The organism is Bradyrhizobium sp. 956_D2_N1_4 (assembly GCF_052076025.1).
In the GTDB taxonomy this organism is placed as follows: domain Bacteria; phylum Pseudomonadota; class Alphaproteobacteria; order Rhizobiales; family Xanthobacteraceae; genus Bradyrhizobium; species Bradyrhizobium barranii.
Genome location: NZ_CP197237.1, coordinates 3,082,339 through 3,138,855, shown reverse-complemented (window position 1 = coordinate 3,138,855; position 56,517 = coordinate 3,082,339). Strand labels below are relative to the sequence as shown.

The 56,517-nt window shown below is 61.5% G+C and carries 56 protein-coding genes, 2 tRNA genes and 3 pseudogenes (1 of these 61 only partly in view); 18 read left to right on the top strand and 43 right to left on the bottom strand.

Annotated elements, in window-relative coordinates:
• Positions 1–313: 313 nt before the first annotated feature.
• The 7 genes and pseudogenes from AB7535_RS14540 (at position 314) to AB7535_RS14510 (ending at position 5,716) form a co-directional block, all read left to right on the top strand.
• The gene (locus AB7535_RS14540; protein ID WP_439036552.1) at positions 314–1,927 is read left to right on the top strand and encodes an MFS transporter; all 1,614 of its coding nucleotides are present in this window, start codon (positions 314–316) and stop codon (positions 1,925–1,927) included.
• Between the two features lie 590 nt (positions 1,928–2,517).
• Complete coding sequence (locus tag AB7535_RS14535) at positions 2,518–2,823, top strand: hypothetical protein (protein ID WP_439036551.1); 306 nt, start codon at positions 2,518–2,520, stop codon at positions 2,821–2,823.
• Between the two features lie 103 nt (positions 2,824–2,926).
• Positions 2,927–3,205: a hypothetical protein gene (locus AB7535_RS14530; protein WP_063982707.1), complete on the top strand. Its 279-nt coding sequence runs from the start codon at positions 2,927–2,929 to the stop codon at positions 3,203–3,205.
• Positions 3,206–3,322: 117 nt separating this feature from the next.
• Positions 3,323–4,356: pseudogene (locus AB7535_RS14525) on the top strand (IS110 family transposase).
• Between the two features lie 407 nt (positions 4,357–4,763).
• Positions 4,764–5,024 carry a hypothetical protein gene (locus tag AB7535_RS14520; protein ID WP_162479105.1) on the top strand — a complete coding sequence of 87 codons (261 nt, stop codon included), beginning with the start codon at positions 4,764–4,766 and terminating at the stop codon, positions 5,022–5,024.
• Between the two features lie 309 nt (positions 5,025–5,333).
• Positions 5,334–5,528 carry a hypothetical protein gene (locus AB7535_RS14515; RefSeq protein ID WP_085398240.1) on the top strand — a complete coding sequence of 65 codons (195 nt, stop codon included), beginning with the start codon at positions 5,334–5,336 and terminating at the stop codon, positions 5,526–5,528.
• Positions 5,529–5,593: 65 nt separating this feature from the next.
• Complete coding sequence (locus tag AB7535_RS14510; protein WP_256375130.1) at positions 5,594–5,716, top strand: hypothetical protein; 123 nt, start codon at positions 5,594–5,596, stop codon at positions 5,714–5,716.
• A 705-nt stretch (positions 5,717–6,421) separates the two neighbouring features.
• Here the strand turns inward: AB7535_RS14510 and AB7535_RS14505 are convergent.
• The gene (locus AB7535_RS14505) at positions 6,422–6,580 is read right to left on the bottom strand and encodes a hypothetical protein (RefSeq protein WP_439036550.1); all 159 of its coding nucleotides are present in this window, start codon (positions 6,578–6,580) and stop codon (positions 6,422–6,424) included.
• Between the two features lie 149 nt (positions 6,581–6,729).
• On the opposite strand from AB7535_RS14505, the gene AB7535_RS14500 reads away from it, so the two are divergent.
• Complete coding sequence (locus AB7535_RS14500; protein ID WP_439036549.1) at positions 6,730–6,996, top strand: hypothetical protein; 267 nt, start codon at positions 6,730–6,732, stop codon at positions 6,994–6,996.
• Between the two features lie 147 nt (positions 6,997–7,143).
• Here the strand turns inward: AB7535_RS14500 and AB7535_RS14495 are convergent, their stop codons facing one another.
• Positions 7,144–7,365 (bottom strand): hypothetical protein, encoded by a 222-nt coding sequence (locus tag AB7535_RS14495; protein ID WP_439036548.1) that lies wholly within the window; start codon positions 7,363–7,365, stop codon positions 7,144–7,146.
• A 465-nt stretch (positions 7,366–7,830) separates the two neighbouring features.
• Positions 7,831–8,055, bottom strand: coding sequence for a hypothetical protein (locus AB7535_RS14490; RefSeq protein ID WP_014494414.1), 225 nt, complete (start codon positions 8,053–8,055; stop codon positions 7,831–7,833).
• Between the two features lie 103 nt (positions 8,056–8,158).
• Here AB7535_RS14490 and AB7535_RS14485 point away from each other — a divergent pair, with 103 nt between their 5' ends.
• The 3 genes from AB7535_RS14485 to AB7535_RS14475 all read left to right on the top strand — a co-directional run bounded on the left by AB7535_RS14485 (position 8,159) and on the right by AB7535_RS14475 (position 10,630).
• Positions 8,159–8,428 carry a hypothetical protein gene (locus AB7535_RS14485; protein WP_439036547.1) on the top strand — a complete coding sequence of 90 codons (270 nt, stop codon included), beginning with the start codon at positions 8,159–8,161 and terminating at the stop codon, positions 8,426–8,428.
• An 82-nt stretch (positions 8,429–8,510) separates the two neighbouring features.
• Positions 8,511–9,482: a non-homologous end-joining DNA ligase gene (gene ligD / locus AB7535_RS14480; RefSeq protein ID WP_162479100.1), complete on the top strand. Its 972-nt coding sequence runs from the start codon at positions 8,511–8,513 to the stop codon at positions 9,480–9,482.
• Between the two features lie 44 nt (positions 9,483–9,526).
• The gene (locus tag AB7535_RS14475; protein ID WP_162479168.1) at positions 9,527–10,630 is read left to right on the top strand and encodes a DNA topoisomerase IB; all 1,104 of its coding nucleotides are present in this window, start codon (positions 9,527–9,529) and stop codon (positions 10,628–10,630) included.
• On the opposite strand, the pseudogene AB7535_RS14470 reads toward AB7535_RS14475, so the two are convergent.
• From AB7535_RS14470 to AB7535_RS14455, 4 genes and pseudogenes are all read right to left on the bottom strand, one after another.
• A pseudogene (locus AB7535_RS14470) lies at positions 10,575–10,940 on the bottom strand (hypothetical protein). The gene AB7535_RS14475 and the pseudogene AB7535_RS14470 sit on opposite strands and share 56 nt — an antisense overlap.
• Positions 10,940–11,797 carry a glucose 1-dehydrogenase gene (locus tag AB7535_RS14465; protein WP_162479099.1) on the bottom strand — a complete coding sequence of 286 codons (858 nt, stop codon included), beginning with the start codon at positions 11,795–11,797 and terminating at the stop codon, positions 10,940–10,942. Before AB7535_RS14465 ends, AB7535_RS14470 begins: the two are co-directional and overlap by 1 nt.
• Before the next feature lie 57 nt (positions 11,798–11,854).
• Complete coding sequence (locus tag AB7535_RS14460; RefSeq protein WP_439036546.1) at positions 11,855–12,088, bottom strand: hypothetical protein; 234 nt, start codon at positions 12,086–12,088, stop codon at positions 11,855–11,857.
• On the bottom strand, positions 12,085–12,264 hold the full coding sequence (locus AB7535_RS14455) for a hypothetical protein (RefSeq protein WP_162479098.1): 180 nt from the start codon (positions 12,262–12,264) through the stop codon (positions 12,085–12,087). Before AB7535_RS14455 ends, AB7535_RS14460 begins: the two co-directional genes overlap by 4 nt.
• 550 nt (positions 12,265–12,814) lie before the next feature.
• Between AB7535_RS14455 and AB7535_RS14450 the strand changes: the two genes are divergently transcribed.
• From AB7535_RS14450 to AB7535_RS14440, 3 genes are all read left to right on the top strand, one after another.
• Entirely contained in the window at positions 12,815–13,276 is a 462-nt protein-coding gene (locus AB7535_RS14450; RefSeq protein WP_038959803.1) for an Hsp20 family protein, read from the top strand.
• A gap of 77 nt (positions 13,277–13,353) precedes the next feature.
• Positions 13,354–13,704: a hypothetical protein gene (locus AB7535_RS14445; RefSeq protein WP_439036545.1), complete on the top strand. Its 351-nt coding sequence runs from the start codon at positions 13,354–13,356 to the stop codon at positions 13,702–13,704.
• Between the two features lie 141 nt (positions 13,705–13,845).
• Positions 13,846–13,971 carry a hypothetical protein gene (locus AB7535_RS14440; RefSeq protein WP_439036544.1) on the top strand — a complete coding sequence of 42 codons (126 nt, stop codon included), beginning with the start codon at positions 13,846–13,848 and terminating at the stop codon, positions 13,969–13,971.
• 435 nt (positions 13,972–14,406) lie between these two features.
• Here AB7535_RS14440 and AB7535_RS14435 read toward each other — a convergent pair whose 3' ends face one another.
• The 10 genes from AB7535_RS14435 to AB7535_RS14390 form a co-directional block, all read right to left on the bottom strand.
• Positions 14,407–15,447 (bottom strand): adenylate/guanylate cyclase domain-containing protein, encoded by a 1,041-nt coding sequence (locus AB7535_RS14435; protein WP_162479094.1) that lies wholly within the window; start codon positions 15,445–15,447, stop codon positions 14,407–14,409.
• Between the two features lie 200 nt (positions 15,448–15,647).
• Entirely contained in the window at positions 15,648–15,851 is a 204-nt protein-coding gene (locus AB7535_RS14430) for a DUF1656 domain-containing protein (RefSeq protein WP_162479093.1), read from the bottom strand.
• A 9-nt stretch (positions 15,852–15,860) separates the two neighbouring features.
• Positions 15,861–16,808 (bottom strand): efflux RND transporter periplasmic adaptor subunit, encoded by a 948-nt coding sequence (locus tag AB7535_RS14425; protein ID WP_162479092.1) that lies wholly within the window; start codon positions 16,806–16,808, stop codon positions 15,861–15,863.
• A complete protein-coding gene (locus AB7535_RS14420; RefSeq protein ID WP_439036543.1) occupies positions 16,793–18,760 on the bottom strand; it encodes an FUSC family protein in 1,968 nt (655 codons plus the stop codon). Before AB7535_RS14420 ends, AB7535_RS14425 begins: the two co-directional genes overlap by 16 nt.
• A 167-nt stretch (positions 18,761–18,927) precedes the next feature.
• Positions 18,928–19,908 carry a cytochrome d ubiquinol oxidase subunit II gene (gene cydB / locus AB7535_RS14415; RefSeq protein ID WP_439037344.1) on the bottom strand — a complete coding sequence of 327 codons (981 nt, stop codon included), beginning with the start codon at positions 19,906–19,908 and terminating at the stop codon, positions 18,928–18,930.
• Positions 19,905–21,311 carry a cytochrome ubiquinol oxidase subunit I gene (locus tag AB7535_RS14410; protein WP_439036542.1) on the bottom strand — a complete coding sequence of 469 codons (1,407 nt, stop codon included), beginning with the start codon at positions 21,309–21,311 and terminating at the stop codon, positions 19,905–19,907. The genes cydB and AB7535_RS14410 overlap by 4 nt, the downstream gene beginning before the upstream one ends.
• A gap of 26 nt (positions 21,312–21,337) precedes the next feature.
• Positions 21,338–23,059 carry a ubiquinone-dependent pyruvate dehydrogenase gene (gene poxB, locus AB7535_RS14405; RefSeq protein ID WP_439036541.1) on the bottom strand — a complete coding sequence of 574 codons (1,722 nt, stop codon included), beginning with the start codon at positions 23,057–23,059 and terminating at the stop codon, positions 21,338–21,340.
• Between the two features lie 80 nt (positions 23,060–23,139).
• Entirely contained in the window at positions 23,140–23,763 is a 624-nt protein-coding gene (locus AB7535_RS14400; protein WP_439036540.1) for a LutC/YkgG family protein, read from the bottom strand.
• On the bottom strand, positions 23,760–25,280 hold the full coding sequence (locus AB7535_RS14395) for a lactate utilization protein B (RefSeq protein ID WP_439036539.1): 1,521 nt from the start codon (positions 25,278–25,280) through the stop codon (positions 23,760–23,762). Before AB7535_RS14395 ends, AB7535_RS14400 begins: the two co-directional genes overlap by 4 nt.
• Positions 25,281–25,309: 29 nt before the next feature.
• Positions 25,310–26,050, bottom strand: coding sequence for a (Fe-S)-binding protein (locus AB7535_RS14390; RefSeq protein WP_354133048.1), 741 nt, complete (start codon positions 26,048–26,050; stop codon positions 25,310–25,312).
• Between the two features lie 635 nt (positions 26,051–26,685).
• On the opposite strand from AB7535_RS14390, the gene AB7535_RS14385 reads away from it, so the two are divergent.
• The 3 genes and pseudogenes from AB7535_RS14385 to AB7535_RS14375 all read left to right on the top strand — a co-directional run.
• Positions 26,686–27,588, top strand: coding sequence for a helix-turn-helix domain-containing protein (locus tag AB7535_RS14385; protein ID WP_439036538.1), 903 nt, complete (start codon positions 26,686–26,688; stop codon positions 27,586–27,588).
• A gap of 261 nt (positions 27,589–27,849) precedes the next feature.
• Positions 27,850–28,014, top strand: coding sequence for a LysR substrate-binding domain-containing protein (locus tag AB7535_RS14380; RefSeq protein ID WP_439037343.1), 165 nt, complete (start codon positions 27,850–27,852; stop codon positions 28,012–28,014).
• A pseudogene (locus AB7535_RS14375) lies at positions 27,980–28,261 on the top strand (LysR substrate-binding domain-containing protein); the annotation flags it as partial. The gene AB7535_RS14380 and the pseudogene AB7535_RS14375, both read left to right, overlap by 35 nt.
• Before the next feature lie 15 nt (positions 28,262–28,276).
• Here the strand turns inward: AB7535_RS14375 and AB7535_RS14370 are convergent.
• The 19 genes from AB7535_RS14370 to AB7535_RS14280 form a co-directional block, all read right to left on the bottom strand.
• Positions 28,277–28,510: a hypothetical protein gene (locus tag AB7535_RS14370; RefSeq protein WP_439036537.1), complete on the bottom strand. Its 234-nt coding sequence runs from the start codon at positions 28,508–28,510 to the stop codon at positions 28,277–28,279.
• Between the two features lie 55 nt (positions 28,511–28,565).
• Positions 28,566–28,847 (bottom strand): hypothetical protein, encoded by a 282-nt coding sequence (locus AB7535_RS14365; protein WP_439036536.1) that lies wholly within the window; start codon positions 28,845–28,847, stop codon positions 28,566–28,568.
• Between the two features lie 65 nt (positions 28,848–28,912).
• On the bottom strand, positions 28,913–30,964 hold the full coding sequence (locus tag AB7535_RS14360) for a phage tail tape measure protein (protein WP_439036535.1): 2,052 nt from the start codon (positions 30,962–30,964) through the stop codon (positions 28,913–28,915).
• A 998-nt stretch (positions 30,965–31,962) separates the two neighbouring features.
• Positions 31,963–32,160: a hypothetical protein gene (locus AB7535_RS14355; protein WP_439036534.1), complete on the bottom strand. Its 198-nt coding sequence runs from the start codon at positions 32,158–32,160 to the stop codon at positions 31,963–31,965.
• Positions 32,161–33,111: 951 nt separating this feature from the next.
• Complete coding sequence (locus AB7535_RS14350) at positions 33,112–33,273, bottom strand: hypothetical protein (protein WP_161495836.1); 162 nt, start codon at positions 33,271–33,273, stop codon at positions 33,112–33,114.
• A gap of 246 nt (positions 33,274–33,519) precedes the next feature.
• Complete coding sequence (locus AB7535_RS14345; protein ID WP_063983398.1) at positions 33,520–35,808, bottom strand: bifunctional DNA primase/polymerase; 2,289 nt, start codon at positions 35,806–35,808, stop codon at positions 33,520–33,522.
• A complete protein-coding gene (locus AB7535_RS14340; RefSeq protein WP_144030746.1) occupies positions 35,789–36,049 on the bottom strand; it encodes a hypothetical protein in 261 nt (86 codons plus the stop codon). Before AB7535_RS14340 ends, AB7535_RS14345 begins: the two co-directional genes overlap by 20 nt.
• Positions 36,050–36,115: 66 nt before the next feature.
• Complete coding sequence (locus tag AB7535_RS14335; RefSeq protein WP_245328436.1) at positions 36,116–36,328, bottom strand: helix-turn-helix transcriptional regulator; 213 nt, start codon at positions 36,326–36,328, stop codon at positions 36,116–36,118.
• A 382-nt stretch (positions 36,329–36,710) separates the two neighbouring features.
• Positions 36,711–36,785, bottom strand: a tRNA-Asn gene (locus AB7535_RS14330).
• Between the two features lie 132 nt (positions 36,786–36,917).
• Positions 36,918–37,286, bottom strand: a complete 369-nt coding sequence (locus AB7535_RS14325; RefSeq protein WP_354175623.1) for a hypothetical protein — start codon at positions 37,284–37,286, stop codon at positions 36,918–36,920.
• A 210-nt stretch (positions 37,287–37,496) separates the two neighbouring features.
• Positions 37,497–39,191: a flotillin family protein gene (locus AB7535_RS14320; RefSeq protein WP_439036533.1), complete on the bottom strand. Its 1,695-nt coding sequence runs from the start codon at positions 39,189–39,191 to the stop codon at positions 37,497–37,499.
• Positions 39,192–39,214: 23 nt separating this feature from the next.
• Entirely contained in the window at positions 39,215–39,874 is a 660-nt protein-coding gene (locus AB7535_RS14315) for an OB-fold-containig protein (RefSeq protein WP_166096525.1), read from the bottom strand.
• A 10-nt stretch (positions 39,875–39,884) separates the two neighbouring features.
• On the bottom strand, positions 39,885–41,048 hold the full coding sequence (locus AB7535_RS14310) for a PspA/IM30 family protein (protein ID WP_439036532.1): 1,164 nt from the start codon (positions 41,046–41,048) through the stop codon (positions 39,885–39,887).
• 386 nt (positions 41,049–41,434) lie between these two features.
• Positions 41,435–41,818: a RidA family protein gene (locus tag AB7535_RS14305; RefSeq protein ID WP_439036531.1), complete on the bottom strand. Its 384-nt coding sequence runs from the start codon at positions 41,816–41,818 to the stop codon at positions 41,435–41,437.
• Positions 41,819–41,832: 14 nt separating this feature from the next.
• On the bottom strand, positions 41,833–44,163 hold the full coding sequence (locus tag AB7535_RS14300; protein ID WP_439036530.1) for an acetamidase/formamidase family protein: 2,331 nt from the start codon (positions 44,161–44,163) through the stop codon (positions 41,833–41,835).
• Positions 44,164–44,297: 134 nt separating this feature from the next.
• The gene (locus AB7535_RS14295) at positions 44,298–45,539 is read right to left on the bottom strand and encodes an acetamidase/formamidase family protein (protein WP_439036529.1); all 1,242 of its coding nucleotides are present in this window, start codon (positions 45,537–45,539) and stop codon (positions 44,298–44,300) included.
• A gap of 43 nt (positions 45,540–45,582) precedes the next feature.
• Positions 45,583–47,205 carry an amino acid ABC transporter permease/ATP-binding protein gene (locus tag AB7535_RS14290; protein WP_439036528.1) on the bottom strand — a complete coding sequence of 541 codons (1,623 nt, stop codon included), beginning with the start codon at positions 47,203–47,205 and terminating at the stop codon, positions 45,583–45,585.
• Entirely contained in the window at positions 47,205–48,122 is a 918-nt protein-coding gene (locus AB7535_RS14285; RefSeq protein WP_247310391.1) for an ABC transporter substrate-binding protein, read from the bottom strand. The genes AB7535_RS14290 and AB7535_RS14285 overlap by 1 nt, the downstream gene beginning before the upstream one ends.
• 440 nt (positions 48,123–48,562) lie before the next feature.
• Positions 48,563–48,826, bottom strand: coding sequence for a hypothetical protein (locus AB7535_RS14280; RefSeq protein WP_063983409.1), 264 nt, complete (start codon positions 48,824–48,826; stop codon positions 48,563–48,565).
• 262 nt (positions 48,827–49,088) lie between these two features.
• On the opposite strand from AB7535_RS14280, the gene AB7535_RS14275 reads away from it, so the two are divergent.
• The gene (locus AB7535_RS14275) at positions 49,089–49,283 is read left to right on the top strand and encodes a hypothetical protein (RefSeq protein WP_439036527.1); all 195 of its coding nucleotides are present in this window, start codon (positions 49,089–49,091) and stop codon (positions 49,281–49,283) included.
• 81 nt (positions 49,284–49,364) lie between these two features.
• On the opposite strand, the gene AB7535_RS14270 is transcribed toward AB7535_RS14275, so the two are convergent.
• The 7 genes from AB7535_RS14270 to AB7535_RS14240 all read right to left on the bottom strand — a co-directional run.
• Positions 49,365–49,511, bottom strand: a complete 147-nt coding sequence (locus AB7535_RS14270) for a hypothetical protein (RefSeq protein ID WP_008132040.1) — start codon at positions 49,509–49,511, stop codon at positions 49,365–49,367.
• Positions 49,512–49,701: 190 nt separating this feature from the next.
• Positions 49,702–49,775, bottom strand: a tRNA-Cys gene (locus AB7535_RS14265).
• A 56-nt stretch (positions 49,776–49,831) separates the two neighbouring features.
• A complete protein-coding gene (locus AB7535_RS14260) occupies positions 49,832–50,593 on the bottom strand; it encodes an ABC transporter ATP-binding protein (RefSeq protein WP_439036526.1) in 762 nt (253 codons plus the stop codon).
• A 7-nt stretch (positions 50,594–50,600) separates the two neighbouring features.
• Positions 50,601–51,317: an ABC transporter permease gene (locus tag AB7535_RS14255; protein ID WP_439036525.1), complete on the bottom strand. Its 717-nt coding sequence runs from the start codon at positions 51,315–51,317 to the stop codon at positions 50,601–50,603.
• A gap of 198 nt (positions 51,318–51,515) precedes the next feature.
• On the bottom strand, positions 51,516–52,250 hold the full coding sequence (locus tag AB7535_RS14250) for a tRNA-uridine aminocarboxypropyltransferase (RefSeq protein WP_439036524.1): 735 nt from the start codon (positions 52,248–52,250) through the stop codon (positions 51,516–51,518).
• A gap of 510 nt (positions 52,251–52,760) precedes the next feature.
• Complete coding sequence (locus AB7535_RS14245; protein ID WP_439036523.1) at positions 52,761–53,561, bottom strand: class I SAM-dependent methyltransferase; 801 nt, start codon at positions 53,559–53,561, stop codon at positions 52,761–52,763.
• Positions 53,562–53,797: 236 nt separating this feature from the next.
• Positions 53,798–56,517 carry the 3' portion of an efflux RND transporter permease subunit gene (locus AB7535_RS14240; RefSeq protein ID WP_354265826.1) on the bottom strand. Its footprint extends 385 nt past the window's final position, so only the last 2,720 of its 3,105 coding nucleotides appear in the window; the start codon falls outside the window, past its right edge — the gene reads right to left on this strand; the stop codon is at positions 53,798–53,800.

Sequence of the window (56,517 nt, the reverse complement as noted above, 5' to 3'; positions counted from 1 at the left end):
TAGTCCTGCCTCTCAGCAATGCGCGAGAGGAGCGCATGATGTTGGAGAGCCGACGAGCGCCGAGCGAAATCGAGGCGACCGGTCATTGATCGGCCGCGCTACCGGGCCTACACCACGGTGGTGCCTTTCGTCGGGTGTCAACGTCGGTATGAACGTCCGCCGATACATGTCGGAACTGGTCAAATGAAGTAGCATCCGAACTTGGATAGGCTCCGCCACCGAGAGCCGACGTGCCCACGGCTTTAGCCGTTGTTCAGCTCAGGGCTAAAAAGGCGACATTTGAGAGTTGAACTGAGCGAATTGGTTGTGAGACATGGCGGCAACGACCAATAGGTTGCCGATGGTGTACGCCAAGTGCACTCTGGCCGGCGATAACCTCCATCTAGAGCGTCCGATGGTTGGATTCATACGAGCGCCCTGCGAAGCCGGTGTTATCAAGGCGACACCGGCCTTTGATGCAGCCTTGTCACAGAGACGCAAGTGGCTAACGCTGATCGCCACGATAGTCGGATCTAGCATGGCGTTGCTCGACGGCTCAGTAGTGAACATCGCGTTACCGGCAATCCAGCAGGCGCTGCATGCGGATGCGACCGCGACGCAGTGGATCGTCAACGCCTACCTGCTGTTGCTTGGCGCGTTCGTGCTTATCGGTGGCTCGGCGGCAGATCTTTATGGCCGACGTCGGGTTTTTGTCCTGGGCGTTGCGGTATTCATCGTCGCCTCGATCGCATGCGGGCTCTCACCGAACAATGTGGTGCTTGTCGTCAGCCGCGCGGTTCAAGGTTTGGGGGCCGCAATGCTAGTGCCGGCCAGTTTGGCGATGTTAGGGGCAACCTTCGGCGAACAAGAACGAAGTCAGGCAATCGGGATATGGGCGGGCGCAGCAGCATTGATGATGGCAGCGGGTCCGTTGTTGGGCGGTTGGCTGGTCGATCAGGTATCCTGGCGGGCGATCTTCCTCCTCAATGTCCCGCTCGCCGTTGCCGCAGCTGGGCTCGCGCTTCTTTTCGGCTGCGAAAGCAAAGATCCCCGGGCGAACCAGCTCGACTGGAGCGGTGCCGCCTCTGTGGCGATTGGCCTTGCTGCGATTACATGGGGTTTGAGCGCCATTCCAGCGGCGGGATTCCAGGACAAAACAGTGCTGGCCGCCCTAGGAGTAGGAAGCGCTTTCCTAACATCGTTCATCGTAATCGAAGCTCATCTCCATAAGCAGGCGATGATGCCGTTGTCGCTCTATCGATCACGCAATTTTGCAGCAACGAATGCATTGACGCTGTTGCTCTACTTCGCGCTCGGAGGCGCGCTCTATTATCTGCCGTTCGGTTTGATCCGCCTCGGTAGCTACTCCGCGACACAAGCCGGCGCGGCGTTGCTGCCTTCTGCCCTGATAATGGGGTTCGGGTCATTGTTCGCTGGAACGATTGCTGACCGTTTGGGAGCGCGCCTACTGCTCACTGTTGGGCCTATCGCTGCGTCCTGCGGGTTGGCGATGCTCGCGTTTATCGATCTCAGACAATCTTACTGGGTTGGCGTTTTTCCGTCGATGCTCTTGCTCGGCGCGGGGATGGCAATCACGGTTCCGCCGCTGACGTCAACCGTGATGGGCGCCGCCGGTAAATCCCACGCCGGCATTGCGTCGGGCGTTAACAACGCGGTCGCTCGAGTAGCTGGGTTACTTGCGGTTGCCGCGCTCGGGGCGGTGTTCTCTGATGCTTTTTCGCATCATCTTACCGGGACGACGCCTGCGCAGGCGATCGAAGCGTTAAACTTCGTGATGTCTGGGCGGCGCGGCGCTAACGCGGAGGCGATTGCCGCATTCGAGCGCGCGCTACATGCGATAATGCTGGTGCCAGCGAGTTGTGCCGCACTGGCCGGTCTCGCTGGCTGGATCTGGATCGAGCCGGACAGCATACGTGCAAGCAACTAAGATGATGTTGGCGACCAGCTATCTGCCTTATACAACTTGGTGCAGGATCGTTCCACTGCACTAGCTAGTTAGAGAAGTTCTCGGGTCAAAATGTGAAGAACTCAAGGTGCGCAAATCTAGTTCGCTATATCCCCTTAAACGAACCATTGACCAAGCATGCGGGCACTTGCTGGGGCAGACAGCCGAGATCACAAGCAAGTTATTCGAGCACCTCGTCGGCGCGCGCGATCAATTTTTCCGGCAATTCAGAGCTCATCGATTTTCCCGTCCTCAAGTGAAAGACCATTCCCGAGCATCCAATGGTTGGATTCACACGGCCGCCCCGCGACGCGGCAGTCGTCCAGGCGACAACCTGCTTTGACGAAGCTTTGTCGTAAGCAAGTGGCTGCCGCTGGCGGCAACCATAGTCGGGGTGCGCATGGCGTGCCTCGACAGCTCGCGATGAGTTTGATGTTAGATGAAGCTTCCTGCCCTTTCAGACAAGTAGTGAATGTTTGCGCGCGAAAGAAGCGTGACGACCGTGGTTTCCAACCGTAGTTTTCGTCGGCGCGCACAAAACATGAACCATTGTAATAAGGTTCGGGGGAGCGGTGATCTACTTCACCGACGTCCGCATCGGGACCATCGGCGCGCGCGCCGGCGTGCCTATGCACGCCGATCAATGGGGTTGGTCGATCGGCCTCTATCCTGGCACGGAGCCAGGCACATGGCGGAGTGGCATAGCCTCCACCTTTGAAGCGGCGCGCGAGGCCTTCGATACCGCGTGGACCGAGCTGCTGCCAGCCATCCCCGACAACGCCTTCGCCGAATGGCGCCACGATCGCGACTGGCGTGCCGAGATGAAGGCCAAGCGGGCGCGGGCGAGAAGCTCGACAGCGAGATCTGGAGCACGCTGATGCGCTGCGTCTGCGGCACCAATTTCGACAGCTGGAAGCCGGCGGAGAGCTACCCGCACCGCGCACACATCACCGCCGCACAGGCGGCCAATGGGACACGCCGATGAAGCACACCGCAGAACGACCCTATGCAGACCCCGAGGCGGCCGCGCGCAAACTCCTCGAGCTCGCAGCGAACGTCGAGGCTGTTCAGGACGGTCGCATCTACATCGAGCGGATCAACTCGCCGTTCCTTTACACGCTAAAAGCCAGTGGCTCGGAGTTTGGGGCCGGCATCAAGTATTCAGTTGAATGCGGCTGGCTCGGGCTGCACGAAAGCGGGACCTACGTGAAGCTAATGCCGCCCGGTGAAGATCTGCTGACTGGCAAATTGCACATCTAGATGCCGTAATGGGCCCTGCTCCGTGCAAGGGGGCATGATGGTGGCTGTCCCCCGATAGATGATGAAACGGGGTCACGACTTGAGTCGGCCCCAAGCATCTGGAGACGGAGGACAGCCGTGGAGAATTATGCCGGAATTGACGTGTCGTTGGAACTGTCGAGCGTATGCGTTGTGGATTCCCAGGGTAAGATCCTGAAGAAGGCGAAGGTCGCAAGCGAACCCGACGCCTTAGTCGAATTTTTCGAGACGCTTGGCTTTGCAGTGAATCGGATCGGGCTGGAGGCTGGGCCACTGTCGCAATGGCTGCATGCGGGGCTGCAAAGAGCAGGATTCGAGACGGTTCTGCTGGAAACACGGCATGTGAAGGCAGCATTGTCGGCGATGACAGTGAAGACGGATCGCAAGGATGCACGCGGAATTGCCCAGTTGATCCAGATGGGATGGTTCCGCGCGGTGCACGCAAAGTCGATAGGGGCTCAAGAGATCCGAGCGCTGCTGGTTGCGCGCAAACAGCTTCTTGGGCGACTTATCGATGTGGAGTTAAGTATCCGCGGGATTTTGCGTGGCTTTGGGCTGAAGGTTGGCCCGGTGACGCGGAAGAATTTCGAAGCGCGATCCGAGAGTTGGTTGCGGGTCAGGCGACATTGGAACGCATTGCCATAGCGATGCTTTCGGCACGATCGGCCTTGAAGGCAGAGTACGGAAGGCTACACAAAGCTGTGCTGGCAACGGTGCGTGACGATGCGGTCTGTCGCCGGCTAATGACAGTGCCAGGTGTTGGTCCCCTAGTGGCGATTACCTACAAATCGGCGATTGATGATCCTCATCGCATTGTAAACTCGAAGGCGGCAGGCGCGCTGTTCGGGCTCACGCCAAAGAAATACCAATCGGGAGAAAAGGACGTCACGGGCGGGATCACGCTGGCCGGCGACGAGATAGTGCGTACGGTGTTGTATGAGGCCGCCAACGTTCTGCTATCGCGCATCACGCGATTCTCAAAACTTAAGCGCTGGGGGATGGACGTCGCCAAGCGGCGAGGCTCGAAGCGCGCAAAAGTCGCCTTGGCACGCAAGCTCGCAGTGATCCTGCATCGAATCTGGGTCGACGGCACAACTTACCGATGGACCGACGCGGCCCCGATCGCAGCATAGAACACGAGGAGAAGAGTTGGAATGCAACCGGGCTGAACTGAGCCTGGTGCCCGAAGTCCCGTCGCCGGGACGGTGGATCCGGTGAAGCCGTTACACGCCCAGTGGCCGTCTTCTGACGGACCACGCGTATCTAGATAGGCTCACCGCTCCCTCTGACAGCATGATGTGGCGGCCAGGCGTTGACCACGGACAGAAGCATGAGCTCGGCGGCGTGACATTCACTCGGGAGGCTTGACATCATCGGGCCCATTACAGAAGGGCGTGCACTTATAAAAGGCGGCGGGCCTGGTCTGGCTGGGCTGGACCGGCCCGCAGCTGAAGCGGCACTTGCTCACGTCCCTCCGCTAACCTAGTGACGATATGACTCATGCCCGCTAGACTCGCCTTTTAATGGACTGGAGGGCGCTATGAGAATTGTCGGCTGGTTGTTGTTGGCGGTCGTGACATCATCGGCTCACGCCGATGAGGCGACGAAGTTCAATGGCTTCCACATCAATATGACGAGGCAAGAACTTCTTGCATCGAAGCCGGCAAAGTACGTGGTGAACGGCAAAAACCCCGAATTTATTCTGTTTCGCGACCCCGAAATCCCGAACTTTATGTCCAATGAAGGCAAGGGCTGCGCCGCGTTCGACATGGAAGGCGACAAGATCGTAAGATGGCACTGAGGAGATGTTTTTTCGGCGCAGAAGACGTGCCACCGGAGCAGTTCGCAAAATCTGTGATGAGGGCCTACGGCATAAACGCTTCTTGCAAGATGCGACTCATGCCGGACAGGTCGGTCGAGCCATATTGTTCTGGGACCACGGACAAAGGCGAAGTTGTTGAAATCAACTCCGCTGAGATATCAGTTGAGCGGATGCGCCAGAAGCCAAGGTTCAATTGATGGCGCCGGGCGAAGGGATTGAACCTTCGACACGCGGATTTCTACACTGCGCCGTGGTAAGATGGCCTCGGCTTTACCGAGGGGCATCCCAATGAGCGACAGCGCTACCGCTTCCGAATTGGCCAGGCTGATGAAGGTGACCGAGGCGATCGTCGCCGAGCTGGAGCGCCAGCGCGTGGCCGACGCCGTTGCCGATCTGGGGTTCGACCCGATGGAGATGGCCAGGGCCGTGATCCGCGCAGCGGACGGCGACGTGGTCCCCTTCCCTGGTCCACGCGGCCATTGATGAGTACTTCCGATTAGCGCGTAGCGCTCGCCGACCATGCTCGGAACGGGACCGCGGCGCGGGCATTGGCCCAGATCGATGACAGGAAGTGGATCGCCATCATGGTCTCGTCGATGCTGCTGCTGATCGGCATCGCCGCCGTGCTCGTGCAGCGGCCGGAGCTGGTCCGCGCGGTGATGACTCGGTAGCGCGAAGCGCTCGCTACCCACGGCGGCCGGCGGCGCGGGGTAGGACTCTCTCTAGGGCGAAGCCCTGAAAGGATCCCCGCACCATGAACGACCGCCCGATCGCGAACGTTTGCGGATGACCGCAAAGCAATTCCCGCCCAAAGTGGGCACGGGCAACTGACGACGAGGAAGGCCGCCAACGAAGGCGGCCTCTTGCTGGTGGTCGGCCTCAAATCACTTGGTGTGGCCTTACTTGGTATAACCCTGGCTCGTACACCACCACATGGCGTCAGCCCCGCTCGAGCCATGCTCGATGACGTATTTTCGGCACGCTGGCTATCTCTCCCGAATTCAGGAATAGCGAACGCTATCCCTGGTAGTATGATAGCACACTTTCGACTGCGCTAGGACACCCTAGTTCCGAAACAATTCCCGAACCGAGCTGCCGGCGGACGCTAAGCCTTTGGATTAAGCGAAGCGCGAAATATTGTTAGTACACGCTTCGCTTAGAACGAATGCCGGACAAAGCCGACCGATGTCGCCGAATGTCGGGCAAAATTACCGAACTAATTTCCGAACTGATTTCGCACAGCGAAACGCCGCTAGCGCTGGCATTCCAGCGGCGGAGCGCCGTGAAGAGTCCGGGAAGATCTGCTGACTAGCAAATAGGAAGACACTGGGCTGCGAGATTGGCCGCCAACTGCGGCCTTACTCCGCGCGACAGGCTCAGCAGCCGCGCGTCAGAGCCTCTGCGGCCATCGCCCGATTCAGCCACTCGTCGGCAAACAAGAGCCATTGAGCTTTAGACGACAAGACGTCAGTCTTGTCTGCCTGTTCGAGGCACTCCACATACTCACGACGAAACTTCGCTGCATCTTCGAACATGACACCCAGCCGAATAAAAGCGGCCTATTCAGATCTCAATGCTAGCGAGAGCAGGCTTAAAGGCCAGTCGAAAATCAAAGTCCTGCCGCGACAATTTTACTTAGGCCACTGAGATAATTAACAGGCAGGACCGGCCAAAGGGACGCCCGATGAAGCATGCCGCAGAACGACCCTATGCGGAGCCGGAGGCGGCCGCGCGCAAGCTCGTCGAGCTTGCAGCCAATATCGAGGCCGCGCACGACGGCCGCATCTACATCGAGCGGATCAACGCGCCGTTCATGGTGAATCTGAAGGGCAGCGGCAGCGAGTTCGGCGCCGGGCTGAAATACGCGATCGGGCAAGGCTGGTTCTCGAAGCACGAAAGCGGCACGTATGTGAAGCTGCTCAGGCCTGGAGAGAATCTTCTCGCTCGATAGGGAGCCGCCACCAATGCGGTGCTGCGCCGAAGCGGCGGCCCGCCTGACCACTTCGTCGGGCGGATGGCTTGAGTATGCGGTGACTGAAGGCTTGGCCTGTCCGGAGCGCCCCAGCATCATCATGCCCCTCGGCCAACTTTGATTCTTTCAAGTCATGTGCAGGCGCAGCCTGCTGCCTGTTTTACGATTGAGGGCGGGCGGAGCGTCGCCCTTGTTCAGGTTCTCGGCCACAACCTCTGCCGTTGAATGAGAGAGTCCAGTTAAAGGCGTCCCGTCCGGCGTGACTGCAGGCTGATCTATTGAAGTGTCCAGCACTGTGAATCGGCCGTTCTTGGGATGCTCGTACCGAACGACAAAGCGGTCTGCCATGAGAATCGCCCTTCCCTTCATGGTTGTAAACATACATGGGCGAAGGTCGATGACTAACGGGCGGCGGCACCACCGAGGCGGCCTTGCATCATCTTTCGGCGCAACTTCTGATGATTTCGCGGAAGTACTCCTAAATATCCAGAGCGCCTCGTCCCAAGCGCGACGGCTTGGCGTTCGGCAAACGGGCGGTGGCCTAAATCGAAACTAAACGGCTGTTCCGGCATACTTAAAGAAAGGTGATGGAATTGGTGCCGTGCAGTCCAAGAACGAACGCGTTGAGCTGGAAAATGCGGATACTCCGCTATCGGCAAATAGCCAGACGTTTTGCGCATGACCCACAGACCTATGACCGTATCCAGACGCTCGTTCGGGAACTGGAAGACAAGCTCCGCGAAATCGACGAGTAGGCCGCGTCAGTCGGCGGCCTCGGTGTCCATCAGACGATCAAACCTCGGCCACCGACGTCTAGCGCCCCCGCTTGGCGGATTTCTTGGCTCTCTCGACCCGCACGCCTTTGAATTTCTTGGCAGCTTTCTTCGCCTTTTTCGGTTTCTTCACGGCCATGAACTCGCCGGACGTTCTGTCGCGCTTTGTATATCCGGTAGCTCCGCCAATTGTCGTTTTGGTCTGCGAGCGTTTCTTCACCGCACCTTTGCGAGCGTTGTCGCCGGTGGGCTTGTTGACCGCCATTTCGTCCTCCCGATATTGCTTTGCCTCTCTGGCGCCCTGTTCACAGTTTCTGGAACGAATCGGGCACGGTCAAATTGAATCCCGGTTCTTTGTGGAGTTGCGTATGCGTCAGTCCCGGTGGACCCCGTCCATTATTCCGGCCGATGAGCCGACCGTTTATCTGGTTGCGGACGATTTTGGCCGCGCCGGCAGCGCTTGGCGCGAGACGGACATGGAAGCGGCCGACCTGGAGACGGTCATTCAAGACCTGATGGCGGGCCAGTACAAACGACCTATCAAGGTGGTCGCCTTCAACACGTCGGAGCGCTGGTCCGAAGATGTGTCAGAGGATGTCGCACGCGAAATTCAACATCGCTTTGTAACCTCCAACTGAACGACGTCCCCTCGCATCTTCAGGAGTTCGTCGATCGCTACGCGCCTCAAGATGCGCAGTTCAGCCTGCGCCTCGTGTAACCATGGCCTTCCAGCGGAAAAAGCCGGAAGCGCTCGGCGTCAAGGCGCCCCTGCCCGGCTTCGTCGTGCCGGCTCTCGCCTCCGCGACCGACCGCGTGCCATCCGGCGAGCGATGGATTCACGAAATCAAGTTCGACGGCTACCGCGTGCAAGTCCACCTCGCCAACGAAGCCGTCAAGGTCTTCACACGGCGCGGCCACGACTGGACCAAGCGTTTCAAGAAGGTTTCCGATGACGCCTGGCACGTCAAGGCGAGCTCGGCCATCATCGACGGAGAGATTGTCGTACCTGCCACCGACGGCACGACGGACTTCTCGGTCTTGCAGAATGAGCTCAAAGGCAAGTCAACGAAGATCGTTCTGGTCGCTTTCGACTTGCTCTACCTCAACGGCAGGTACATTCGGAAGGTACCGTTGTTTCAGCGCAAAGCCGAACTGAAGAAGATCATTGCCGGCACCGACGTCCAGTTCAGCGAAAGTTTCGAGATCGACGGGAACGAGATGTTTGCCCATGCCTGCAAGGTCGGGCTCGAAGGCGTCGTCTCCAAGGTGCGCGACAGCGTCTACCCGGTCGGCCGCACCAATAATTGGGTCAAGAAAACCTGCGCCCAGCGCGAGACACTCACCATCGCCGGCTTCGCCCTCGACGACGGCAAATGGGACGGCATATATCTTGCTCGGCGAAAGGGTTCTGACTTGGTTTACGCTGGCAAGGTCGACCATGGCTTCGACAAGACGTCGGCGGCCGAGCTGCGGCGGCGCCTCGAGCCGCTGGTCCGGAAGACACAGCCCTACGCGAAGCGGATAGCGCACAAAGGCATCTGGGTCGAACCGAAGCTGCTGGCCGAGATCGAGTACCGCGCCAAGTCCGCCCAGGGAAAGGTGCGGCATCCGTTCTACAAAGGGCTGCGCGAGGATCTCTGTAGCCTGGCCCGACCTTCGAACGGAACGAACAGGCGCCTTCGGTCCTTATGAGGAAGCGGAGCCTCGATCCCTGGGTGCTTCCGATGGACAGGCCAATGCTCCGACAGACCGTCAACGAAGAACAAGTTCTGGACCGCACCGCCGAGGTGGCGGCCAGCATCGCGGAAGAAGGCCTCCGGTACGTCAGCGGCTCCTCGCCCGGCTACACGCGCAAGCGGACCGGGACCACCTTCAGCTACTACGACAAGGACGGCAAGCGCATCACCGACGCCGCCGTCATTCGGCGTATCAAGTCCATCGGCATCCCACCGGCCTACGAGTCCGTCTGGATTTGCCCCTCGGCCAACGGCCACATCCAAGCGACCGGGCTCGATGCCCGCGGCCGAAAGCAATACCGCTATCACGCGAAATGGCGAGAGCTTCGCGACCAGGACAAATATGAGCATGTGATCCGGTTCGCGGCTGCGCTGCCCGCGTTGCGAGCGCGGGTCGCTGCCGACATGAAGCGGGACGGGCTGCCCCGTGAGAAGGTGCTGGCGACGATCGTCAGTCTTCTTGAGAAGACGCTGATCCGGGTCGGCAATGCCGAGTATGCCGAGAAGAACAACTCCTTCGGGCTTACGACCATGCGCCGCAAGCACGTCGCGGTCGGCCGCGGCGTCCTTCGGTTCGCCTTCACGGGCAAGTCGGGCAAGCAGTGGAAGCTCCGCGTTGAAGACAAGCGGATCGCCTCAATCGTGAAACACTGCGCGGAGATCCCGGGACACGAGCTCTTCAAGTACCTCGACGACGACGGAGAGCCTCGCAGCGTGGATTCCGGCGACGTCAACGCTTACATCAAAGACGTCACGGGCGAGGACTTCAGCGCCAAGGATTTCCGGACCTGGGCGGGGACCGTGCTTGCGGCATTGGCGCTGACCGAGTTCAAGAAGTACGACAGCCAGGCCGAGGCAAAGCGCAACGTCGTCGCCGCGATCGAGAGCGTCTCGAAGCAACTCGGCAACACGCCGGCCATCTGCCGCAAGTGCTACGTGCATCCAGAGGTGCTGAATGCCTACATGTCCGGTGATCTGGTGAAGATGATCGAAGCTAAGATCGCGCAGAAGTTCAAGCGCCAGTACGCCAGGCTGACCTCCGACGAGATCACGGTGCTGGCATTTCTTCGCAACCGTCTCGATTCCCTGAAGGCCGCAGCCTGAGCCCCGCGTACCAGCCGGCATAGGGCGTGTTCTTGACCGCGTGTCGGTTGAAGTCGGGCGCGCCGTCCTTCCACCACACCGGTCCCCGCTCTCCGAGCCGGCGCTTCGCTTCGTCGACGAAGCGATGGGCGACGGTCTCTGCGTTAGTTCTCTAGTCGCCCTGGCCGCCTTCACGGCTCGCCGCGCATCCATCAGCTGCCCGCCGCTCCTTGTCTTGGACAGCAAGGTCGGGATCGCTCATCCGCCAGAGTCTACCGCGAACGACGAAATAGCGCCCATCAGGTGTGACTGGATGCTGCAGGCCCGGCATCAGATGAAGGGCTTCCCTCCGGTCACCGCGACCGTGGTGCCGGAGGTGTAGCTCGATAGCGGATCGGCCAGCATCACGTACGCCGTCGCCAGCTCGGCCGGCTGCCCGGCGCGCTTCATCGGCACCTGCTTGCCGAAATTCTTCACGGTATCCTCGGGCATGGTCGACGGGATCAGCGGCGTCCAGATCGGCCCGGGCGCCACCGCGTTCACACGGATGCCCTTCTCCGCCAGCATCTGGGCCAACCCGCCTGTGAAGTTCTGGATAGCTCCCTTGGTTGTCGCATAGGCCAGGAGCGTGGGGTTCGGCATGTCCGAGTTCACGGAAGCCGTATTGATGATCGCGCCACCCGGCCCCATGTGCGGCACGGCCGCCTTCGCGAGGAAGAACATGGCGTGGATGTTCACATCGAACGTCATTCGCCATTCCTCGTCGCTGATGTCGCCAAGATCCTTGAAGGTCGCCTGATGCGCGGCATTGTTGACGAGGATGTCGACGCCGCCGAGATCCCGGACCGCCCGATCGACGACCTTCCTGCAATGGTCCGCAGACCTCAGATCGCCTTCGACTAGAACGGCCTTGCGTCCCTCCGCCTGGACGAGGGCCGCAACTTCCTTGGCGTCGTCGTGCTCATCGAGATAGGCGATCAGAATATCTGCGCCCTCGCGGGCGAAGGCGATAGCGACCGCCCTTCCTATTCCGCTGTCGCCACCGGTGATGATGGCCCGCTTGCCGTTCAGGCGGCCCGCCCCCTTGTAGCTGGTCTCTCCGTGATCGGGGCGCGGGTCCATTCGCGCGGTCGACCCGGGCATCGGCTGCTTCTGACTGGGGTAAGGCGGCTTCGGATAGTCGGGCATCGGATTCGATCTCCGCGGGTCGAGAGCGCGACAACCGCCTGACGACAACCAAGGTTCCTAGCCCGTTGCCCGCCACTCTCCTCCGGACGCCGCCCGCGACGCGCTTGCGCAAAGTAGGAGAAAGAGAGCGCGCTCAGCCTTGTACCTAGCGCCCGCGCGACTGCACTCCGAGCCGGACATGACGACTTCGCCCGCGGCGGTGCAGACGGCCCATTTCCAGCGGCCCCGTCCCCGCTGCTTCAGCACGACGTCGTAGCCGGCAAAACGGTCCTCGTCGGTTTCGAACTTCATGCCGCGAACCGCTCCGGAAATCCGTCGCGTAGCTGATCTAGAAGCCGTTGTTCGCGCTCGATCCGGCTGCAGTAGAGTTCGCGCTCCCTTTCGGTCTTCGCGCTGGCAAGGAGCAGGCGGTAGTTGGCGATGACTTTCTCGCTGCCGCGGAACGGCAGATCTGTGACGGCGATCACGATACGCCCCCGCGGTCGCCGGCGACGATTGTGGGGGTAACGTGAGTGCCATGGGGAAGGTCTTGGAGGTCAATACCTCCAGCGCCGAGCTCTCCTCGGAGAGGCGCCGTTCGATGAACTGGCGTTCGAGGTCCGAGAGACGGGTCTTCAGCAGGCTGCGATAGCGGTGGATGTTGTTGCGGTGCGCACGGATACGGACAAAATCTTCATCGAGCATCGTCGCCACTCCTGACGGTCTTCTTGTCCTTTTCAGCTGCGAGTAACGGGAAAACGAACTCCCCTCGCAAAAATATTCGGCACGAAACCGCTGTCAAGATGGCAGTGGTGCAGCGTGCGAATTCTTGTGCCACCGGGTTAACCAAATCACGTTGGCCCGAAAACATTTCCGACGGTCCTCTTGAAACCTCTTGTCGTTTTTCTAATTCATTTTTCGCCGCGAGAGCGGTGTGCCGGACGCCAGGTTGGGCCCGGCGCTGGCGCGGGCCGGCAGGTCCTCGGACCGCCGTCTTGCATCCCTTCGTAACCATCTTGCTCCTAGGAGGACTTGGATATGAGGACGACCTTCGACTTCGCGCCCCTGTGGCGCTCCACCATCGGCTTCGACCACCTGGCTGGCCTGGTCGATAGCGCGCTTCGTCAGGCGAGCGACGACAACTATCCGCCCTACAACATCGAGCGCTCCGGCGAAGACCACTACCGGATTACGCTCGCCGTCGCGGGCTTCGGCGCCGACGATATCAGCGTAACGGCCGAGCAGAACGCGCTCACCATCGAGGGCCGGAAGCCGGAGAAGCCGGCGAGCGAATATCTCTTCCAAGGGATCGCCGCGCGCCCCTTCCGCCGCGTCTTCAACCTCGCCGACTACGTCCAGGTGAAGGAGGCCGCGTTCCGCGACGGCCTCCTGATCATCGATCTCGTCCGCGAGGTCCCGGAAGCCATGAAACCCCGCCGGATCCAGATCGCGGGCGCGACGGCTTCCTCGCCCCAGATCGAGCAGAAAAAGGCCGCCTGACGGCCATGCGGGCGGTGGTTGGTCCGCCGCCCGCATTCAAACCTTCCCTAGAAAGGAGCGTAAAAGGGAGACGACCAATGACCAACGCCAACACGAATTCCTGTACTCACCACCCTCTATTCCATCCGGCCGCGCACTACGCGTCTCCGGACGACGTCCTGAACGACCAGGAGCGGACCGCTCCCGAGAAGCGGGTCGTCCTGTCGTCGTGGGCCTCCGACATGTTCGCAGTCGAATCCTCGCCGACCTTGCGCGAGATTCCCGGCATGGGCCGCCCGGTTCGGCTCGCGGAAATCCTTGCGGCACTGCGCAAATTGGACGGCTACGACGACGACCCGCCCCGCGGCGGCGGGGTGCCGATGCGGTTGCGGCGGCCTTGGGCCGCCGCGGTTGCCTTCGGAAGGCGATGCTCACGCCAGCCGTCCTGACGACGGTGTTGCTCGGCAACGTTGCATTCTGCCTCCGAGATCTTTCGGCGGCTCATCGAAACGGTCGACGGCGTTGGAGCCGAACTCCTGGAGACCTACGCCGAGCATTGGGAAAGCGAAGCGGACAGGCGCGCGTACCGGATGCTGCTGGAATCCATCGGCTCCGGCTTCGCTCCCGGGTCGGCGACGGATTTTCTCGTGCGCTTCATCGCGGAGCGCACGGGAGGCTTCGAAGCGAACGACCGGCGCGGCGACCGCCCCTCCTAGGCCGACACTTCCGCATGCCGTACCAAGGCATTGGAACAAGTGGACAAGCCCCAATCGTCTCCACCACTGGCATCCCCACCACCTGCTTCGTTCCAAAGCAGGCAACAGTCCAACCTACGGGGGATCAATTTTGGACGCCGATCCCCGGCTTCGGGAGCAATTAAAGGGCCGATTGACAGGCGAGCCGCCATTGCTTGCGATAAACGCGCGGAGCACGCTCAGCGAACGCAGCGAGCAGCGCGGATTCGTCAACCTCGTTCGTGAGACGTTCGGCATGTGGTAAATCGGCGGCGTTGACACCGTACATGACGACAGCGTCCAATTCCCTCCTTTCGCGCTGTGCAAGGTAGCACGGCCGGCTCCTCCGAAGCGTCTGGCGACATGATCAAGCGGCATGTCGAGGTCGCTCGCCGGATCGGTAGCCTCGTCGCCTGGTCAAATATCTCGGGGTTCAGCCGTCGCCGGAGGTTTTGACTCTCCTTTCACACTAAAGAGACGGATCGGCTCTCTGCAACCCCGCAGGACGTGGAAGCCTTCGTCAATAAACACTTTCGCGAGGTTTAAACTACCTTCCGCTGCTAGTGCCTCCACGAACTCACCTGTAACCAGCACCGGAGCATCGAGAATTCGGCAATAAGCTTCAACGCGGCTCGCGATATTCACGGTGTCCCCGACCAAGGTCAGTTCGAGCCGCTTCTCGCTTCCGACATCTCCTTGCACGACCTCGCCGTAATGAATGCCGACGGCAATGCGGACGGCATCCTCCTTGCAGCGGATGCGCCGCTGATTCCGGCATTCGATCGCGTTCACGATTTTCAGAGCACACAGAGCCGCATTCGTGGCATCTCGCCGGCTCGTCAGGGGCGGACCAAAAAATGCCATCACCCCGTCACCCAAATATTTGTCGACCGACCCGTCATTGGAGAAAACCGCCTCGCTCAGGAGCTGAAGCAGATCGCGCAGCATGCCGATGACGAGATCCGGCGGCTTTCCCGACGAATACGCGGTAAAGCCTATCATGTCGGCAAATAAGACGGCCGCAGACTGACGGCGTGCGAAGGAGAACGGCGTATGAATGTCGACAAGCTGGTCGATAATCTTCGGCGAGAAGAAGCGAGCGAGGTTGGCCCGCTCCCGCTCCACTTCCTTGACGCGCAGATTTGCTGAGACGTTCCGAAGCACCAGGATGGTGGCAATCAGGATAGAAACCAGACTCACCACAAACCGCAACGGCGCGGCTCCATCCTCCTCAAGTCCGTGCATGAGCAGATAGCTGAGGACCGTAAGAAGCGTGCAGGTCACGCCCGCGATCACGATGGCACGGCGATGAAGGTCATGAGCGGCAATCAAGACAACGATCACGTAGAGCGATGCCACCGCGAAGTGGAGTGATGTCAGCGTGTCAATGAGAAAAATTCCGATCGCGAGCGCCGCCGCCACGGGATAAGATCGGAGGCAGGCAAGATAGCGCAGCATCGTATCGTTACTCTTCTCGCCGGAACGGATGCAGGCCGAGTTACTATCGTAATTTCCAGGCTACGCTCTCGCCCGAACCGATCTTGATCATTCGTGATCCATTTTGTTCCAGACTGCGGTCTTGCTCCGACTCCTCAAACCGTTACGCCCGCGCTCGACCCTAAGATTGAGGCCATTTCAGACACCTTTTTGACAAACGCTCAGATCCCAAATGCGATAAGAGACCCAAGGATGCAGACGTAGAGAGCCGCCTCCGCGAGTGGGGGATTCGCAAACATCGACCTCAATCCGATGCGACCAACAACAAATCGAACCGCGACCATGATCACAAACGCAAGAAACAGATATCGCACGAAGGGAGCCACCAGGATGCCTCCCAAATCAATATCCCTTGGGGCGCCCATCGGACCTCTCTAAAGCAGGTTTCCCAACCGATCGAGGAGGCCACGGTCACGCCCGGCCACCGGCATTCTCGTTCCTCCGACAACCGAGACACTGCAGGTCATTCCTGCCACGAGCGACACCTCCAGAGGGACTTGTTCGATCTTGATACGCACCGGAATTCGTTGCGCAAGCCGAACCCAGGTGAAGATCGGGTCGACATTTGGAAGACCTTGCGTGCTGCTTGCGGCGTTGGCAGCACTGATGCCGCCCGTGATGCTCTCGATCCTTCCGTTGAGCGGAGTCTGGAAACCCAGCAGCGTGGCCTCCACCGGATCGCCGACATGGATCCCGGTGAGTTTGGTCTCCTCAAAATAGGCGTCGATCCAATAGGAGTGCTCGTCGATAACCGACAGATTGGAGGTACCGGTCTGGGCAAAGTCTCCCACGCGCATCAGAAGGTTCGTGACGTAGCCGTCAACGGGAGACCGCACCTCGGTTCGTTGAAGATTGATCTCAGCCTGCGCGAGCCCGGCCTTGGCACTGGCAAGCGCGGCCTCCGCCATCTTCGCGGTCCCGTCGAACTGCTGTTTCTCCTCAATCGAGGTGGACAGCGTCGAAAGAGCCTCACGCCGGGCGTTCTGCGCCTCCTTGACCGCGAGGTCGGCCTCCCGGGTCAGGATCGTTGCCTTTGCATTGGCCAGCGCCACTTCAAAATCGAACTTTTCGATAACGTAGAGCACATCTCCCTTGTGAACGTGCGCGTTGTCGTGTGTTCGTATCTCGACAATCTGCCCAGACACCTGCGGCGCCACGTTTGCGACCTGCACGCGGACCATGCCGTCGCGCGTCCAGGGAGACGTCACATAGATCTGCCAACCGCGGCGCGCGGCGACAAGCGCTGCCACGACGAGCACACCGGTAGCGAGGAAACGGAGCAACTTGAGCACAGGCCGCCTTCTCTTTAGTGCAACGACCATCGAACATCTCCTTTCCTGACCGAGCCATGGTCGCAGAAGTGACGGATCCTTCGCTTCTCGTGCTGAAGCACCAGGCCTGCCGACCAAAGATCTGTCGCCGCAGCCAAGAGCGCTCCGCGTTCACCGGCTTGACCAACTTCCATTCGCTGGAGGATTGATCTGGCGCCGGCGCACAGTCGTCGGCCGTTCCCGGACCCAATAGCCCGCTGCAATTGGTCAATCCTTGAATGGATGGCTGGGCCGTCCGAACTCTGCTCCAAATGAAAACGAGCCGACGCTGCAGCAAGCGACAGGTCGTGAATCGAAAGCAGGCCCTTGAGTACTTCGCGACGTGGCCGCCCTGTGCCGGCAACCGACGTGACGTAGTCCGCGATCTGGGAAGCAAAATCAAACTTGAGCGCTGGCAGGCTGTATTCAGCACCGGCAGCGGCTGCCGCCAGGGTTTTCTGCGTCGCCCTGACGGCAGCATGTTGCTTGTCGAGCGTCGATACCGGCCACATCAGGCGGGAGGCCAGAAACACGACCCCCAGTGCGAAAGCTACGAACATGCATTCGGAATAGAAGGTGAGCGGATTGTAGACCTGAGGATTGGAGGGCGCCAGCAGGACCAGGAAAATGTTGTTCGTGATCAGGCCTAAGCCGGCGATCGCAGGACGGACGCTGAGCAAGCAGCCAAAAATCAAGACGGGCGCGATTGCAACAGCAAGTCGCACAAAATCCTGCGCCTCCGTCAGAACGTAGAAGCGCACAATTCCGGCGCTCACCGAGGCGAGCACGAAGCTTACCATGGCTGCTACCGCAAATTTTGAAGGGTTAGGCATCGTAGCGCTAAGCGCGCATAGGATCGTTGTGATCGACAGAGCACTAACAGAGGCCGGCCATCCGGCAAGCACGAGGAATGTCGTTCCCGCGAGTAGCGCAATCCCGATGCGCGTTGCGTTCCCTAAAGCAACGGAAAATTCCCCGCGACGCGGCAGACGCACGTCACGCGCCGGCTCCAGCCCCTCGCGCAAGGATGACAGTCCGTCGTCGAGCAAACTGTTCGATACTACGAAACGGATCGCCTGTTGAATCTGCCAGACCGCTCCTGCAACGATATCCGGGCGTGACAACTCGATTTCATCTAGCCTTGTCAGAGCGGCAAGTGTCTCGGAGTGATTGCCGTCAAGAGCGATTAGGCATTGGTTCTTAACGGTGACGGCCAAATGATCGTCGTGGCCAGGCAAGCTCAACAGCCGAACTTGTTGGACGATCTCGACGAGCGCGAGCATGGCACTCCTTGCGCCCGCAGCCCGATAGCGCCCATCCGCCATATCGTGAGCCACGATGTCGACCTGATCTCTCAACCCTGCGATCTTGGCGAGGAGTTCTCCCGCTTCTTCGGGCTTCTCCGCGTTCCCACTCAACATATCGCGCGCGTAGCTTCGAACCTCGCACCAGATATCCTTGATCTGGCGATCCAGTCCGCGCCACACGGGCGGTGATCCGAAAACATCATTGATCAGTGCCACGCACAGGATTCCGATCGTAATCGCTGCTACTCGATCAGTCATCGTCGTGAACACATTCTGTGGCGTATCGATATTGACCAAAGCAATGATTGCTACGGTGTAGCCAGACAATACGGCGGCGTAGGCCTGATAGCCGCGGAGGTAACTTGCGACGAAGACACAAAGGCATATCCAGCAAACAAAAGCGCCGAGCATTGCGATCCGCTCACCGGCGAAGAGACCGGAGATCACGACTGACACGGTGGCGCCTATGAGTGTCGCTGCGATCCTGTTAGCCGCCTTCGCAAGCGCCGCGCCGCGGGTCGGCAGCGCCAGAATTGCGACCGTAACGGCCGCCGACGATGCCCCTCCAATCTGCATCCAGAACGCCATGTAGAGCGCGACTACCGCCGCCAGCCATATTCTGAAGGCATGGGCCCATATGTGAACAGGTATTACCATGCGCGAACGTCACGCGCCCTGAAGGGGGCGCCCTGCTCCTCTGCAATGATGTATGCCTCGAGAAGGAACCACACCGAACCAAGCAGATGCTCGATCCTCACCATGTCGTTGCCCCTGCCGTCATTTTGCGGTCTTCTGCTCGCTTAGCGTAGCAACCCGAGGCCGTTCTATTCATAGCCAACGTCCGCAACTTTTCCTCGAAACAGCCTGTAGACCACCAACGTGTAGATGAGCGTGAGCGGCATGACGAAAAGGCCGGCCCCCCAGAAGATGAAGTTCAAGCTGGCCGGAGGTGACGCTGCTTGCTCTACCGTGAGCGCGAACGGAATCATGAATGGCCAAAACGAGCAGGCCAAGGTGCCGAAGGCTGCGAGGAAAATCAGCGACGAGAATCTGAACGGCGCCATGTCATTCCGCCACTGCGTGCTCTTTAGCAGGCAAATCGAAGAAATCGCTCCGATCAGTGGGAAGATCAGGAGATACGGACGCTCAAACCAGCGGCTCATCAAATTAAGATGCATGGTGACCGCCAGCACAAAGGCCGTGGCAAGAAAGGCAAGGACGGCAACGGTCAACACAGGCAACAACTGGTAGGCGCGCTCCCTTATTGTCCCCTCGCACTTCCCGACGAGCCAACTGGCGCCGAGGAGGCTGTAGCCGAGCACCAGCCCGAATCCACAAAGCACGGCGAAAGGGCTGAACCAGCCAAATGTCCCGCCGATATAGTGACCATCCTTCATCGGCAGGCCCTCGACCAAAGCGCCTACCGTCATGCCCTGGATGAATGTCGCGACGAACGATCCGCCGGCGAAACCCAGATCCCAGAACCACCTAAATCCGAGCGACTTGTATCGAAACTCGAACGCCACGCCGCGCAATATCAATGCACACAACATCAACACAAGCGGAAGATAGAACGCCGACAGGAGCGCGGCATAGGCCGCCGGAAAGGCGCCGAACAGCACCGTGCCGGTGACGACCAGCCAGGTCTCGTTGCCGTCCCAGACTGGCGAGATCGCGCCGAGCATCTTGCGTCGATTTGGTTCGTCAGCAAATGCAAACAGAATGCCGACACCAAGATCAAAGCCGTCCAGCAACACATAGAGCAATGTGGTCGCGGCGAGCAGGCCTGCCCAAAACAGAATCACGCCCAATTCCCTCCTTGTGTGGTCTCTGGGATCCGGGCGCTGCCGGCAACGGCGAGCGGACGCTTGGAATTTTCGCTACGGACGTGTTCGGATTCGACAGGCCCGGCTCTCAAGAGGCGATAGACATAGAGTGTTCCGAAGCTGAAGATGACAAGGTAAACGGTGATGAATATAGTCAAGGAAATCATTACGGCTGGGACCGTCAGGGTCGGCGTGACGGCGTCGGCCGTGCGAAGCGCGCCGTACACGCTCCAGGGCTGACGGCCCACTTCTGCGGTGAACCATCCCGTTAGGGTCGCGATGAACGGAAGCGGAAAGCTCAGGAAGGTCGCCCACAGCAGCAACCGCTCTCCCTTCTTGCGATCGACCACGAGCTGGAAGGAACCCAGCCAGGCCACTGCCATCATCAAGAGGCCACTACCGACCATCACCCGAAAGGCAAAGAACGGAATCCCGACAGGCGGCCGATCTTCCTTTGAAAAGCTGGTCAGCCCGACCTCTTTGGAGTCGAACCGCATCGAGGCGATGAGGCTGCCGAGAAAAGGAATCTTCAGCTCGAATTGATTTTCTTCCTTCGCTTCATCCGGAATGGCGATGAGGACCTCGCCGGCAGGCTGTTCGTCATGCCAACGGCCTTCGATGGCCGCAAATTTTGCCGGTTGTTTCTCGTGAACGTAATCCCCGTTCAGGTGCCCCAGAAACAGTTGCACCGGAAGGAGAACCGTCGCCAGGAACAGACCCATTCGCAGCATTAGCCTGCCTTCCACCGCGTAGGTGCCGCGCAAGTGATACCATGAGCCGGTCGCGGCGACACAGAACGCGCCGGTCAGATAGGCCGCGACCAGCATGTGAGGAAAGCGGACCCATACGACCGGACTGAAGATGATCCCCTTCCAATCGGTCGGGACGAAGATGCCGTTCTCGATCGCGTAACCTACCGGAGCCTGCATCCAGCTGTTGTTCACCATGATCCAGAAGGCGCTGAAGGTCGTGCCAAGCGCCACCATCATGGTCGAGAACAGGTTGGCCAGCGGCGGCACCCGGCTTCGCCCGAAGATCAGCACACCAAAAAACGAAGCCTCCAGCGCAAATGCCGTGAAGCTCTCGTACACCAGCAACGGTCCCTGAATGGGGCCTGTCACCTCCGATAGCCGGCTCCAGTTCATCCCGAATTCGAACGCGAGCACGATCCCGGAGACGACACCGAGCCCAAACGTCACGCCGAATATCCTGAGCCAGAATTCGAAGAGACGACGATACACTGGCTTCCCGGTGAACAGGTGGAACGCCTCAAGCACAACCAGCCACGCGGCAAGCCCGATCGTGAATGACGGAAAAATGATGTGAAGCGACACCGTGAAGGCAAACTGCACGCGAGACAGCAGAAGCGCGGTCCACATCATGTTGTCGCTCCCGTTCCTGCCGAAGCTCAGCGAGTTAGATTGACCTTTGCAAGATCGATGAGTTGGGCCGCGCGGCCGTCAAGAACCGCCTTCATCGTGAACATCCCGAAGTGGTAGGCTTCATCGACGGTCGTCTTGGGCGGCATGGCGAGCTCCTGCCGGGCACTCACCACGTCCAGCAAGACCGGGCCCTTGTGCGCGAGCGCGGCTTCGATGGCCCGCTTCAACTCCTGCGGCTTCTCGACCCGGATGCCGCGGACGCCCATGGCCTCTGCCATCAGCGCAAAATCCGGATTCTTGAGGTCACAGCCCGTGTCGAGGAATCCGTTGGCCTTCATCTCCATTTCGACAAAGCCGAGCGTGCCGTTGTTGAGGACGATCACCTTTACCGGCAGCCCCATCTGGGTCAGGGTGAGAAAATCTCCCATCATCATGCTGAAGCCGCCGTCGCCTGACATCGAGATAACCTGGCGATCCGGATAGGTCGCTTGCGCGCCGATTGCCTGCAGCATGGCATTCGCCATCGATCCGTGATTGAACGAACCTATGATGCGCCGCCTGCCGTTGACTTTCAGATAGCGCGCCGTCCAAATGATCGGAGTTCCGACATCGCAGGTGAATACGGCATCGTCAGCGGCGAGTTCGCTCACTAGGCGGGTCACGTATTGCGGATGGATGATATTGCTGTTCGGACCGCTCTCCGTCAGCGAGTCGAGAGCTTTCCTGGCCTTCTTGTAATCGATCAAAGCATCGTTGAGATGGCTGGCGTCCGTCTTCTCCTTGACCACCGGTAAGACGGCACCCAGCGTATCCTTGACAGTCCCGAGCAGGCCGAGGTGAAGCGAGCAGCGATTGCCGAGCGCTTCCGGCCGCACATCCACCTGCGCGATTTTTGCCTGTTCCGGATAGAACGCGCGGTATGGAAAATCTGTCCCGAGCATCAGGAGAGCGTCGCAATTCTTCATCGCCGCGTAGCCTGATGCGAAGCCGACAAGACCGGTCATCCCGACATCGTAGGGATTGTCGTATTCGATGAATTCCTTGCCGCGAAAGGCGTGCACAATCGGCGCCTTCTGTTTGCGGGCTAGTTCGAGGATTTCTGCGTGGGCACCTGCGCAACCCGCGCCACAGAACAACGTCACCCGTGATGCTTCGTTGAGAAAGTCTGCCAATTGCTCGATCTCGGTGTCGCCTGGGCGGAGCACCGGCGCAGCCGGCACCATCCATTCCGGGACATCGGCGTCGATCTTCGTCAGCGCGACGTCACCCGGCAACACAATGACCGCAACACCTCTTTTCGCGATCGCGACCCTGATGGCCCGTTTGAGGATCTGCGGAAGCTGATTGGCGCTCGACACGAGTTCGACGTAGTGACTGCACTCCTTGAAAAGACTCTCGGGATGGGTCGCCTGAAAATAGTCGATCCCGATCTCGCTGCTCGGAATATGGGAGGCGATCGCCAGCACGGGGACGCCGCTACGCTGGCAATCGAATAGACCATTGATCAGATGCAGATTGCCGGGACCGCAGCTGCCGGCACACACGGCAAGGTTTCCGGTGAGATGAGCTTCGGCTCCCGCCGCGAAAGCGGCAGCCTCCTCGTGGCGCATGTGGATCCAATCGATCGATTTTCTTCGCCGAAGCGCGTCAGAAACACCGTTGAGGGAGTCGCCAACCACACCGTAGACGCGCTTCACGCCCGCCTTCTCAAGGGCTTCGACCAAATATTCGGATGCAGTTTTGCTCATTCTTCTTTCCTATCCCGCGGTTCCAATGTTGGACTCGGACCGTCTCTCTCTTCTCCGGCGGTGAACTGTCTGCGATGATCTCACTTCCGTTTCATCGGAACGAGTTTGCTCTCGGCTCTCGCAACCGGCAGGACGGAAAGCGAGCGCACGCCCTGCGCGCCGTGGATGAGCACGCCTTCGATATCCGCCGTCGCGGACGGGCCGGTGTGGAAGCTGGCATAGTGCCGGTCGCGGAATTCGGGCCGGCGATAGGCGTGGTGCAGGTTGACGACGATGTCGGCGGGATCTACGAGCACGATCAGGTGCTGCGCGAGGTAGGCGATCCCGTTGACGTGAAGATCGGCATCGCTCAGCAGGACGGAGCCGGTCTCCGCGACGGCGAATGATGCTCGGACGATGGCAAAATCGATATCCGCGAGATCCCGCGACGCACCGACGTCAGCAATATCCCGGTTGCCCACAATCTCCGGCACGGTAGAGCATACGACTTTTGCATCCGCGATCTTCGTCCGGACCGGCGCCAGGATATCGCCGGAGGACGGCGGATCGAGGAATACGCCGCCCATGCGGTGCAGATTGTCCTTGAAAGCAGACAGAAGCGAAGCCGGCGGGTCGCTGTCGAAGAGGGGGACGTGAGGCAGCGGCCGGTCCAGGCGTGGCAGATTGGCTTGGATCGAAGCCAGGATGTCGTCGCGGCTGCTCATGGCTTCGCTCCTCGATTCGCGTGATACCAGCTATGGAACGTTTGCTTGGTCGGGTGCGGCACTTCGCGGTGCTTCCCCCAGGCGTTGAGGCCGTTGTAGATGACGAAGCGCGGCAGATGGGCGAGCGCCGTTTCGGCCGAGGCGACCGCAGCGCGGTAGGCCGCAGGCCGGGACAGCACCGCGCCAGCGGCCTTCATCGCGGCCTTCTTGACGAGCGGTACCTCATGCTGATTTACGAGAACACGCCGCCACGCATAGATCTGCTCGTGGATGTTGATCTTCACCGGGCAGACATTGGTGCAACTGCCGTTAAGCGAGGACGCGAATGGCAGGTTGCTGTATTTCCGCGCGTTGAAGGTTGGGTCGATGATGAGGCCGATCGGGCCGGAATAGGTGGCGCCGTAGCTCAGCCCCCCGCTGCGGCGATAGACCGGACACGTGTTCATGCAGGCGCCGCAACGGATGCACTTCAGGGACGTCCAGAACTCCTCCAGGCCGAGGCGCTCTGACCGGCCGTTGTCGACGAGCACCACATGCATCTCGCCACCCGCCCGTGGTCCGCGGAAATGGGAGGTGTACTGGGTCATCGGCGACCCAAGCGCGCTACGCGACAAGAGGCGGACGAGCACCGCCAGATGCTCCAGGCGGGGAATGATCTTCTCAATGCCGATCGAGGCGATATGCAGCTTCGGCACGTTGGCCGATAAATCGGCGTTGCCCTCGTTGGTGCAGACGACAAATGTCCCGGTCTCGGCGACAACAAAATTGCCCCCCGTCATGCCCGCCTCGGCGTTGAGGATCAGCGGACGTGTGGCCTCCCGTTGTGCTTCTGCCAGATAGTGGACGTCGCTATTGCCAGGGTCGGTGCCAATCGTACGTGAGAACACCTCCGCTACATCGGTGCGCAGCTTGTGCACGGCCGGTACCACGACATGGCTCGGATCCTCGTTGTCAAGCTGCTGAATGCGCTCGCCCAGATCGGTCTCGATGACCTCGATCCCAACTGAAGCCATGTAAGGCCGGAAACCGCACTCCTCGGTCAGCATCGACTTGCTTTTGATCAACGACTTCGCACCGTGGTCGCGCAGGATGCCGTGTACAATCTTGTTGTGCTCGGCGGCGTCGCGTGCCCAATGCACGTGGATCCCGTTCGATCGCGCATTAGCCTCGAACTGGCCGAGATACTCGTCGAGATGGGTCAGCGTGTGTTCCTTGATCGCCGAAGCGAGCGACCTAAGTTCCTCCCATTCGGGAATGCCATGCATCTCGCGGTCGCGCTTTTGCCGCAGATCCCAGAGCCGCTCGTCATGCATCTTCTCGTGCTCGGTAGCAGCGATAAAGCGCGCGGCGGCCTCCGCCTGGTCGATTGGTCGGTTGCCGCGGACCTTGGGACCCCGCGGCTGCGGCTCGGGAGCCGGCCGCAGCGGCTTCGATGTTCCTTCGGCGTGATCAAGGCGGCGGCCGTCGCGGATGATGGCATCGGGGTCGGCCTCGGCCCGCAGTTCGGAATGCAACATCGTGCCGCCGGCTTGCTCGTACGTCGTACTCATGCGCTGGCTCCGTTCAGGATTTCGGCGATGTGAATGAACTTCATCGGAACGCCAATGCGCTCGGCGCAGCCTCGCTGATGCATCAGACACGAGCTGTCGGCTGAGACGATGTATTCAGCGCCGGCCTGCGCGTGGTCGCTGACCTTGTCGTAGCCCATCTTGGTGGAAACGACCTCCTCGAACACCGAAAAGGTGCCGCCGAAGCCGCAGCATTCGTCCGGGCGCGCCGGCCGCGCGAACTCGATTCCGTCAACCTTCGAAAGCAGGTCGATGGGTTTGGAGAAGAACGGCTCGTGCAACTCGGAAGGAAGCGCATGCTTGAGCCGGCGCAGCGTGCCGCAACTGTTGTGCAGGCCGACCCGATGCGGAAATTTGGCCCAAGGAAAAGCGTCGACTTTCTGTATGTCATGCAGGAATTCGACCAGTTCGAAAGTCCGCGAACACACCACCTTGACCTCGTCGGTCTGCTCTATCGCGAAGTTGTCCCGCACGTGGTGGACGCAACTGCCGGACGGTGAGACGATGTAGTCGAAACCGGAGAAGTTGCGCACGAACAGCGCCTCGGTATCGGCGCATTCGGCGTCGAAACCGCTATTGGCCATCGGCTGACCGCAGCAGGTCTGGTCGCGGGGGTAGTGGACATCATGGCCGAACCGCTCCAGGAGTTCGAGCGTCGCGATGCCGACCTTCGGGAAAAAGGCATCAATGTAACAGGGGATGAAAAGCCCGATTCGCATTTGTACCTCCTTGAATCGACACCGCGACGGCGAAGAGTTCATTGCCAGCCGACGCGGCCAAGCCGGCTTGGCTCGGCAGCGGGGTTGCCATACTTCAATCCCTTGCTCTGTTCTTAGCCACGTCGACGCTTCGGCGGCTTGAAGGAGACGTGCAGCATTTGGCGATTTCTGCGCACGAGATGTCAGAGCCGAGGATCGACGACGAGCAGTCAATATCCCGTGTCGGAGCAATTCAGAAGGGGCCGATCGTCAGCAAAGGCGAACTGGTAGAAAAGGTTCTGAGTAATGAGGCGGACGGCCCGGCCGGGGCGCGAGCCGGGACCGTTCTGCGGGCCGCAGGGGGAGATGCAAATTGCCCGCCGTCGATGACGTGCGATCGGGCGGCCATCCAAAGGGGCCACGGAAAGATACGAAGGGTTACGGCGCGTGCCCTTCAAACCGACCACTTCCGCAATGGGTCAAACGCGTGATTTTGACGGAGGGCCAGCCACTTGAACCTGTCTAATTGGATCGCGATTTGAAGAAAACGGCTCCATTCTGCGAATTGTGACTGCCTCAAACTAGTGTGTGCAGCGAGCAAACGTTACATCGCGAGCATGGCGGGTGAGCACGATGAACCTCCGATGGATAGAGTGATGACTGAGAGTTATGGACGGCGGTTTGGCAAGCGATTGCGAGTCGAAAACGCACCCGCGATGGTTACCCGAGCGTTGCGTAACGCTGATATGGCCGTCACAGAGGTTCGATGTGATAATCCGCCGTTGGAAATGACCGGCGCGTTTCAGCGGGAAGATGCTTTTGTCATCACTTTGCACCTCCGCGATCGTCCCAATCGCGAATACTGGGAGGATGGCCGACGCGCGCTGGTGTGCAACTTCCGGGCCGGCGACATTTGTCTCTATGACCTGAAGCGAAATCCCGCCGCTCTCCTCGACAAGCCCTATCATACTCTGTTTTTTTATCTGCCGCGTATGGCGCTGGACACGATCGCTGACGAGGCCAACGTGCCGCGCATTCGCGATCTGAGTTGTAAGCCCGGCGCGGCCGTTAACGACGCCACAATTTCCAGCCTCGGGAGCCTGCTGCTGCCCGCCCTCCGTCATCCCGACCAAGCTAACCGGTTGTTTGTCGACCACGTCCTGTTGGCGGTCGGGGTGCATATCGCTCAGACCTATGGAGGCATGCGCCCAGTGTCGCGGCTGGTCCGGGGTGGGCTCGCGCCCTGGCAGGAGCGACGCGCGAAGGACATGATCGCCGCCAATCTCGATGGTGTGCCGGTCAAGGAGCTGGCGCGGGAATGCGGGTTATCAAGCGCCCATTTTTCGCGCGCGTTTCGCCGTTCCGTAGGAGTGGCGCCGCACAACTGGCTAATTGAGCAGCGCATCGTGCTGTCCAAGAAAAAACTGCGCGATGACCGGCTGTCGCTCGCCGTTGTGGCTGCGGAGTGCGGCTTCAGCGATCACGCGCATTTCACACGTCACTTCGTCCGCATTGTTGGTGTAACTCCAAGCGCATGGCGTCGAGCGCTCAAGGAATAGCGAACAGCGCAAAGCGGACCTGTGAGGGATTGACGGCTTCAGCTTGGTTAGAGTCGAGGATGGGCGCGGTAGCTTGGAGCCTATGGTCAACGCCCCGTTTCCCATCCCCGCTCATCAAACCGGGCGTGCCGATTTCCGGCACCCGGCTTTGCGACTGGCTTAACCGCAAGGCACACGGAGACAAACTAACCGCACGTGGCTTCGGCACGGTGAGTAACTCTCCTTCGCCCCTCGACACAGCAATCTCCGGCGGCGCCTGTCATTGATGCCGATGGACTTTCGATAGAGCCCTTGGTCGACGAACCGATGGTGATCGTGCTACCGGAATCACATCCTCGTGCCGGCAATCGTTCCATGCCACTCGCGGCCCTCGCGTCGGACACCATAATCCCTGTTCCCGCGGTCGATCGGACCCGGCCTTCGTGATTCAATCATCGCGAGTTGCCACAGGGCCGGACTCAGTCCCAAACTCGGCCAGGAAGCGTCGCAGACTGTGTCTATCATGGTAGCGGCTGGATTCGGTATTTCGATCATACCGCAGTCGCTCGAACAGCTCCACGCCGAAGGCGTCGCCTATCTGCAGATCGAAGGAGATGCGCCCCGCGCACTCGTTAGCCTCGCCTATCGTCGAGGCGACCGCTCGACCGTCGTCCGTAACTTCGTAGCCTTGGCCCGACGAACCGCTCGGTCACAGTTTTGCCCTAACAAGTCCTACGTGGCCACCGGGTTGATTGTAACTGCTTGCGCACCCCGCGGGCCAGCCGCCGTTCAGTCTACGTGGATCATTCGCTGCACCGACCGGTGCATAGCGCTCTCCCATCTTGTCGAGGTTGCCACCGGCCAGACCGTAGTTCTTTGCAACCACTTGGCCGGCCCTGCTGATGCCGGCATCGAGACTGGCGAATTCCATCTCTTTCGCCATGCCGGTTGCCGGGTCCATCAGGCCCGCGACGTTGTTTCCAGACAGCACATGGCCGTTACCCGTTTCGTGCGCGATCACACCGGCGAGCAGCGCAGGCGAGATGCCGTTCGCTCTGGCCGCCGCGACGATTTGCAGCGAGAGGAGTGCCGGTGAACTTCTTATCGAAGGCCGTCCGGCTCATGTCGTCAACGCTGCCGCCTCCGCCGTTGAATGGCGGGATGTTGCTGCGCTTGATGATGCCAGATGACCCCACGCCGAAGTTCGGGAGGATGCCGCCCGGCGTTACGTTCTTCCACAGAGCATCCGGAGTGCCGAGACCGCTGACGATGCGGTTCATGTTGGTGGCCACGGCGGTGCCACCGCTCAGCCCACCGCGACCACGGCTGCTGAAGTCAGTGCAGATCAGCGAAGCTCGTTCGATCTTGCCGCCGAGGTTGTCCAGCTTGTTCCCGATGAAGCTCGTCGGGTGAACGTCCGCGGGATTAAATCCCTCGCCGGACTGCCTTTGATACAGGTCTTTCTTGTGCTGGCGTTGACGCTCTCGCCATTGGCTGGTCGTCTCGCCGGGACGCTTCTTTGCCGCGGCGGAAATGCCAGTGTCATTGTTCCCTGCGAGGAGCCAAGCGAGCAGCGCGTGGTGCCGACGGGGTTTGCGCTGGCTGCGCCTAGCAACGCCCGACCAGTGAGCAGGCCGGCGATGCGGCTGATGATGTTCGCGAAGCCGGAGAGCACGGCGATGACCGGGGCCAGCAATCCGAGTGCGACAGACAAGCCGACGATCTGCCCGGCCAACTTTCCCAGGACTTCGGCGCTGTTGCCGTCTTTGCCCATGACGTTGGCGACGCCCTTGAGCATAGTGATGACGGTGTCAGAGATCGACTTGAGCCCACCAACGAAGCCGGAGTCAAAGCCGATGATCTTGTCGACGTCGATCGACGATATTTTCGTGGCGATCTTGTCGAGAGCCTCGCCCATGTTGACGACGCCGAAGGCCTTCTTCAGTCTCTCGACAAACTCTCTCGACTTTTCCGCGATCCGGCCGGAGGTTACGATGCTGGCGTGCTTATCGAACCAGGCCGATACCTCGATGAAGCTTTGCTCGAATCCGCTTCCGAATTTCTCCCATGCGAGACCGAACGTTTCCTTGATGCGGTCCCATCGCTTCTCAAGTGAGTTGAGCTTAGTCCGAGAAAACCCGGACACTGCGTCGCTCTTTTGGTCGATTTCTTTCAAGGTCTCCCGAACTTGATCGGAAGCCTTGGCCATCTGCACCAGCTCGTCGCGCCATTCCCGCATGCCAGCGAGATTGGCGAATTTCGCGCGGGTCTGCTCGCTCATGCTCCGCATCTTCGAGAACATGTCGAGCATGAACGCAGTCGGTGCGGCGGCCATCCGCTGCGCCATTTGCGACCGGCCGCCGTATCCGATCATTCGCGCTGCATGATCCAGATCCTTCGCACGCTGCCCGCGGGCATTGCCGGCGTTTGCAAATTCGGAGGTCAAGTAACCGAGGAACGTACCGGCCTTGTTCGGCTGGAGGCCTGCCGAGATGCCGACTGACGTGAACGCGGAGAGATCGGTCTCCCTCATCTTCGTCGTGCTCAAGGCGGACAGAGCGCGCTTGTTCGCCTCAACCACTTCGTTCGGGTCAGCGGCAGTCGCAGCGGCGGCAACAGCAACCGAAGTCATCATTCGCGCCACGCGGGCAGGATCGGCGTTGCGGACGTTGCCATATAGGGCGGTGGCGGTCTTACCGGCCGGCTTCATCAGCTCGCCGATATTCATTTCGAGGGCCGACGACGCTTCCAAGGCGTTCTCTGTGACCTTTTTTGCGGCCGATGCGTCGAAGCCCTGCTTGAGCGCCTCGGTGTAGCTGTCCAGCACCGCGGCGGCAGACTCGCCGAACTTGATCGCGACCTGATCCGACCAGTCACCGCGAAGCCGCTTCACCTCAGCCGCTGACAGCCCACCGAAGATTTGCGCCTTGGTCTCGGCGGCGTCGGCTTCCATCCGTTTCTTAAAGGCGGATGCGACGCCGGAGATGGAGATACCGCCAGCTATGAGCGCAGTGGTTGGCGACGTGACCCGGGGGAGCGCGCCACGGCCGCCGGAGCTGGCACCACGACCAACGGCGCGTTGCTCAGCCTGCCGGCGGTTGTAGGTCTGCCGGTCGAGGCGGTCGAGTTCACGATGGAATGCCCGCGCGTCACGCAGGCTGTCTGCATAGGCCGACTTCCATTCAGTGCGATAGGTCGACGCGGCCTTCCGAGCGTCGTCGGTGATCTTCTGGAGGCTGGCCGAGACACTGTCGGGAAACAGCTTGGATGCTAAGACGCCGTTGATGGACTTGACAGCGGCTTCGAGCTTGCGAACGTTCCGGAGAAGTCCGGCGATGACGGGACTCGCGCTGTCGGTCGCGGTCAATGATGCGTGGACGCTGATGATCTCTGACATGTTTCTCTTGTTGTTGGCGCGTCGAGCCGCGCGATGGTGAGGAGGTAAATGGTCTTTTGGAAAATGCGCTCATACGGCGCGCTGAATAGCGTTCTGCTCCGAGATTAGCTCGAGGACGAACGTTGGCGCGATCCGCAGCGGCCCATTCCCCTCGGCTCTGATGGGCGACGAGAGCGTCCTCCGTCTCTACGAAAATATGGATTCAGGCGGCTGCGGATCGGGCCGCCAGCGGCCGCTAACGTCTTCTCGCGACACCGCCAAGCAACGCGCCGATGTCCTCCACGGAGATCGATCGGAGACCGCTCCGAGCCGATCGGATCGATTGCTAGCGGCCTCATGAAAAGGAACTATTATTCGAATACGGAGCGCTGATCTCGCCACATTTACGCGCAGCTCGGATTATTCTCGTCAGGCGCGTTAATATGCAATGCAACCTAAGATACCCCATATTCTGAATTGTGGATGCGCGAATTTTCTGGGGCCGCCGGTAGCTATGGACGAAGGTCGGAAGGATCTGACTCACCCCTCCCCGGTCCATGCGCCTCAGATGCTAAGCGAGATTTGTCGACGGCACATGCCCCCTCAATCCTGCGGCGCGCCGCCACGTCGGGATCAGCATCTCTACAATTGTATACGTTCCCAGATAAGGTCGAGGGACGCGCGTCTACAAAGACATTGGCAGTCAGTTCAGAAACTTCACAGCGAGACGGCGCTCATCACGCCATACAACCGAGCAATCAATATCCAAGCCAGCACTTGGAACGCGCAGGCCGAAAGCCTCGGGCACGAGAGGCGCGCCATCGATTTGAACGATCGCAGAGGAATCCGTGAGGTGGCGGACCTTGCACCGCACAGGACTGCCGTCGATCAATATCTGCGCAGCATAGACATTACGTCGCCGCTCGTTTGCCACGACTCGCAGTCTCCCCCGCTCTAGCGCGCGGGAGATACTGATCGGCGATTCCAGTCTCAAATGAGGCTAGACCATGGTTTCATTGCTAGGCCGCGAGCAGTTGCTCCAGCGCCGCCAACGCCTCCAGCGCATTGTCCTGTGCCGCGACAGCCTTGCGCTCACCGGCCTTGCCCCGGCCCCACCCTTTCGTGTCGGCTATCTGGCGTGCGGTCAGGCCTTCTAGGCTGGCCTCCAGCACCGCGAAGTGCTCACCAAGGCTAGCCTGCACTCGCGGCGCGTCCATGGCGCCACGATGGCATTCTCTGTTGCATCTGGCGCGCCGACGAACGACCCGGCTTCGTGGTTGCACTTCGGTGCTGGCGATAAACCATGAACTCGGCGCCTCGAGCAATGCCGATCCGACAGCGCTCGGCAGGCGCAAGGCCGGCATCAGCGCGGGCCTGAGTGATGGTAGCGCGCGAACCTAACCCCTTACAGTCTAGCTCGACGCGACGATTGTCGTTGCAGGCACTCTGCGCCAAATGGGCCGCGCGAAGGTGACGATAGTCCTCTCCCTCGCTGCCACGCTCGCGATATGCAGACGCCACTGGAAACTCGCCACTGCCGCGAATGGAAGATGCCGCTTATTGTCTGCCTCCTGTTCTTCATCGGTTTTGCGTCGGCCGCCCTTCGGTTGCCTTAACAATTCTGCAGCATCGTGCCAGCGGCTATCGGCACCCTTCCATTTTACGCGGCGTAATCGGTCCATAGCCGTCACGGGCTAAAATAGCGTCCTTTGCGGCGATCCGTACTACCTCGTCTGGCGACGGCCGGATCTCCACGATCCGGTCAACCTGGGTATTGCCAATTTCGTTATCATTCGCCGGCATCCAAGCCGACGGCGCGTGCGGCGCGGCGTAGTATTGCAGGAGGCGCAAATCTGAGCGACGGCCTGCGCGAGCTAGGCGGGACTCGATTCGATTGGGGTGCGATGCATGGATTATCTCTCGTGACGTGACGTACTGGCCTTTTCGGCTCTTGGTTTCGTCGACGTCTGCGCCGATCGAGTGTTGGGTGGGGTGGCTTCAAACCCTGGGCGGTTCGTTACCATACCGGTATCGGTACTTGCGGACGCGACGCCGCAGGTTTTCAGTTTGTGTCATCTGGGAAAAATAACCACGAAATCTGCGGGATAACGCGCGTGAATGTGCGGCCGGTAGGCAAGGCGGTGGGCTGGGAACTTCGGAATGGCCCCCTACCCTAACCACGGCACCAAGTCGCCGCGACCTGCCTCGATCAGCACATCAACGGGCACCCACTGCCATTGCCACTCGCCAGTCGAGGTGTCGCGCCCGTAGGCGTGGAGCAACTCGCCATCGCATTCGTCGGCATCTTCAATTGTGTCTGGATCGATCATCACACCCCATCCTCCGAGACCGACTTGCAGATTTGCAACCCATAGGGATTCTCGGAGTGATCCGAAAAAAGCGGGAGTGATTGCAAATGCTGCAATTCTGCAAGTGAATAGATAATATTTATATATATCATATACTTACACCTACCACACCACTTGCCAAACTCTTGCCATTTGCAACACCGTGGCACAATTTCCAGTACCACCTCGTTGCAATTGCCGTTCTTCTGCAAGAATTCTGCAAGTCCCTCACCCACCACTGGCGGGTGAGAGAACGAACCGCTTGCCGTCCGTCTTCTCGATCTGGCGGGTTTCCTGAAGCCGGAGGATCGCAGCATCAAACGTCCTGGTATCTGAGCCACTGATGCCGCGGCGCTTCAGCAATTCAGCTCGATACATAGAGCCGCCGCGACTGGAGCGGAGCGAAGACAGAATGGCCTGGCAGAGCTGCTCAAACTGGCTGCTAGACATATACTTGTCGACGCCATCATCGAGCGACCGGACGGAGGCCAACATGATCGCGTGTGCCCACCGCACATCCTCGACACTGACTGAAGGCCGCGAGGGGCTGCGGCTGAGCGCGCGTAAAGTGGCCAACCGGATTGCGTTCTCTGCCAATCGTCCAACGAGACCATCCCTGGTTTCGTCACGCTCGATTTCAGATTCCTGCCAATCTTCGATTGCCAACCACGCGGCTTCGGCCGCCTCATCAGCCCACGGGACTTCGTACAGATGGGGCTGAACATCGGGCGTCCGCCAATTCCCCTGCGAGTTCATGGATGGCCACGGGAACTTCTTTTGCGCTTCCTTGATCGCCTCCCGCAATGGCTCCGGCACCACCAGCCCGCCGTCGCGAGGATTGCCGCGCTCCGGTCGCTTGGTTGGGGCAATAAAGACCATGCGGGCGGCGAAGCCGTCCGACAGGTTTTTATCCGACAAACCACCGTAAAATCGTGTTGGTGTCGACGTGCCGATGACTGTCAACGACGGGCAATGGATCGGCGCCCCGATCCGATCGTCATCCATGGTTTCCTTGCCGAACCAGACACCGGTCGATTTCGAGTATAGCTCCAACATAGCTTTGCGAATTGTCGACGCCCAGTTCCCATTTCCTTTTGCGTTGATCGACTCCAGAACGTCACCAACTTCGTCCCAAGGCATTACGACGACGGGCTTACGACGAAGGATTTTCTCGATCGCACTTGCGCTGGATACTTCACCGGCTCCCACGAGGAACGCCATATCGGTCTCCTGCAGCAACTTCACCAACCGCTGCAGCGGCGCCTCTTTACCGAACCCCGGACCGGCGATGCCGGCGAGATAGAGGTTCACCCCACAAGTGGTCGGGCCAATAACGCGCCGCCCATAGAACACTGACATGAAGGCGATTGCCGACATGACCGCAAACTCGGGTGACTTGCGCCGAGACGTATCGAGAATCCACTGTGAGATGTCTGCCATGAGACCACCGCACGCTTCAGGCGTGAAAGGGTCCTCGTCATGACGACGGTTCGCAGGCGATCTGGTGTCATCGTTGGCGGGCGTCGGCAGCGCGACTGGGCCAGTGATGATCGCGACAGCCTGGCGCTGCTGCCATCCAAGATCGGCGGGATCGACGCCAACCTGTTCGCATAGCCAGAATGCGGCATCCTTGGTGGTGGGCGCACCACCAAACTCCTTCACGAGTTCAATGGGCGTGGCACCATGTTCGCGGCCGAAGTCTTGAATCCCTTCGGGATGGATTGAGATATCCTCCTCAAGTTTCCGGCCAAGCTCTTGGCTGGAAACTCGCCACGCTCCAGTGCCAGGTTGGTACTGTGCGCCAGGAAATAGCGTTTTCACCCATCGGTCTGGCGACGCAATAGCCGCGGTGTTGACCTGCTGCCAGAACGAATCTCCAGCCGACGCGCGCTTCGTCTTAGGCTTCTCCTTCACCCGCTCGCCAAGGCCAGCGAGAATAGTTTCGGCCTCGGAAAGAAACGCGGCGATCTCACTGTTGGTTATGGCGGGCAAATCGACTGGCCTCACATCGAGCGGTGAGCCATTATCCCAACGATACGGCTTGCCGGTTTCGACGTGATCGCCGAATGCGACAAACTGCTGCCCGTCGCGCAGAACCTCGACCTGATGCTTAGCGCCGTCGATCTTGAATTCTGGCGTGGCACTCTTGTCGCCCGGCTCAGTGGCTCGAAATAGGAATAGGCATTTTGGCGCTTTACCGGTACGGCGTGGTGCTTGTGCAGCGGCGTGCACAACCTCGGTCAGCCGAGTGAACAGCCTCTCGCTGACTGCCTCGATTGGCGCGTCGATATCAATAGCGACGAGATCGTTGCCGCACAGAATGCCAGTGCGGACGTGGTCAGGATATTGGCGAAGATACCCATCTACCTGGCCCGTGGTAATACGCTTCTTCGCCCAGCCAGGAATACGCGGACCCTTATCCTTCACAGGGATGTGGGGATAGCCGTTCTCGCAGAGTGTGCGCCGAAGGTCGGCGATATCGTTTTTGTCGGTGTTGTTAGCTGCGAGTGCGGTCATTGGTGCGATGGCCCGTCAATGAGAGTTGAGAAATGGTTGCTGCTGCGATGTCTGCGACGATGGCTTGAGAGAATGAGCAGGTACGTCCGCGCTCGGAGTTCTGGCCGAATGCGCGATACGTGCCGTCATCAGCCCGCGAGACGCGGATTCCGAATAGTTTGGCGCCGTCGATTAATTCGACATCGACGTACGCAATCGTCGACGAGCCAGGCGGTGCCGGGCGGATATCAATTATTCTCAAGTGGAAAATCCCCCTATTGGGGTTGCGGCTGTGCCGCTGCGTACCTCGGCTTGCGCCGATCGAGCGTCAGGCGGCTTGGGTGCCGCTCTTTGAATTGTCGTTGGCGCCACGCGCAGCGATGCGGTCAGCGATCCACTGATTCACTTCCTGACGGACGAAGGCGACGCGGCGGTCCCCGAGCGGGACGGCCGCAGGAAAGCGGCCCTCCGCGCGGTAGCGGTTGAGCATCGTGCGGCTCAACGAAGTGAGCGCACATGCGTGCTTCATCGAGACGAGCATGGGCTCGTCGACGGACGGATTTAGAGTGTGCATGGTGTGTGGAGTTTTCGGTTAGCGTTGCCGCTGAGCGGCTGCATTACCTCGGCTGAGAGCCGATGACGGGCTAGGTGCCCGTCAGGCAGTCACGTGAGCGCCCACGAATCGCACAACGTCGCCATAATGAGCATTATACACCTTTCGGGCAATATGGCCATAGAGAAACCGCATATGGAGTAAATTTATTTCCTACCCACCAGATCTTGCGCGAGGGCCGCGCGTGCAGGCTAGCTTGCAGGTGAGCCGGCCCCGGGCGGCGCCTGATCAAAGCGGGGAGAGAAAGCGGGGAAAGCCTTTTTTAAATTTGAAAAAGCGCTTTGAAATCAAAGGCTTAATGCACAGTAAATGGCTCCCCGGGCTGGATTCGAACCAGCGACCATCCGATTAACAGTCGGATGCTCTACCGCTGAGCTACCGAGGAAAGGGCGAACCAGTCGTTCGCGCGCGGCTGCGTATAACAAAGCCGCTTGCGCTTGCAAAGGACGAATTCGCGATCTTGCACAATGCGCCGAGGAAGGGCCGCCGGCCCTCCCCTGGCTCGCGTCAGGTCAAACTATTCGGCGACGAAGGACGTGGTCTTGGTTCCGGAGTCGTACCGCAGCCGAAGCGCGGTGATCTTGCAGAGGTTGACGTTCTTCCAGAGCACGGATTCGTCATAGTTCTGCCAGTCGACGCGGATGTTCCAGACACATCCCTCGTCGTCCTCTTCGAACTCGACATAGGTGCTCGCCTGGTTCTGCAAAACCTTGTCGAGCTCGTTCTCCCATTCGTCCAGGCCGTCGTCCGGCGCGTTGAAGCCCAGGAATTTGATGGCATAGCCGGTCTCGTTGACGACGGTGACATTGCGGGCGTCGGCCGCGAACGACGGCGTAACGGCGATCGCAAGACCGATCGCGATCAGTCCGGACAGAAAATACTTCATGTGAAATTCCCCCGATCGAAAGAGGCTCCGGTGCCTGACGTCGATCCGCGCAGGCACCGCGGCAACAAATGGCGTTGCCTCGAAGAATTCACCCGGAGCGCGATCGAGTGGTTCAACACGCGATCGATCGACGCTCCGGAGCGTGCGCGACGCGAGACGCGCACGGGCAGTTCATATCGATTCGAATTCTCCGCAGCAATGAACCGGCGTTCATAGATCGGCGGCGTTTGTTTTCTCCGGCACGGGCGCCGGCACTGCGGCGCCGTTGCTCTTTCCCGTCACGGCGCCGACCAGCGCTTTCACGGGATCCTCGCCCGGCGCAAACCCGCTCTGGCGCAGGATCTCGTCGATCATCGGACGCAGCGCGTGCACCTTGAGGAGCTCGCCCGCAAGCCCTTCGCCGAAGCCGACATTGCCGCCGCCGGTGCCATTGCCGCCGAACGCGCCGCCGGTGTGCAGGATGCGGACGTCCTTGAGATTGCCGATCGGCTTGACCATCTCGGCCAGCGCTGAGGGCATGGTCTCGATCCGCTTCTTGGCGAGCTCGAAGTCGATGACGTTGGCGCCGAGCTTGTTCTGCGCCTCGTTCTTGAGCGTGATGATGGCGGCTTCGGCCTCGCCGATATTCCTGACGCCGACAGCCTTGATCTTGTTGGACTCGGCTTCCGCGGTGGCCAGCGTCTTGACGGCCTCGGCGCGATCGAGCGAGGCCTTCTTTTCGGCTTCGGCCGCGACGATCAGCTCGGTCGACTTGCGCTCGGCCTCGGTGCGCGCGGCGAGAACCTGGGTGAGACGGGCACGGTCGGCGACCTCGACCGCGCGGGCGGTCACGACCTTTTCTTCCGCGGAGACGGCGAGCGCCTCGGCGGTCTTGGCGTCGGCGACGGCTTCCGAGGTCTGCTTGCTCTTAGCCGCGATCTGAATCTCGTTCTCCTGCGTGGCGATCTGGATTTCGCGCTGCGCGTCGGTCTTGCGCTTGTTGATGGCCAGATCCGACTCGATGACCGCGGTTTCCTTGACCTGCTTGGCGCCGGCCTCCTTCTCGGCAACAGCGCGGTCGGTGTCGATGCGGGCGTTCTCCTCGGTCAGGCGCGCGGTCTGGGTTGCGGTCGCCACCTCGGCGCGGGTGCTCGCGGTCTTGTTGGCGATGTCCCGCTCCTGGGAAAGCTCGGCCTCCTTCTTGGTGCGCTCGATGGTCAGGGTCTGCTGCCGCGCCTCGAGGTCCTTTTGCGCAATCGCCACCTCGTTGTCGCGCACGATCGAGTTGCGGTCGCGCCGGCGCGTCTCGGTAACGGTCTTCAGCTGGGTCAGACCTTCGGCGTCGAAGAAGTTCTCCGGGTTGAAGAATTTGACGTCGGTCTGGTCGAGCTTGGTCAGCGACACCGATTCAAGCTCGAGACCGTTGGATTTCACGTCCGATTCCACTGTCGCCTGCACATGCTTGACGAAGTCGCTGCGCTTCTCCTGCAACTCCAGGATGGACATGGTGGCCGCCACCGAACGCAGGCCGTCGACGAATTTTGCCTCGACCTGGTTACGCAGGGCTTCGGCGTCATTCGTCAGCGCGCCCAGCGTCTGGCTCGCGAGCGCAATGCTCTCATCGTCAGGACGGACGCGCACGTAGAACTCGGCGACGATGTCGACGCGCAGGCGGTCCTTGGTGATCAGGGACTCCCGCTCCTTGCGTTCGACGGTGAGCCGCAGCGTCTTCAAATTGACGCTGGCATAGGAGTGAAAGATCGGCAGGATCATGGCGCCGCCGTCGAGCACGACCTTCTTGCCGCCGAGGCCGGTGCGCACGAAGGCCTCGTCGCGGGTGGCGCGCTTATAGAGGATGGTGAAGACGATCCCGAGGACGACGATCAGCGCGACGCCGATCACGGCCGGGACTGCGATGTCGAACATGACTTTCTCCAATAAATGGCTTGTCAGCTGCTTAGAGTGGGCTTGGAAGGTTTCAGTTCATCGTCGGCCTTCACCGCCACGAAGCGGGTGCCGGCGCGATCGACCAGCAGGACCATAGTTCCCTGCGGCAGGGGCGATGATGACGGTGCGGCGACCGCCCAGACGAAATGGCGGTTGCCGTGGACATCGGCGACGCTGACGCGGCCGGGCGGCCCCTGATCGAGCGGGCCGATCACGACCTCGCCGACGCGGCCGACGAGATCGCCGAGACCGACGGCGTAGCTTTCATCCTTGGGGATGACCCGCGCGATGGCGCGGCTGGTAGCGCGGACGAGCGGAATCGAGACGGCGACCGCCCCGACCGAGGCGAGCGTCGCCGGCAAGGGACCGGCCACCATCCGCGCAATGTCCTGGATCAGGAAGCCGGTGATGGAGAACGCGCCGAGCAGCAGCAGCAGGAAGATCAAGAGCGGCACGCCGCCGACATTGATCCAGGAGATGGCGTTGATCACGCCATTGTCGCTGGGGTGACCGAAATCGATGTTGGTGCCGAGCATCTCGCTGAGCGAGGCCCCGACCAGCATCGAGACCACCTCGATCGAGCCGACGATGAGGATCATGGCCGCCGCGATCGCGAACGGCCTGACCTCCGGCGACATCACGTGTTCGAGCAGAGCGCTCATGACACATTACTCAGGAGCGCGACTTCAACCGCGCCAGCCTCGCTGCAATCTCCTTGTCGCGATGCAACGTGCTGAGCTCGTCGATGTCGCTTGAATACGGGATGGCTGCCGGAACGCCGGTGGCGCGCGCCACCGCCCTGCCCGCGCGCAAGGCCTTCGCTGCCGCCGAGGCGCCACCGGACTTCCGGGGCGACGTCGAGGCCTGATGGCTTGCGTGAGCCTCGCTCTTTTCGAGATCGGCGCGGCGCTGCTCGGCATCCTGGAGCGCTGACAGCACGGCGCGCAGCGAGGTCACGCACTGTTCAATCTTCTCATTATTCTCGTCGATGGCCCGGGAAAGCACCTCGAACTGCGCCTCGAGGTCCATCTGCCGTGCGATGCCGGCGCGGGCGAGATCGTCGCGGCTATCCGCGATCGCACCCTCGATCTTGGGCGTGAGATCGGTCATCTCGCGTTCGATCTCGGTGCGGCGCGCGTTGAGACGGTATTCCTCGGCGCGCGCGGCCGCGAGCGCATCGCGCGCCTCGCTTTCCGCGCGCTCGATCTCGCGGATGGCCTGGCCAACCACGTTCAGCTTGTTCTTCCCCTCCGCCTGCTCGATCGCGTCATAGGCGATGCCGGCGATCAGGCGCCCGACCCGGGACAGGAAGTTGTCGGGGGCGGCAGCGATGGTATCCATAGCGTTCTCCTCCTCTGGCAGATTGTTCGGCGTGACGCCGTAGTGAACTTCGAAACCGTCGTCGGTGCGGATGAGGTGCGCGGGAGCGCTCTGCCCCCAACCCTCGGCATAGCCGGCATAGTCGAAGGGCACGCTGAAGCGCCCCTGCACGGTCGCAATCGAAATGGTGGCGGGGCCCTTGATCTTGGCGAGCTTGTCGTCGAGCGGCAGGCGGCGGCCCTGCGCGGCGCGATAATCGGCGCGGTCGCGCAGGCCCAGCGTCACCAGCCGCGACGGCAGCGCGGTTTCTTTCCGGATCGGCTCATAGGCATGGGCATGGAGCAGGACGACGTTGGAGCCGACGTTATGGCTCCGCGCCACCTCATCCAGGATCTCCATCATGCGGTCATAGGCTTGGAACGTCGCCTCCATGGCGGCCTTGGCGGCCGGGTCAGGGGCAAGCCTGTAACGCAGCGCGGATGGCGCGTTTCGGGACGACGGGCTCATGGAAAGCACTAAAGCACCATTTTGGTGCTTTAGGAAGAGGAGGTGCGATCACGTTCCACTGATCCTTGGGCACTCTATGGATTGGTCGCTGGCTGCCATTGGTGCGTTCAAGGCGGCGGATCACTCCTAGATCACCGCCGATCAAGACTTCTTGCACGCGCGGGTTGCAATTTAAGACGAAGTGGAGGGAGCGTTTGGCAACTGCCACTCTCGTGTCCCGGACGCGCTGCAACGTGAAACGTTGCGGCGCAGAGCCGGGACCCAGAAAGCCGTACCTTAGCTATGGCATGGGCCCGGCTCTGCAGCGCATCACTTCGTGCTGCGCAGCGTCCGGGGCACGAGAGTGAAGGCGGTCCCGGATATGGCTTCGCTCGTCCGGGCTGCGAAAGCCAAGCTCACGGCCGCCGGCACACCAGGTCGATCTCGATCAGCGCATCATAGGCGAGCCCGGTGACGCCGACACACGTGCGAGCCGGCAAACGATCCGGCGCGAAGTACGTGCGATAGGTCTCGTTCATCGCGGCGTAGTCTTCCTTGAAACGCGTCAGATAGATCCGCGTCATCACGACGTGCTCGAGGCCGAGATCGAGCCCGGCGAGAACCACCTTCAAGTTCTCCATGACAGCGCGCGTCTGCGCGACGATGCCCTCTGGCAGCACGCCCGGTGTTTGCGGCGTGTCCGGCATCTGGCCGGTGACGAAGACAAACCCGTCGGTCTCGACGGCGTGGCTGAAGGGCGCGACCGGCTTCGGCCCGCCGCTGATCATGTGGAATTTCACTTGAGATGTCCTTGTTAAGTCGCGTCCCGAAACAGGCGCTTGCTGAGGATGGCGTGCACGCCCCAATTGCCGTCGACGACCTGGGTGACGCCGAAATCGACGGCGGCCGACATCAGCGCGATCGCCTCGTCCTCGCTGAGGCCTTTGACGTTCATCAGGAAGCGCCGCATTTTCCGGAACGCATCCTTCATGGCGAGGTCGAGCGAGGATTTTGTGTAGACTTCACTTTGGCCCTGCGCGCCGAACTCGGCGAGATAGTTGGGATGGCTGAAGCCGGTCAGCACCCAGTCGGTCTCAGTCTCGATCAGGGGATAAGAGAGATCGGCAAAGGGCCGGCCTGCAAGATCGGCCTTCTTGTGCAGGATCACCTCGAACGTCCCCGTCATCGAGCATTCGATCGCCGTGCCGCTGAGTTCGCCGTCGCCCTGCGTGGCGTGGGAATCGCCGACCGACAGCAGCGCGCCGGGCACCGAAACCGGAAGATAGACGGTAGACCCCTTCCCCAGCCGCCAATTGTCGAGATTGCCGCCGAAATAGGACGGCGGCACGGAGTCGACGAAATCGACCTCGCGCGGCGCCACCGCGATCACGCCGAAATGCGGCCTCAGGGGAATGCGGATGCCATCGAGTACGGCATGCCGGCGCTTCACCGTGGCCGGCGCGACGGGGACGCCGGGATAGTCGTAGGTGGCGTGCACGACGCCGAAGGGGTCGGTCTGCGGCTCCCAGCGATAGGAATAAAGCGCCCGGGCGTGCGGCTCCTCGGGATCGTCGAAGATCTCGTAGATGGTGACGACCTCGCGCGGCATGGGACCGCCGAGAAACTCGTTGTAGTGATAGCCCCACCAGGCCGCGACCGAGGAGCCGAACACGCGGCCGGCATGGTTCGGATTGCGGCTCGCGCGCGGCACGATGTCGAGGATGCGCACCTCCAGCACGTCGCCGGGCTGGGCATCCTTCACCGCGACCGGCCCCGTGCAGATGTGCACGCCAAATCCTTCGCCGGCGCCACGGCCGAACACGCTGGCATCCATCGGGCCAGCGCCGCGACGATCGACGTTCTTCTTGTCCCGTGTCCAGCCGAACACGCTTTCAGCACCGGCATCGCCCGCGATCATCATCTCGGGCGCATCGGAGGCGTGCTGCGTCAGCGTCTCGATGGTGATGGTGTCGCCCGAGGCGATCTCGATTTGCGGCGATAGCGAGCGGCTGAAATAACCCCAATGGACGCGGCTGGCCTCGACCGGGAGATGGTGATGCCTGCGTTCCGTGGTCGTCCGCTCCTCGGTGCCGGCACACGCAACGGTGCTGCGTGCTTCGACGCTCGGATGCACGCGGAGCTGCGCCAGCGCCTCCTGCGGCCAGCCGCGCTGGCCGGCAATGCCATGCTGCAAGGTCGCGCGCTCCGCCTCCTGCTGGCGGAATTCGCGCGGCGGCAGGCCGAAGCGATGACGGAAGGCGCGGCTGAAATGTGCGGAATCGCCAAAGCCGTAGGCATAGGCGATCTCCGAGATCGAACGATGCGCCTCGGTCGGATTGGACAGATCGGCCCAGGCACGCTGGAGGCGGCGCTCCCGGACGTAATGGGTGAAATTGTCGCCGACCGTCTCGAACAGCTTTTGCAGGTAGCGCTCGGAAATCCCCTCGGCCTGCGCGACGCGCGCCGGCGCCAGTTCGGGATCGTCGAGCCGCCGCTCGATGGTCTGGCAGATCCGATGCAGGAGCGCTGCCTGCGTCGCACTCGATCCGGCATCGGACGTCGAGGCCGCCAGTTGATGCGCGAGCGTCAGGAGCAGATCAACGAGGGACTGCGCGACCGAATTCCATTCGGCATCGCTCAGCGTGTCGAGCGTGCGCGCGGTCGCATCCAGCAGACGCGAGAACACATCGGCAAAGCCGCTTGGTGGAACCACGCGGGGCTCGCTGAGCCGCGGCCTGCCCGAGAGGCGTCCGTGCAGCGCTTCCGAGGTCACCGACAGCACGATGGCCCGCATGTCACGCTGGAACACGATGCTCCAGTCCCCGCTCCGCGGCAGCAGCACGAGATGGCCGACCGGAACGATGCGGTGGCCGCCGACGCTCTTCAGCACCATGCCGTCCTCGACCGGGATCAGCGCGATCGGAAGGTCTTCATTCGCTTGCGATAGCGGCGCGACGCTTTGCGCGCCAGCCGCCATCCGCGTCAGCGCAACACCTGCGGTGTGGCGATGCGATGCGGTTGCGTGTCCGTCAAAGAAGGAATGGCCGGTCGCCGGCTGCAGGCCGACCGCCGCCAGCACGTCCCGCCAGGCCTCGGGGCGGTCGTCTTGCGCGTAGGACTCGCTCGTGAACGGCCGGAAGCTCATCGGATCAACCCAGATTGCGGTTGATCGAAGCAACCTCTGTGCCAGACGAACGCGGTCATCCGTCGCAGCAACGGGCCGCAAATGACGTTCGCTGCTCATCCCCTCATCCCGAAAACAGGCCTCGCTTCAATGCATTAGTCGCAGCGAAAGATGTTCTTGCGGATCGTGCCGTGGACGCCCCAATTGGCATCGACCACTTGCGTGACGCCGAAATCGGCGCCGACCGACAGCAGCGAGATCGCCTCGTCCTCGCTGAGACCATGCACGGTCATCAGGAACCGCCGGAGTTTTCTGAACGCATCGCGCATCGCACGGTCGAGGCTCGAGTGATTGGCAATCTCGGTTTGTGCGTCGGCGCCGAGCGCGGCGAGATAGTTCGGATAGGTGAAGCCGTAGAACGACCAGGCGTGATCGGTCTCCAGCATCGGATGGTCGAGGCCCTCCAGATTGGTGCCGGCCAGATCAGCCTTCTTGTGCAGGATGAACTCGAAATCGCCGGTGAGCGAGGTCTCGATTGCGGTGCCGCCGAGCTCGCTGTCGCCTTGCGCGGCGTGGGGATCGCCGACCGAGAAATAGGCGCCGGGGACTGCGACCGGATAGAACATCCGCGCGCCCTTGCCGATGCGCCAGTCGTCGATGTTGCCGCCGGTGTAGCTCGGCGGGATCGAGCTGACGAAATCAGCTTCCGAGGGCGCGAGGCCCATGGTGCCGAAATGCAATCGCGCGGGCACCCTCACGCTCGACAGAATGTTTTCGCGCTTCCTGACGGTGGCGTGATCGACGCGCACGCCGGGATAGTCGATGGTGGGATGCACGATGCCGTCGGGGTCGGTCTGCGGCGTCCAGACGTAGTTGTAGACCGCTTTCGCATAAGGCTCGCCCGAGGTGTCGAGCTCGAAGATGGTGACGACCTCCCGCGGCTTCGGCTCCTCGATCAGGTCGTGATAGTGAAAGCCCCAGTTTGCGGCGACGTTGGAGCCGAAGCAGCGGCCGGCGTGGCAGGCGCTGCAGCTCGGCCGCGGCCTGATATCGAGGATGCGCACTTCCAGGATGTCACCGGGCTCGGCGCCTTCGATCGCGACCGGTCCGGTGAGAAGATGCACGCCAACCCCTTCGCCTGCGCCGCGGATAAACGGACCTTCGACCGGCCCGGAGCCGCGGCGCGCGACCGCCTTGTGCTCGCGCGTCCACTGGAACACGCTCTCGGCGCCGGGATCGCCCTGGATCATGCGGTCGTAATCGTCATTGGCATGATGGGTCAGCGTCTCGATGGTGGCGCGATCCCCGGAGCGCAATGTCAGGGCCGGCGTCACCTTCTTGGAGAAATAGCCCCAGTGGACGGTCTTCGGCGAAACCGGCAGCGTGAAATGCTTCATGAGATGGCCTCTTCGGGAGTCTTGAACCTTACGAAGGCAGCGCTCATCGCACCGCCTCCGGAGTCTTGTCGGCTTCCATCACGCTGAGGAAACGCGCCGTCAGCGGATTGCGGGGATTGGTGAGCACCTCGTGCGCCGGCCCCTCCTCGACGATCGCGCCGCCGCTCAAGAATGCGACGCGGTCGGCGACTTCATCGGCAAAGCGGATCTGGTGCGTCGAGATGATCATGGTGAGGCCGTCGTCGATGGCGAGGCGGCGGATCACCTCCAGGACCTCGTTGACGAGCTCGGGATCGAGCGCTGAGGTCGGCTCGTCCAAGAGCAGCACGCTTGGATTGGGCGCCAGCGCGCGGGCGATGGCGACGCGCTGCTGCTGGCCGCCGGAAAGATGTCGCGGCAGCGCGTCGGCGCGATGCGAGAGACCGACACGGTCGAGCAGCTCGGTGGCCCGACGGTCGGCGTCGATGCGGGTCATACCGTGGACCCAGCGCAAAGGCCCGGCGATGTTTTCGCGTGCCGACAGATGGGCGAACAAATTGAACTGCTGGAACACCATGCCGACACCGACGGTTGCCCGCTCGTTGGCGATCGCCCGCGGTGACAGCAACTTGCCGTCGTCGTCAAAGCCGAGACGGCGGCCGCCGACGCGCACGGTGCCTCCGTCCCAGCTTTCGAGATGGTTGATGCAGCGGAGCAGCGTGCTCTTGCCGGAGCCGCTGGGTCCAAGCAGCGCGACCACTTCGCCAACGCGAACGGTGAGATCGAGGCCGCCGAGCACCTTTTGCGTGCCGTAACTCTTGGTGAGGTCCTTGGTCTCGACCGCGATGTTGTTGCGCGCGATCGTCGCGGAACGCCGCGTGCGCTCCTCTCTGGTCAGAGCAAGCGGCGGCGTGTCGGTCAGCTCTGCTTGCACGAGTTCGGAATTGGCAACGGTCGCCTCAGTGAGCTCGAGCTTGGTGCCGAGGTCGACGCGACGCCAGGGCAGATAGTCGGCGAGCTTGCGCTGACGCCCCTTGGCGCGATCGAGATCGAGCAGCCATTCGACGAACAACTGGATGACGCTGATGGCGAAGGTCAGCACGAGGTACAAGAGTCCAGAGGCGAAGAAGATCGAGAAGAAGTCGAAGGTCGAGGACGCCAGCTGCGTCGAGCGCAAGGTCAGCTCCTGGACCGCGACGACGGACGCCAGCGAGGAATTCTTCAGCGCACTGACGGCCTCGTTGCCGAAGGCCGGGATCATGGTGCGGATCGCCTGCGGCGCGATCACCCGCCACATCAGGATCCGCGGCGTCATGCCGAGCGCCTGACCGGCCGTCACCTGCCCGCGATCGACGCCGAGCACGCCGGCGCGCAGCATCTCCGCGATGAACGGCGCCTCGTTGCAGGCGAGCGCGAGGCCGGCCGCCAGCACCGCCGGCAGCTTGATGCCGATATGCGGCAGCGCGTCGTAGGCGAACACCATCTGCAGGATCAGCGGCGTGCCGCGGAAGATCACGGTGTAGGCCCTGGCGATCGCCGCCAGGGGCCAGAAGCGCGAGAGCTGCATGCCGGCGAGGATCAATCCGAGGATCAATCCGCCACCGAGCCCGAGGGCAGTCACCTCGAGGGTGAGCTCGATGCCCTCGAGCAGATACGGCATGCTCAGGTAGTGGAGGAACAGCGACATCAGTCAGCCGTCAGAATGTCCGGCTCCTTGAAGTTGTTCACGTCGAGCCCATGCTTCTTCAGAAGCTCCATATGCGTGCCGGCTTTCTGCACCTCGATCAGTGCGGCCAGCACGGCGTCGCGGAATTTCGGCTTGTCCTTCGGGACGGCGATGCCGACCGAATACGGGATCGTCACCGCGATCGCCTTTTCCAGCTTGTCCGGATAGGCTTTGACGGCGCTGTCGACGGTGTTGACGTCGTTGACATAGGTGTCGGCGCGACCGGCGAGGATGGCCTGGATGCAGTTGGCGTTGTTGTCGTAGAGCTGGATGGTCGGCTCGGCCTTGCCGGCCTTCTTGCATTCCGGGATCAGCGCCTGGATCAGGGGCACCTCGACATAGCCGGTGTTTTCGGCGGCAGCAGCACCACACATCGACATGTTGATGCCGTTGATGCCCTTCGGGTTGCCCTTGGCGACCAGCACGCCGTCGAACACCTTCGAGTAGGTGATGAAGTCGGCCGCCTTGGCGCGCTCCTTGGTGGCGTAGATGTCGGAGATGACGATGTCGGCCTGACCCGCGGCCAGCGTGGTCAGGAGCGCTGCGAACGTCACCGGCTTGTAGGTCAGCTTGAAGCCGAGGCATTCGCCGATGGCCTCGCCAAGATCGATGTCGAATCCGATATATTTGCTGGGATCCTTCGGATCGATCGTCTCATAGCCCGGCGTGTGCGGGTTGATGGCGTTGACGAGGGTCTTGCCCTTCCAGTCCGGATATTTCTCCTGGAGCGCGGCGCAGGCGGCGGGCGCGGCGGCCTGCGCGCTCAACGGTGCCGCGGCGGCGAAGCCGAAAGCGATGGTGGCGCCGAGCGCGATCTTGCGCCATGGCAATGATGCGCGTGCGATCCCCCGTGCATGGGGCAATACCCGTGTCTCCATCTCCAGCTCCTTCGAATTGCCATGGCACTGGCCATGTTCCAGATCTCGGGAACGAGCCTAGGTGGAGTGCGGACGGGAAAGCTTGTCCGCGGGCGTACAAAAAATTGGATGAATGGGGCCCGCGAATTGGGCAGCACCCTGCACAAAAACTGTTCGTGCGTCAGGTGTCCTGCGGCACGCAATTCCGAATTCGGGAGAACCAAATGATCTCCCGCGACGCAATGATCTGCACGGTCGGAGAATCAATCAGTCAGGATATTTGACAGAGATATGACGTTTACTGACGGAAATGAGGTGCCGGGCAGACGCATCTGTGGACGACATCCACAGCATCTCACCGCTTTCCACAGCCTGTCCGCAGCATATCCACAGGCCGACTATGCCGGATTCGCGAGACCGCACGAGCCACTTGCTGCGCACAAACCCACAGGGCGGCTATGTCAGCCGCCGGCCTGGTCGAAGACGGTGCGGCAAGCCTCGCTCAAGCTTGAGCGGTTACGGCGCAGACAGGCCGTGATGGCGCGGACGTTGGGGATCTCGCCGGCGCAGAGCCGATAGACGTCGGGGGTGCAGGCCCGGCGCTGCTCCGGCGTTCCCTGCTGCGCATTGGCGGCGGAGGCGAATAGCGCCAGGAACAGCCCGACCGTCGAGGCGCGGCGCGCCCGGCTCTTCGCCCCCGCAAACCGTAAGAACCTTGCCCTCATGACCAAGTCTCCCGTCTGCCTTGCCCGCCCCCGGCCTTCGCTGGCCGGTGTCGTGCCAAGGGGTAGGAGAAATAAATCGCGGGGGATGTGATCTCTTTCACACTGAGGCCGGACGGGAGGAACGTACGGTTCCGCGGGGATTTTAAGGAATCGCTAACCAATCGGAGCCCGATCGCCGGGTCGCTAAAATGCGAACGATCGGCTCAATCGGGTAACAAACCGGCTTTGCGACATTGCGCCATCCGCGTTCTGCGAGGGTGCGATGAGCGAAGCCGAATTCAATTTGCTGCTGGATGCCGTCCGGGACGCCATGGTCCGTCAAGATTTCGCGCCCGAGCCGGAGGAGGAATTTGTGCCCCGCTCGTGGTCGTACGTCGCAACGCCCAAAGCCGCCAATGACAATGAGGGCGCCTGGCCCCTTCTGCCGTTTCCGGACGGCTGGTACGCGGCCTGTTGAGACCACTTTCAACGTCAACCGATGCGCCCGCTCCCGCGGGCGTTTTGCTATCGGCCATGCGCCGGAATGGCGCGGGACCGATCAGGTCTTGACCCGCTCCTCGCCGTCCTGCGGCGCCCGGTCAGGTGCGGCCGGCGGAAAGATGCTGTCATAGATCGCACGGGCCTCGCGAATGAGGCGAGCCCGCTCCAGCTCGGATTTCGGGACAAATCGGACGACGTCGCTCACGTGCTCTCCAGATCCAAGGGGTTCGTGACGCATCACTTCGCAGATGCGAAGTCTATGCCATCGGGCCTGAATCGCTGGTGTCCGCCAAGCCCCGGGCAAACCCGGTGTGCACGGCTTGGCAGGCCTCAACCGCGTGCTCCGCGGAACGCGCGGTGAGCAAAATTTATGATGAAATATCAGGAGGTTGTTATGGAGGCCACGACCAGAATTGAACTGGTGTACACGGTTTTGCAGACCGTTGCGTAACCACTCCGCCACGTGGCCCCGTAAGGGCGGAGCAATATAGGGGATCAATGGCTTAGGCAACCCCGGCCGGGCGTTTACGCCTTTGCCGCGCCAGGACCGGCGAGATATTTCGCAAGAATCGCATCGGTCGGGCCGACCGCGGTGATCCGGCCCTCCTCCAGCAGGATCGCGCGGTTACAGGTGCTCTGGATCAGCTCGATGTCGTGCGAGGCCAGCACCAGGATGCCGGCGCGGGCCACGATCTCGTCGAGCCGCTGCCGCGCCTTCCGGCGGAATTGCTGGTCGCCGACGCCAATCCATTCGTCCAGCAGCACGATCTCGCCTTCCACGGCGGTTGCGACCGCGAAGATCAGGCGCAGCATCATGCCGCTGGAATAGGTCCGCAGCGGCAGGTCGAGCCGGTCACCGAGCTCGGTGAACTCGGCGATCTCCGCCCGCCGCGCATCGATCTCGGAGCGCCGCGCGCCGATTACGAGCCCGCGCCGCACGATGTTCTCGTAGCCCGTGGCCTCCTCGTCGAAGCCGGCCGACAGGTCGAACAGCGACAGGCAGCGGCCGAGTACGTCCACGCTGCCCGCGGTCGGATGATAGATGCCGGCGAGCACCCGCAGCAGCGTGGTCTTGCCGGCGCCGTTGGCTCCGATGATGGCGACGCGGTCACCGGCGCGGATGTCGAGACTGACGTCGTTGAGCGCGGAGACGATGTGCGGCACCGCTGGCATCCGGCGCAGCGTCACCGCGCTGACGAAGCGGCTGCGCAGCGAACGGTCGCGGAACGACAGCACCGGAAAGTTGACCGAAACGTTGCGAAGCACGATGTGGGCAGCAAGGCTCATGCGCGCCTCACAGCCAATACGCCACGCGGTGGCGGTATTTTGCGTAGCAGCCGAAGGCGATGACGGCAACGACGATCGCATAGATCGCCCCGAGCAGCCACTGCCCCGGATCGGTCGGCTGCGACAGCAACGGCCTGCGCACGAGGTCGAGCAGCGTCGCGAACGGATTGGCGCGGATCAGCCAGTGGAACGTGGTGCCGCGCAGGGCGTCCTCGGTCCAGATGATCGGCGTCAGGAAGAAGATGAATTGCAGGCCGCTGACGATCGCCGTGCCGATATCGCGAAAGCGCGCGCAGAGCATGCCGAGCGCGACCGATCCGCCGAGCAGAACGATCAGCAGGATCGCAAAGCCGGGCACCGCGAGCAGCATGCTCCCATGCAGAGGCCAGGGCATCACGATGTAGAGCAGCACCACGATCACCAGATGATGCGCGAAGATGAGCACGTTGCGCGCGATCATCTGGAGCACATGCACAATCAGCGGCGCCGGCACGGCCTTGATCAGGTGGCCCGACGCCACGAAGATGCTGGAGCCTTCCTGGAGCGTCGTCGCGATCAAGGTCCAGACGATCAAGCCGACGGCGAAGGGCGGCAGGAAACCGGCGATGTCCTGCTTGAACAGTGCGGCGTAGACCGTGCCGACACTTGCGATTGTTGCTGCCAGCGTCAGCGTGATCCAGAGCGGGCCGATCACGGTGCGCCGGTAACGCAGCGAGATGTCCATCAGCGCGAGCGTGCCCCACCGATCGGGCCGCGCCGCCTGTGCAAGAATTTCCTTCGCCGCTGGCTGAATTCGACTGCCCCTACCGATTCCGGCCTTCCGATGCCGCGACAGGATAGCAGATCGTGGCCTGTCGGCCGATCGTCTCTACCCACCCGTCTCGCGCGGGGCAATCAACCGTACGGAGGATTTAAGCGCGAGTCAGCTGCGCTTGCTGCGCCGGACACCGCGCCGGCGGTCCTTGACCGGCGGTTTTGGCGCCAATTCCGGCATTTCGGCCTGAACCTCGCGGTAGCGCGTCAACATCCGTTCAAAACTGGCATTGAGCGTCTCCGCGATATCGGGGCGCTTCTCAAGACTGGCCAGGATGGTCGCGGCCGCCTCGATGGTCGACAGCCCGTCTTTCCGCGGCTCCTTGCGCAGGCGTCCGTATCGGGAGGGATGCGCCGGGTTGAGGATCACGCGCTGGCATTTGAGCATCCAGGGATTGCGCCACCACAGCGCCTTGGCCTGGCTCCAGGTGCCGTCGAGCAACACCACGCCTTCGAGCTTGCCGAGGATCGAACGCTGGTTCTCCGCGACTTCGCCCTTGCGGTTGAGCGCCAGGATCTCGCCCTCGGCCTCCAGATCGGCCGCGCGCGCCGAGCCAAGATAGAGCACGGCCCAGTGCGAGGCGTTCTCGACTGGCCGCGCCAGCGCCTTGGACAGGCTCGGCCAGGACAGGCCGACCCGCACCGTGGCATCGGCAAAGTGCTTCGCAAGCAGCCGGGCGGTGCCGAGCGCCCTGTCCTGCTCCTGCGGATGCTGGAGGATCAGGAGCGAGAGCCGGTTCTTGATCGGCGTGACACTGTCGCAGATGCACAGCGGCATCGGCTTCTGGCAGTGCGGGCATTCGGGGATCGGATCGGCCGGCACGGCGGCTGTGGGGTTCGACATGGTCGCCGCTATACGCTTGAAGCGGCGGTTCAACAACTCTCTTGCCGGGAGTGGCGCCGCCATAGCCCCGAACCTCGGCACACGACAAAAAGACCGCCCGAAGGCGGTCTCGTTGCGTTGGTATGCCGAATGCGTCGACCGCTCTGCTAGACCGGCGTTCCGGCAGCGTCTCTCCAATACACAGTATCATCCGCGGCCACGTTGGCGACCCAAATCGGCTTGTTGAGGTCGGTGTCGTAGAACTGAGCACCTACGTCGACATGGGCTTTGGGGCGGGGATTGGGAGGCGATGGTCATGAAGTGTGGTGGTGAGGCCGTAATACACGCCCCAGTTGATCGCCGAATGACGTTATCGCTCGGACTTGGTGACGTCTTGGAGGGTACGATCTTTCTACAAGGCTGCTGCGTTGCGTGACGTTCCGCGCTCGAAGGCCTTTCGTCCCGTGCGCTCTTTCGTCTTCGCAATGAGGTGTACGGCGGCTTGAGCCCGACGTGACTTGGCTGTCGGGCTCACGGCACGGGGCGTTTGCGCATGAACGCCGTCAACACCGTCTTGAACGGAGCCGGCGTGCAGTGCTGAACCGCTAGCAACAGCGAATAGAGCAGCTTCGATCCGAAATAGTAGGCCGGCTCCGCGTCCCACGGGATCACATACAGATCGTATCGGGAGGCGGGAAAATGCCGTTTGAACGCGCCGGCAGTGTTCAGCCGATAGACGGCCGGGAAGACATCCTCGCCCTTGCGGTCGTCCTGGGCCGACTGGATGATGCGGGCATGCAACTGGTCGGGGATCATCCGGTTGGCGAGTGCGATGTATCCATAGCGGTTGGGCGTGCGCGCGCAGATCCAGCCGCCCGGCTTGAGCACGCGGTCGAGTTCACGGGCGGCTCTGGCAGGATCCTGGAGATGCTCGAACACAAAATCCGATACGATCACGTCGATGGATTGATCGACGATCGGAAGCTCTCCGTCGGGTGTGATCACGAACGCCCGATCCAGCGCCTTGTTGGTCGTGACAGCCGGGTCGACATCCACCCCGACGAGCTCGCGCACCCGTCCCTTCAACGACCGCAGACTGCGCCGGTAGGCGACCGAATCCTCGCTCTGGCCGGCGCCTCGCCCGGCGCCAAAGTCCAGCACGACGGAATCCGGTCCAACCAAGGCCCCGACCCGCTGCCAGAACTGAATCGTGCCATCGACCCGAGAGAATCCACCCGCCGCAATCTCCGGGAAAAAGTGCGATCCGACGGTATTAGCCATTTGGCCAATCACTCCAAAGCAACACGAGCCAGCCGATTTCCGCTCGCCCACAAGGGTTCCCAAGCACGTCACACATTCTCGGGGCGGGATTCCGTTCGAATGCAACAGCTTCGGGCGGCGCGACGAGCGAAGGCCGCGCCCGTCTCCGTTCTGTAACGAGCTTTGTTGACAGAAATGAGAAGTAACAGCCTTTATGAGAGCAGAATGAGAGCAGATGTTAATTTGACAACATCAAATGTTAGGGGATCGAGCCGACTGACGGTGTCGGAACGTGCGCGATACTTGGCCTATTCCGCCGGTGCGGCCAGCGGGCGCGGCTCGGAGCGGCGGCGCAGGCGGTCGATCAGCAGGTAGATCACGGGCGTCGTGTAGAGCGTCAGGATCTGCGAGACGAACAGTCCGCCGATGATGGTGATGCCGAGCGGACGGCGCAGCTCCGTGCCCGGACCGGTCGCGATGACCAGCGGAATGCCGGCGAACAGCGCCGCCATGGTCGTCATCAGGATGGGGCGGAAGCGCGCCTGGCAGGCCTCGAAGATCGCCTCCGCCGAGGACAGGCCGCGCTGGCGCTCGGCATCGAGTGCGAAGTCCACCATCATGATGCCGTTCTTCTTGACGATGCCGATCAACAGGATGATGCCGACGAAGGCGATCACCGTCAGCGGCGTGTTAGTGAGTTGCAAGGCGAGCAGCGCGCCGAGCCCGGCGGACGGCAGCGTCGAGATGATCGTCAGCGGATGGGCGAGGCTCTCATAGAGCACGCCGAGCACGATATACATCGCCACCAGCGCGCCGAGGATCAGCAGCGGCTGGCGGCCGCTGGTCCTGGCGAAATCGCCCGCGTTGCCGTCAAAACTGCCGCGAATGCCTTCCGGCATGTGCAGCTCCTCGATCGCGCGCTGCACGTTCTGGGTCGCGGTCTGGAGCGGCACGTCCGGCATCAGGTTGAACGACACCGTGGTCGAGGGAAACCCCTGCGAATGGTAGACCGCCAGCGCAGCGAGCCCGCGCGTCGCATGCACCACGGCCGACAGCGGCACCTGCGCGTCATTGGCACCGGCGACATAGATGCGATCGAGGTTGGATGGGTCGACCTGGAATTTCGGGTCGATCTCCAGCACGGTCATATACTGGTTGCGCTGAGTGTAGATGATCCCGATCTGCCGCTGCGAAAATGCATTGTTGAGCGCGTTGTCGATGTCCTGGACCTTGACGCCGAGCGCCGAGGCCTTCTGGCGGTCGATCGAGAGCGTGAGCTGAAGCCCGCCCGGATCGCGGTCGCTCGAAATATCCGTGATGCCCTCGACGCTCTCCATGCGCTTGGCCACGATCGGCGCCCATTTCTGGAGCAGGCTGAGGTCGGTGCTGGTCAGCGTGTACTGGTAGTCGGAATCGCTCTGCCGTCCGCCGGCGCGGACGTCCTGGGCAGCGAACATGAACAGGCGGATGCCGGGCACCGGGTACAGGGCGCGCCTGAGACGGTCGATCACGACCTGCGTCGAGACGTGGTCACGCTCCTCCGGCGGCTTCAGGCTGATGAACATGGTGCCGCGGTTCGAGGTCGCTCCCCCCGGCCCGCCCCCGCTGCCGACCGTCGAGCCGATGCCGGCCACGGCCGGATCCTGCATCACGATGTCGGCGAGCCGCTGCTGCAGGCCGAGCATGGACTGGAACGAGATGTCAGCCGAGGCGCGCGTCGCGCCGATGACGAAACCGGAATCGTCGGTCGGGAAATAGCCCTTGGGGACCTTGATGTAGAGCGTCACCGTGAGGCCGATGGTGGCGAAGAACACCAGCAGCGTCAGCAGCGGATATTGCAGCACGGTGCGCAAGCTGCGGGCGTAAAACGCGACCACGCGCGACAGCGAACCTTCGATCAGCCGATCGAACAGCGTCGCGGTCCCGGACGTGGTCTGCCGGATGTAATGGGCGCAGATCATCGGCGTGACCGTCAGCGACACCAGCGTCGAGACCAGGATCGCAAAGGTCAGCGTCAGCGAGAACTCGCGCAGCAGGCGGCCGACGATGCCGTCCATGAAGATCAGCGGCGTGAAAGCCGCGATCAGCGACAGGCTGATCGAGACCACGGTGAACCCGATCTGCCGGGCGCCTACGAGCGCCGCCTGGAGCGGCCGCATGCCATGTTCGAGATTGCGGTACATGTTCTCGATCATGACGATGGCGTCGTCGACCACGAAGCCGACCGAGATCGCCAGCGCCATCAGCGACAGATTGTCGATCGAGAAGCCCGCGACCCACATCCCGGCGCAGGTTCCGGCCAGCGCCAGCGGCACGGAGATGCCAGCCGCGATCGTCGGTGTCAGCCGCCGCAGGAACACGAACACCACGACCATCACGAGGACGGCGGTTGCCAGCAGCGTCCACTGCATGTCGAGCACGCTGGCGCGGATCGTGCTGGTGCGATCGACCAGCGTGGAAATATCGACACCCGCCGGGATCCATTGCTTCAGCGCCGGGATCAGCGCCTTCACCCGGTCGACGGTGTCGATGACGTTGGCGTCGCCCTGCTTGGTGATCTGGATCAGCACCGCCGGCTGCTTGTTGAACCAGGCGATGGAGCGAGCGTTGCGGACGGAGTCCTCGATGTCGGCGACGTCGGACAGCCGGACGAAATTGCCGTTCGAGCTCTTGATGATGATGTCGCGGAACTCTTTCGCCGTCCGCATCTGCTTGTTCAGCGACAGCGTCTCGCTCTGGCGCTCGCCGTTGAAGATGCCGACGGGACCAAGCGGGTTGGCGTTGATGATCGCGGTCCTGACGTCGTCGGTGGCGATGCCGGCGTTGGACAGTGCGACGGGGTTGAGCTGCACGCGCACCGCCGGCTGGTCGGCGCCGCTCACCGTCACGTCGCCGACACCAGGCACCTGCGAGATGCGCTGCGCGAGCACGGTATCGGCGACGTCGTAGATCGCGCTGGCCGACAGCGTCTTCGAGGTCAGCGCCAGTACGAAAACGGGCGCGCCGGCCGTGTTCGCCTTGCGGAAGC

Excerpts from the sequence above, each read along its gene's own strand:
- AB7535_RS14540 (WP_439036552.1), top strand. The coding sequence starts at position 314 with ATGGCGGCAACGACCAATAGGTTGCCGATGGTGTACGCCAAGTGCACT.
- AB7535_RS14530 (WP_063982707.1), top strand. The coding sequence starts at position 2,927 with ATGAAGCACACCGCAGAACGACCCTATGCAGACCCCGAGGCGGCCGCG.
- AB7535_RS14520 (WP_162479105.1), top strand. The coding sequence starts at position 4,764 with ATGAGAATTGTCGGCTGGTTGTTGTTGGCGGTCGTGACATCATCGGCT.
- AB7535_RS14515 (WP_085398240.1), top strand. The coding sequence starts at position 5,334 with ATGAGCGACAGCGCTACCGCTTCCGAATTGGCCAGGCTGATGAAGGTG.
- AB7535_RS14505 (WP_439036550.1), bottom strand. The coding sequence starts at position 6,580 with ATGTTCGAAGATGCAGCGAAGTTTCGTCGTGAGTATGTGGAGTGCCTC.
- AB7535_RS14500 (WP_439036549.1), top strand. The coding sequence starts at position 6,730 with ATGAAGCATGCCGCAGAACGACCCTATGCGGAGCCGGAGGCGGCCGCG.
- AB7535_RS14495 (WP_439036548.1), bottom strand. The coding sequence starts at position 7,365 with ATGGCAGACCGCTTTGTCGTTCGGTACGAGCATCCCAAGAACGGCCGA.
- AB7535_RS14490 (WP_014494414.1), bottom strand. The coding sequence starts at position 8,055 with ATGGCGGTCAACAAGCCCACCGGCGACAACGCTCGCAAAGGTGCGGTG.
- AB7535_RS14485 (WP_439036547.1), top strand. The coding sequence starts at position 8,159 with ATGCGTCAGTCCCGGTGGACCCCGTCCATTATTCCGGCCGATGAGCCG.
- ligD (WP_162479100.1), top strand. The coding sequence starts at position 8,511 with ATGGCCTTCCAGCGGAAAAAGCCGGAAGCGCTCGGCGTCAAGGCGCCC.
- AB7535_RS14475 (WP_162479168.1), top strand. The coding sequence starts at position 9,527 with ATGCTCCGACAGACCGTCAACGAAGAACAAGTTCTGGACCGCACCGCC.
- AB7535_RS14465 (WP_162479099.1), bottom strand. The coding sequence starts at position 11,797 with ATGCCCGACTATCCGAAGCCGCCTTACCCCAGTCAGAAGCAGCCGATG.
- AB7535_RS14460 (WP_439036546.1), bottom strand. The coding sequence starts at position 12,088 with ATGAAGTTCGAAACCGACGAGGACCGTTTTGCCGGCTACGACGTCGTG.
- AB7535_RS14450 (WP_038959803.1), top strand. The coding sequence starts at position 12,815 with ATGAGGACGACCTTCGACTTCGCGCCCCTGTGGCGCTCCACCATCGGC.
- AB7535_RS14445 (WP_439036545.1), top strand. The coding sequence starts at position 13,354 with ATGACCAACGCCAACACGAATTCCTGTACTCACCACCCTCTATTCCAT.
- AB7535_RS14440 (WP_439036544.1), top strand. The coding sequence starts at position 13,846 with ATGCTGCTGGAATCCATCGGCTCCGGCTTCGCTCCCGGGTCGGCGACG.
- AB7535_RS14435 (WP_162479094.1), bottom strand. The coding sequence starts at position 15,447 with ATGCTGCGCTATCTTGCCTGCCTCCGATCTTATCCCGTGGCGGCGGCG.
- AB7535_RS14430 (WP_162479093.1), bottom strand. The coding sequence starts at position 15,851 with ATGGGCGCCCCAAGGGATATTGATTTGGGAGGCATCCTGGTGGCTCCC.
- AB7535_RS14425 (WP_162479092.1), bottom strand. The coding sequence starts at position 16,808 with ATGGTCGTTGCACTAAAGAGAAGGCGGCCTGTGCTCAAGTTGCTCCGT.
- AB7535_RS14420 (WP_439036543.1), bottom strand. The coding sequence starts at position 18,760 with ATGGTAATACCTGTTCACATATGGGCCCATGCCTTCAGAATATGGCTG.
- AB7535_RS14410 (WP_439036542.1), bottom strand. The coding sequence starts at position 21,311 with ATGATGTGGACCGCGCTTCTGCTGTCTCGCGTGCAGTTTGCCTTCACG.
- poxB (WP_439036541.1), bottom strand. The coding sequence starts at position 23,059 with ATGAGCAAAACTGCATCCGAATATTTGGTCGAAGCCCTTGAGAAGGCG.
- AB7535_RS14400 (WP_439036540.1), bottom strand. The coding sequence starts at position 23,763 with ATGAGCAGCCGCGACGACATCCTGGCTTCGATCCAAGCCAATCTGCCA.
- AB7535_RS14395 (WP_439036539.1), bottom strand. The coding sequence starts at position 25,280 with ATGTTGCATTCCGAACTGCGGGCCGAGGCCGACCCCGATGCCATCATC.
- AB7535_RS14390 (WP_354133048.1), bottom strand. The coding sequence starts at position 26,050 with ATGCGAATCGGGCTTTTCATCCCCTGTTACATTGATGCCTTTTTCCCG.
- AB7535_RS14385 (WP_439036538.1), top strand. The coding sequence starts at position 26,686 with ATGACTGAGAGTTATGGACGGCGGTTTGGCAAGCGATTGCGAGTCGAA.
- AB7535_RS14370 (WP_439036537.1), bottom strand. The coding sequence starts at position 28,510 with ATGGCGAAAGAGATGGAATTCGCCAGTCTCGATGCCGGCATCAGCAGG.
- AB7535_RS14365 (WP_439036536.1), bottom strand. The coding sequence starts at position 28,847 with ATGAACCGCATCGTCAGCGGTCTCGGCACTCCGGATGCTCTGTGGAAG.
- AB7535_RS14360 (WP_439036535.1), bottom strand. The coding sequence starts at position 30,964 with ATGTCAGAGATCATCAGCGTCCACGCATCATTGACCGCGACCGACAGC.
- AB7535_RS14355 (WP_439036534.1), bottom strand. The coding sequence starts at position 32,160 with ATGGACGCGCCGCGAGTGCAGGCTAGCCTTGGTGAGCACTTCGCGGTG.
- AB7535_RS14350 (WP_161495836.1), bottom strand. The coding sequence starts at position 33,273 with ATGATCGATCCAGACACAATTGAAGATGCCGACGAATGCGATGGCGAG.
- AB7535_RS14345 (WP_063983398.1), bottom strand. The coding sequence starts at position 35,808 with ATGACCGCACTCGCAGCTAACAACACCGACAAAAACGATATCGCCGAC.
- AB7535_RS14335 (WP_245328436.1), bottom strand. The coding sequence starts at position 36,328 with ATGCTCGTCTCGATGAAGCACGCATGTGCGCTCACTTCGTTGAGCCGC.
- AB7535_RS14325 (WP_354175623.1), bottom strand. The coding sequence starts at position 37,286 with ATGAAGTATTTTCTGTCCGGACTGATCGCGATCGGTCTTGCGATCGCC.
- AB7535_RS14320 (WP_439036533.1), bottom strand. The coding sequence starts at position 39,191 with ATGTTCGACATCGCAGTCCCGGCCGTGATCGGCGTCGCGCTGATCGTC.
- AB7535_RS14315 (WP_166096525.1), bottom strand. The coding sequence starts at position 39,874 with ATGAGCGCTCTGCTCGAACACGTGATGTCGCCGGAGGTCAGGCCGTTC.
- AB7535_RS14300 (WP_439036530.1), bottom strand. The coding sequence starts at position 44,163 with ATGAGCTTCCGGCCGTTCACGAGCGAGTCCTACGCGCAAGACGACCGC.
- AB7535_RS14295 (WP_439036529.1), bottom strand. The coding sequence starts at position 45,539 with ATGAAGCATTTCACGCTGCCGGTTTCGCCGAAGACCGTCCACTGGGGC.
- AB7535_RS14290 (WP_439036528.1), bottom strand. The coding sequence starts at position 47,205 with ATGTCGCTGTTCCTCCACTACCTGAGCATGCCGTATCTGCTCGAGGGC.
- AB7535_RS14285 (WP_247310391.1), bottom strand. The coding sequence starts at position 48,122 with ATGGAGACACGGGTATTGCCCCATGCACGGGGGATCGCACGCGCATCA.
- AB7535_RS14280 (WP_063983409.1), bottom strand. The coding sequence starts at position 48,826 with ATGAGGGCAAGGTTCTTACGGTTTGCGGGGGCGAAGAGCCGGGCGCGC.
- AB7535_RS14275 (WP_439036527.1), top strand. The coding sequence starts at position 49,089 with ATGAGCGAAGCCGAATTCAATTTGCTGCTGGATGCCGTCCGGGACGCC.
- AB7535_RS14260 (WP_439036526.1), bottom strand. The coding sequence starts at position 50,593 with ATGAGCCTTGCTGCCCACATCGTGCTTCGCAACGTTTCGGTCAACTTT.
- AB7535_RS14255 (WP_439036525.1), bottom strand. The coding sequence starts at position 51,317 with ATGGACATCTCGCTGCGTTACCGGCGCACCGTGATCGGCCCGCTCTGG.
- AB7535_RS14250 (WP_439036524.1), bottom strand. The coding sequence starts at position 52,250 with ATGTCGAACCCCACAGCCGCCGTGCCGGCCGATCCGATCCCCGAATGC.